Annotated in this window: 52 protein-coding genes and 1 pseudogene (2 of these 53 cut by a window edge); 19 read left to right on the top strand and 34 right to left on the bottom strand. The window is 47.6% G+C overall.

Translation table 11 applies throughout. The annotated features are described in order from the left end of the window. Positions 1-509 carry the 3' portion of a PadR family transcriptional regulator gene (locus ACKTRM_RS04270; protein ID WP_012117104.1) on the top strand. Its footprint begins 43 nt before the window's first position, so only the last 509 of its 552 coding nucleotides appear in the window; the start codon falls outside the window, past its left edge; it ends in the stop codon at positions 507-509. A gap of 37 nt (positions 510-546) precedes the next feature. Here the strand turns inward: ACKTRM_RS04270 and cyoE are convergent, their stop codons facing one another. The 21 genes and pseudogenes from cyoE to ACKTRM_RS04165 form a co-directional block, all read right to left on the bottom strand. Further along, complete coding sequence (cyoE, locus tag ACKTRM_RS04265; protein WP_012117103.1) at positions 547-1,494, bottom strand: heme o synthase; 948 nt, start codon at positions 1,492-1,494, stop codon at positions 547-549. Between the two features lie 219 nt (positions 1,495-1,713). After that, positions 1,714-1,782: pseudogene (locus ACKTRM_RS04260) on the bottom strand (hypothetical protein); the annotation flags it as partial. Positions 1,783-1,859: 77 nt separating this feature from the next. Further along, positions 1,860-2,717, bottom strand: coding sequence for a VOC family protein (locus ACKTRM_RS04255; RefSeq protein ID WP_012117102.1), 858 nt, complete (start codon positions 2,715-2,717; stop codon positions 1,860-1,862). Between the two features lie 16 nt (positions 2,718-2,733). Continuing rightward, a complete protein-coding gene (locus ACKTRM_RS04250; protein ID WP_012117101.1) occupies positions 2,734-3,138 on the bottom strand; it encodes a DoxX family protein in 405 nt (134 codons plus the stop codon). A 167-nt stretch (positions 3,139-3,305) separates the two neighbouring features. After that, the gene (locus tag ACKTRM_RS04245; RefSeq protein WP_012117100.1) at positions 3,306-5,123 is read right to left on the bottom strand and encodes an ABC transporter ATP-binding protein; all 1,818 of its coding nucleotides are present in this window, start codon (positions 5,121-5,123) and stop codon (positions 3,306-3,308) included. Then, entirely contained in the window at positions 5,104-6,837 is a 1,734-nt protein-coding gene (locus ACKTRM_RS04240; RefSeq protein ID WP_012117099.1) for an ABC transporter ATP-binding protein, read from the bottom strand. Before ACKTRM_RS04240 ends, ACKTRM_RS04245 begins: the two co-directional genes overlap by 20 nt. A 295-nt stretch (positions 6,838-7,132) precedes the next feature. Next, on the bottom strand, positions 7,133-9,460 hold the full coding sequence (locus ACKTRM_RS04235) for a peptidase G2 autoproteolytic cleavage domain-containing protein (protein WP_012117098.1): 2,328 nt from the start codon (positions 9,458-9,460) through the stop codon (positions 7,133-7,135). A 187-nt stretch (positions 9,461-9,647) separates the two neighbouring features. Further along, the gene (locus tag ACKTRM_RS04230) at positions 9,648-11,234 is read right to left on the bottom strand and encodes an alpha-glucoside-specific PTS transporter subunit IIBC (RefSeq protein WP_012117097.1); all 1,587 of its coding nucleotides are present in this window, start codon (positions 11,232-11,234) and stop codon (positions 9,648-9,650) included. 16 nt (positions 11,235-11,250) lie between these two features. Beyond that, complete coding sequence (locus tag ACKTRM_RS04225) at positions 11,251-12,012, bottom strand: MurR/RpiR family transcriptional regulator (protein ID WP_012117096.1); 762 nt, start codon at positions 12,010-12,012, stop codon at positions 11,251-11,253. Positions 12,013-12,080: 68 nt separating this feature from the next. Then, positions 12,081-13,430 carry a maltose-6'-phosphate glucosidase gene (gene glvA / locus ACKTRM_RS04220; RefSeq protein ID WP_012117095.1) on the bottom strand — a complete coding sequence of 450 codons (1,350 nt, stop codon included), beginning with the start codon at positions 13,428-13,430 and terminating at the stop codon, positions 12,081-12,083. A gap of 170 nt (positions 13,431-13,600) precedes the next feature. Then, the gene (locus ACKTRM_RS04215; RefSeq protein ID WP_003155535.1) at positions 13,601-13,783 is read right to left on the bottom strand and encodes an H-type small acid-soluble spore protein; all 183 of its coding nucleotides are present in this window, start codon (positions 13,781-13,783) and stop codon (positions 13,601-13,603) included. 65 nt (positions 13,784-13,848) lie between these two features. Then, positions 13,849-15,657: a sigma-54-dependent Fis family transcriptional regulator gene (locus tag ACKTRM_RS04210; RefSeq protein ID WP_012117094.1), complete on the bottom strand. Its 1,809-nt coding sequence runs from the start codon at positions 15,655-15,657 to the stop codon at positions 13,849-13,851. A gap of 106 nt (positions 15,658-15,763) precedes the next feature. Further along, on the bottom strand, positions 15,764-17,143 hold the full coding sequence (gene lpdA / locus ACKTRM_RS04205; protein WP_012117093.1) for a dihydrolipoyl dehydrogenase: 1,380 nt from the start codon (positions 17,141-17,143) through the stop codon (positions 15,764-15,766). 14 nt (positions 17,144-17,157) lie between these two features. Beyond that, a complete protein-coding gene (locus tag ACKTRM_RS04200) occupies positions 17,158-18,351 on the bottom strand; it encodes a dihydrolipoamide acetyltransferase family protein (protein WP_012117092.1) in 1,194 nt (397 codons plus the stop codon). 14 nt (positions 18,352-18,365) lie between these two features. Further along, positions 18,366-19,394: an acetoin:2,6-dichlorophenolindophenol oxidoreductase subunit beta gene (acoB, locus tag ACKTRM_RS04195; protein WP_012117091.1), complete on the bottom strand. Its 1,029-nt coding sequence runs from the start codon at positions 19,392-19,394 to the stop codon at positions 18,366-18,368. A 1-nt stretch (position 19,395) separates the two neighbouring features. After that, entirely contained in the window at positions 19,396-20,397 is a 1,002-nt protein-coding gene (gene acoA, locus ACKTRM_RS04190) for an acetoin:2,6-dichlorophenolindophenol oxidoreductase subunit alpha (RefSeq protein WP_003155540.1), read from the bottom strand. Between the two features lie 255 nt (positions 20,398-20,652). Then, positions 20,653-21,153, bottom strand: coding sequence for a DUF6884 domain-containing protein (locus ACKTRM_RS04185; RefSeq protein ID WP_012117090.1), 501 nt, complete (start codon positions 21,151-21,153; stop codon positions 20,653-20,655). A 157-nt stretch (positions 21,154-21,310) separates the two neighbouring features. Then, positions 21,311-22,294, bottom strand: coding sequence for a tRNA dihydrouridine synthase (locus ACKTRM_RS04180; protein ID WP_007408522.1), 984 nt, complete (start codon positions 22,292-22,294; stop codon positions 21,311-21,313). Between the two features lie 888 nt (positions 22,295-23,182). After that, positions 23,183-23,482 (bottom strand): YfzA family protein, encoded by a 300-nt coding sequence (locus ACKTRM_RS04175; RefSeq protein WP_012117089.1) that lies wholly within the window; start codon positions 23,480-23,482, stop codon positions 23,183-23,185. A gap of 779 nt (positions 23,483-24,261) precedes the next feature. Continuing rightward, on the bottom strand, positions 24,262-25,662 hold the full coding sequence (gene rlmD / locus ACKTRM_RS04170; RefSeq protein ID WP_007408520.1) for a 23S rRNA (uracil(1939)-C(5))-methyltransferase RlmD: 1,401 nt from the start codon (positions 25,660-25,662) through the stop codon (positions 24,262-24,264). Between the two features lie 133 nt (positions 25,663-25,795). Further along, on the bottom strand, positions 25,796-26,659 hold the full coding sequence (locus ACKTRM_RS04165) for a DNA-3-methyladenine glycosylase family protein (RefSeq protein WP_012117087.1): 864 nt from the start codon (positions 26,657-26,659) through the stop codon (positions 25,796-25,798). Between the two features lie 106 nt (positions 26,660-26,765). Between ACKTRM_RS04165 and corA the strand changes: the two genes are divergently transcribed. The 3 genes from corA (at position 26,766) to ACKTRM_RS04150 (ending at position 29,345) form a co-directional block, all read left to right on the top strand. Next, positions 26,766-27,725, top strand: a complete 960-nt coding sequence (corA, locus tag ACKTRM_RS04160; RefSeq protein ID WP_012117086.1) for a magnesium/cobalt transporter CorA — start codon at positions 26,766-26,768, stop codon at positions 27,723-27,725. A gap of 63 nt (positions 27,726-27,788) precedes the next feature. Further along, entirely contained in the window at positions 27,789-28,436 is a 648-nt protein-coding gene (locus ACKTRM_RS04155) for a hypothetical protein (protein WP_012117085.1), read from the top strand. Positions 28,437-28,484: 48 nt separating this feature from the next. Beyond that, a complete protein-coding gene (locus ACKTRM_RS04150; RefSeq protein ID WP_012117084.1) occupies positions 28,485-29,345 on the top strand; it encodes an NAD(P)-dependent oxidoreductase in 861 nt (286 codons plus the stop codon). A gap of 34 nt (positions 29,346-29,379) precedes the next feature. Here ACKTRM_RS04150 and pdaA read toward each other — a convergent pair whose 3' ends face one another. Together pdaA and ACKTRM_RS04140 are read right to left on the bottom strand one after the other, a co-directional pair. Continuing rightward, complete coding sequence (gene pdaA / locus ACKTRM_RS04145) at positions 29,380-30,171, bottom strand: delta-lactam-biosynthetic de-N-acetylase (RefSeq protein ID WP_012117083.1); 792 nt, start codon at positions 30,169-30,171, stop codon at positions 29,380-29,382. Between the two features lie 100 nt (positions 30,172-30,271). Further along, positions 30,272-30,457, bottom strand: a complete 186-nt coding sequence (locus ACKTRM_RS04140) for an SE1561 family protein (protein WP_003155558.1) — start codon at positions 30,455-30,457, stop codon at positions 30,272-30,274. A 146-nt stretch (positions 30,458-30,603) separates the two neighbouring features. On the opposite strand from ACKTRM_RS04140, the gene yfkAB reads away from it, so the two are divergent. Then, the gene (gene yfkAB / locus ACKTRM_RS04135; RefSeq protein ID WP_012117082.1) at positions 30,604-31,725 is read left to right on the top strand and encodes a radical SAM/CxCxxxxC motif protein YfkAB; all 1,122 of its coding nucleotides are present in this window, start codon (positions 30,604-30,606) and stop codon (positions 31,723-31,725) included. Positions 31,726-31,731: 6 nt separating this feature from the next. Next, a complete protein-coding gene (locus tag ACKTRM_RS04130) occupies positions 31,732-32,565 on the top strand; it encodes a mechanosensitive ion channel family protein (protein ID WP_007408513.1) in 834 nt (277 codons plus the stop codon). A 28-nt stretch (positions 32,566-32,593) separates the two neighbouring features. Here ACKTRM_RS04130 and ACKTRM_RS04125 read toward each other — a convergent pair whose 3' ends face one another. Continuing rightward, on the bottom strand, positions 32,594-33,388 hold the full coding sequence (locus ACKTRM_RS04125) for a YfkD famly protein (RefSeq protein ID WP_023356782.1): 795 nt from the start codon (positions 33,386-33,388) through the stop codon (positions 32,594-32,596). Between the two features lie 70 nt (positions 33,389-33,458). Then, the gene (gene cax / locus ACKTRM_RS04120; RefSeq protein ID WP_007408511.1) at positions 33,459-34,514 is read right to left on the bottom strand and encodes a calcium/proton exchanger; all 1,056 of its coding nucleotides are present in this window, start codon (positions 34,512-34,514) and stop codon (positions 33,459-33,461) included. Between the two features lie 158 nt (positions 34,515-34,672). Here cax and ACKTRM_RS04115 point away from each other — a divergent pair, with 158 nt between their 5' ends. Beyond that, on the top strand, positions 34,673-35,851 hold the full coding sequence (locus ACKTRM_RS04115; RefSeq protein WP_012117080.1) for an MFS transporter: 1,179 nt from the start codon (positions 34,673-34,675) through the stop codon (positions 35,849-35,851). Between the two features lie 185 nt (positions 35,852-36,036). Here the strand turns inward: ACKTRM_RS04115 and ACKTRM_RS04110 are convergent, their stop codons facing one another. From ACKTRM_RS04110 to ACKTRM_RS04100, 3 genes are read right to left on the bottom strand one after another with little or no spacing between them, the layout of a single operon-like run. Further along, the gene (locus ACKTRM_RS04110) at positions 36,037-36,876 is read right to left on the bottom strand and encodes a YihY family inner membrane protein (protein WP_007408509.1); all 840 of its coding nucleotides are present in this window, start codon (positions 36,874-36,876) and stop codon (positions 36,037-36,039) included. Between the two features lie 11 nt (positions 36,877-36,887). Beyond that, on the bottom strand, positions 36,888-37,214 hold the full coding sequence (locus ACKTRM_RS04105) for a hypothetical protein (protein ID WP_012117079.1): 327 nt from the start codon (positions 37,212-37,214) through the stop codon (positions 36,888-36,890). A gap of 13 nt (positions 37,215-37,227) precedes the next feature. Beyond that, positions 37,228-37,701, bottom strand: a complete 474-nt coding sequence (locus tag ACKTRM_RS04100; RefSeq protein WP_012117078.1) for a low molecular weight protein-tyrosine-phosphatase — start codon at positions 37,699-37,701, stop codon at positions 37,228-37,230. A 155-nt stretch (positions 37,702-37,856) separates the two neighbouring features. Between ACKTRM_RS04100 and ACKTRM_RS04095 the strand changes: the two genes are divergently transcribed. The 5 genes from ACKTRM_RS04095 (at position 37,857) to ACKTRM_RS04075 (ending at position 42,508) form a co-directional block, all read left to right on the top strand. Next, the gene (locus tag ACKTRM_RS04095; protein ID WP_012117077.1) at positions 37,857-38,072 is read left to right on the top strand and encodes a DUF1128 domain-containing protein; all 216 of its coding nucleotides are present in this window, start codon (positions 37,857-37,859) and stop codon (positions 38,070-38,072) included. A gap of 336 nt (positions 38,073-38,408) precedes the next feature. After that, positions 38,409-39,602 (top strand): MFS transporter, encoded by a 1,194-nt coding sequence (locus ACKTRM_RS04090; protein ID WP_012117076.1) that lies wholly within the window; start codon positions 38,409-38,411, stop codon positions 39,600-39,602. Positions 39,603-39,628: 26 nt separating this feature from the next. After that, positions 39,629-40,390: a type I 3-dehydroquinate dehydratase gene (aroD, locus tag ACKTRM_RS04085; protein WP_012117075.1), complete on the top strand. Its 762-nt coding sequence runs from the start codon at positions 39,629-39,631 to the stop codon at positions 40,388-40,390. A gap of 65 nt (positions 40,391-40,455) precedes the next feature. Next, the gene (locus ACKTRM_RS04080; RefSeq protein WP_007408504.1) at positions 40,456-41,340 is read left to right on the top strand and encodes a shikimate dehydrogenase; all 885 of its coding nucleotides are present in this window, start codon (positions 40,456-40,458) and stop codon (positions 41,338-41,340) included. Positions 41,341-41,476: 136 nt separating this feature from the next. Continuing rightward, positions 41,477-42,508 (top strand): LacI family DNA-binding transcriptional regulator, encoded by a 1,032-nt coding sequence (locus ACKTRM_RS04075; RefSeq protein ID WP_012117072.1) that lies wholly within the window; start codon positions 41,477-41,479, stop codon positions 42,506-42,508. Positions 42,509-42,528: 20 nt separating this feature from the next. Here ACKTRM_RS04075 and ACKTRM_RS04070 read toward each other — a convergent pair whose 3' ends face one another. Further along, on the bottom strand, positions 42,529-43,044 hold the full coding sequence (locus ACKTRM_RS04070; RefSeq protein ID WP_003155578.1) for a type 1 glutamine amidotransferase domain-containing protein: 516 nt from the start codon (positions 43,042-43,044) through the stop codon (positions 42,529-42,531). Between the two features lie 220 nt (positions 43,045-43,264). Here ACKTRM_RS04070 and ACKTRM_RS04065 point away from each other — a divergent pair, with 220 nt between their 5' ends. The 3 genes from ACKTRM_RS04065 (at position 43,265) to ACKTRM_RS04055 (ending at position 49,664) form a co-directional block, all read left to right on the top strand. Beyond that, complete coding sequence (locus ACKTRM_RS04065) at positions 43,265-47,557, top strand: multifunctional 2',3'-cyclic-nucleotide 2'-phosphodiesterase/3'-nucleotidase/5'-nucleotidase (protein ID WP_012117071.1); 4,293 nt, start codon at positions 43,265-43,267, stop codon at positions 47,555-47,557. Positions 47,558-47,766: 209 nt separating this feature from the next. Further along, positions 47,767-48,906 carry a YibE/F family protein gene (locus ACKTRM_RS04060; protein ID WP_012117070.1) on the top strand — a complete coding sequence of 380 codons (1,140 nt, stop codon included), beginning with the start codon at positions 47,767-47,769 and terminating at the stop codon, positions 48,904-48,906. Next, a complete protein-coding gene (locus tag ACKTRM_RS04055; RefSeq protein ID WP_007408500.1) occupies positions 48,903-49,664 on the top strand; it encodes a YibE/F family protein in 762 nt (253 codons plus the stop codon). Before ACKTRM_RS04060 ends, ACKTRM_RS04055 begins: the two co-directional genes overlap by 4 nt. Before the next feature lie 35 nt (positions 49,665-49,699). On the opposite strand, the gene ACKTRM_RS04050 is transcribed toward ACKTRM_RS04055, so the two are convergent. The 4 genes from ACKTRM_RS04050 to treP form a co-directional block, all read right to left on the bottom strand. After that, the gene (locus ACKTRM_RS04050) at positions 49,700-50,365 is read right to left on the bottom strand and encodes an NAD(P)H-dependent oxidoreductase (protein WP_003155588.1); all 666 of its coding nucleotides are present in this window, start codon (positions 50,363-50,365) and stop codon (positions 49,700-49,702) included. Positions 50,366-50,497: 132 nt separating this feature from the next. Further along, complete coding sequence (gene treR, locus ACKTRM_RS04045) at positions 50,498-51,214, bottom strand: trehalose operon repressor (RefSeq protein WP_012117069.1); 717 nt, start codon at positions 51,212-51,214, stop codon at positions 50,498-50,500. 21 nt (positions 51,215-51,235) lie between these two features. After that, positions 51,236-52,921 carry an alpha,alpha-phosphotrehalase gene (gene treC, locus ACKTRM_RS04040; RefSeq protein WP_012117068.1) on the bottom strand — a complete coding sequence of 562 codons (1,686 nt, stop codon included), beginning with the start codon at positions 52,919-52,921 and terminating at the stop codon, positions 51,236-51,238. A gap of 75 nt (positions 52,922-52,996) precedes the next feature. After that, positions 52,997-54,412 carry a PTS system trehalose-specific EIIBC component gene (treP, locus tag ACKTRM_RS04035; RefSeq protein ID WP_012117067.1) on the bottom strand — a complete coding sequence of 472 codons (1,416 nt, stop codon included), beginning with the start codon at positions 54,410-54,412 and terminating at the stop codon, positions 52,997-52,999. Positions 54,413-54,682: 270 nt separating this feature from the next. On the opposite strand from treP, the gene ACKTRM_RS04030 reads away from it, so the two are divergent. From ACKTRM_RS04030 to ACKTRM_RS04020, 3 genes are read left to right on the top strand one after another with little or no spacing between them, the layout of a single operon-like run. Further along, positions 54,683-54,943, top strand: coding sequence for a spore germination protein (locus ACKTRM_RS04030; RefSeq protein ID WP_007408496.1), 261 nt, complete (start codon positions 54,683-54,685; stop codon positions 54,941-54,943). 14 nt (positions 54,944-54,957) lie between these two features. Beyond that, positions 54,958-55,200: a spore germination protein gene (locus ACKTRM_RS04025; RefSeq protein WP_003155595.1), complete on the top strand. Its 243-nt coding sequence runs from the start codon at positions 54,958-54,960 to the stop codon at positions 55,198-55,200. A gap of 15 nt (positions 55,201-55,215) precedes the next feature. After that, positions 55,216-55,647, top strand: coding sequence for an Hsp20/alpha crystallin family protein (locus ACKTRM_RS04020; protein WP_003155596.1), 432 nt, complete (start codon positions 55,216-55,218; stop codon positions 55,645-55,647). A gap of 9 nt (positions 55,648-55,656) precedes the next feature. On the opposite strand, the gene ACKTRM_RS04015 is transcribed toward ACKTRM_RS04020, so the two are convergent. Further along, a complete protein-coding gene (locus tag ACKTRM_RS04015; RefSeq protein WP_007610033.1) occupies positions 55,657-56,034 on the bottom strand; it encodes a J-domain-containing protein in 378 nt (125 codons plus the stop codon). Positions 56,035-56,279: 245 nt separating this feature from the next. Here ACKTRM_RS04015 and ACKTRM_RS04010 point away from each other — a divergent pair, with 245 nt between their 5' ends. Then, positions 56,280-57,671, top strand: partial view of an LTA synthase family protein gene (locus ACKTRM_RS04010; RefSeq protein ID WP_007610031.1) — the 5' portion only. The gene runs 546 nt beyond the window's last position; only the first 1,392 of its 1,938 coding nucleotides appear in the window; it begins with the start codon at positions 56,280-56,282; the stop codon falls past the right edge of the window.

Raw genomic sequence — 57,671 nt, 5'->3', positions numbered from 1 at the left:
GCGAATTGAGCGGATATGATATATCGAGCTATTTTAAAGAAGAGCTCGGCCAGTTTTGGAGCGCAAAGCACAGCCAGATTTATCCGGAATTAAAAAAACTGACGGCTGAGGGATTTATTACGTTTCGCACTGCGATTCAAGGAACGAAGCTTGAGAAAAAAATGTACACGCTGACTGACAAGGGAGAGCTGGAGCTTGCTGCCTGGCTGACGAAAAAAGACCCGATTCCGGAAACGGTCAAGGATGAATTTATGCTGAAGGCTTATTTCATCTCAGCTTTGACGCAGGAAGAAGCGGATGAGCTATTCACCGATCAGCTCGTAAAGCGGAAGGAGAAATTGTCCGATCTGGAAAACAGTTATCAAGAACTGATGACATCGTCCGCGGAGGCGGATTCTTTTTCTTCTCCTGATTTCGGCCATTATCTCGTGCTGACAAAAGCGCTTGAGCGGGAACGGAATTATATTTCCTGGCTTGAAGATATTTTGGCTCTCATCAAAAAAGCATAAACAAAACGGGGCGGCTCTGTATCTGCAAGCCGCCTGTTTACGTTCTGAGAACCGCATTGATAAACGAATCAGCCATTAAAATAAGAAAAAGCAGACTGAAATACACAATCGAATAAAAAAACATCCCCTTCGACCATTGCGTGTCATCCGCCGCCTGAAAACCTTTGACGCTCCGGTACAGCCAGATGGCCCCGAGCAGGAGAGCGGACGCGGTATAAAACGGGCTGACGTCTATATAAAGAGGAACGAGCAGCGAAACCGCAGTCAGAACGGCAGTATAGCGCAGCATTTTTATTTTTGTGGCGCGGTTGCCTTTTATGATCGGCAAAAGCGGAATGCCGGCGGCACGATACTCTTCCTTTCGCCTGATTCCAATCGCCCAGAAATGCGGCGGCTGCCACAAAAACATAATCGCGTATAACAAAATCGCGGGCATATCAATGTACCCGGTGAGCGCGCAATAACCGATTAAAGGCGGAGCCGCCCCGGGAAAGCTGCCGACAAATGTGCTCAAGACGGAATGTCTTTTAAACCAAAGCGTATAAACGACAGCATACAGCAAAAATGCAAGTAGCCCAAGAACGGCGGTCAGTACATTAAGCGAAGCAAGCATGATGAATCCGCATGCGCCGAGGCATGTGCCGTACAGGATCATGACCGGCGGCGGTATTTTTCCCGTGACGCTGGCGCGGGTGCGGGTTCGCGCCATTTTTGCGTCCATGCCGCGGTCAAAAAAGTTATTAAAAACAGTGCTTGATGCCATGACCAACGCCGTTCCGATCATGGCAACCGCCATGGCGGCAAATATACCGGGCCCTCCGCCCGTCCTTTCTGACTGAATCCATGCGATCCAAAATCCGCCCAATGCCGCGAGTGAATTTGAGATGATAATCCCCGGTTTGGCAAGAATGATAAAGTCCTTGACCGTCATCCGGTTTCCGTTATGCTTCATCGGCTGTTCCGTCTGTGCTGCATTTGAGTTCATTTGTTCAGGTTCTCCTTTTTCGGCTTATCATATCAGGAAGAATCAGGAAGAACAATTTACTTTGGGCATTTTTCACGCAATTGTAAATTGTGTATAAAAAGCCGCATCTTGTGACCGGATGCGGCTTTTGCCTTTTTCTATTCAAAGTCTGCCCATACAGCTTTTTCAATCCGGCGGATGCTCTGAGCTTGGGCCGGCGATGACGGGCTCCACGCGTCATTTTTGCGCCTCACTGAGATGTTCGCTCTCTTCAGTCACACAAAAGCCGTGTGTATATTGCAAATCGACGTTCTTCTTTCCCGAACCTTCCCAAGAAAACTTCATAAAAATAAAAACCCTTGCCGGTTAGACGGCAAGGTTGTTTCTTACAGTGTAAATGCGATATCCGCCCCTGATACAGGGTCTTTGACGAATACGCCCTCTTCTTTTTCTTCGATCTCAAAGCCGGCATCGGTCAGCGCTTTTGTCACACGTGACAGCTCTTTTTGATGCGGCAGCGCGATGGTGTAATAATCCAGCCCGCTTGCATTTCCCGGTTTCGGCGGCGCATGTTTTCCGGCCCATATATTCAGACCGATGTGATGGTGATACCCTCCCGCTGAAACAAACAGAGCGGACATGCCCGCGTAATTGCCGACAATATCAAAACCGAGAATATCGGTGTAAAACGCTTTGGCTTCCTGTAAGTCCGTCACATGAAGATGGATGTGGCCGATAACAGTTCCTTCTGGGAGACGGCTTTTCCGTTCAGCTCCGGCTTCTTCCAAAAGCCCGTCCACATCGACGGGCGCCGTTTGCATGACATAATTGCCCTCTGCATCGCGGCGCCACGTGCTGCGGGGACGATCGGCGTATATTTCAATACCGTTGCCGTCCGGATCAGACAGGTAAAGAGCCTCACTGACCGCGTGATCCCCCTGACCGAGCGCGATGCCGTTTTCAATCAGCCTGGCCAATGCGATGCCGAGTTCTTTCCGGTCAGGCAGAAGTATCGCGAAATGGTAAAGGCCGGTGACAGACCGCTCCGGCAGAACGACGGCGCCTGGATTTTCTTCAAGCACCAGCAGGACGCGTTTTCCGTCTGCTGACAGTCTTGCTGAACGATCTGTCTGCGAGATGACTTGAAGGCCGATTACATTCCGGTAAAAGCCGAGCGAGCGTTCCATATTTTTAATGGTCAATTTGACATAACCGATTGCCGTATCTTGATGAATGCCGGTCATTTGAACGCCTTCTTTCTTATGCTGAAAAAGTTTCTCCCTTTTTTGATTTGAAAAGGAGCTGATCCAATGAAAGCAGACGGCTTCCTGAAAGCGCTAAGTGAATTGACGCAACCAGTAAGATGAAATCAAATTCCGATCCGCCCATAAATGGTGAGGAAAGCTTCGCCGTGAAGATGGCGCCGACTAATGTGACGGCAAACAGAACGCCGATAATGCGCGTTGCCAAACCGAAAAAGATCAGAACCCCGCCGACAAGCTCAATCGTCGCGATGACATAGACCATAAAGGCCGGAATCCCGATGCTCTGGAAAAATTGCGCAGTTCCTTCCAACCCTTGAAACTTGGATAAACCGTGAACAAAAAAGATAATACCTGTTACAACCCTTAAAAGCAGTGTTCCTGTTTCGAATGATTTATTCATAAAATCCTCCTTGAAAATTATTATCACTTACTTTATGTAAGCTAGTATATATACATAACTTATTTACGTCAAGTAATTTTGTTACATTTAACGAAAATAACTTAAAAGTACTATTTGCCTTCGCGAAAAAAAGACCTCCGCACTCTGTCGGAGGTCTTTTTCCCTATCTATGATTCCCGGAACTGGCTTTCATATAATTCCCGGTAAAACCCGTTCTGGCTGAGAAGTTCGGCATGGGTTCCTTTTTCAGCCATTTCGCCGTCTTTCAACACAAGAATCTGATCGGCTTTTTGAATTGTGTTCAGCCTGTGAGCGATGATGACGCTTGTTCTGCCCGCCATTAAACGGCCGAGCGCTTCTTGTATTTTCACTTCCGTCACCGTATCAATGTTGCTCGTCGCTTCATCCAAAATGAGCAGCACAGGGTCCGCCAGCACAGCTCTCGCGATGGAAATGAGCTGTTTTTGTCCTTGGCTGATGCCCGCGCCGTTTTGGGTAAGGACGGTATCGTAGCCTTTCGGGAGCCGTTCGATGAATCCGTGGGCATTGGCGGCTTTTGCGGCTGCCTCCACCTCTTTGTCAGAAGCATCCAGCCGGCCGTAACGAATATTTTCCCTGATGGTGCCCTGAAAGAGAAAGGAATCCTGCAGGACAAACCCCATGTTTTTTCTCAGACTGGATCTCGTCAGTTTTTTGATATCCGTTCCGTCAATGAGGATTTTTCCGTTATTCGGCTCGTAAAAACGGGCGATCAGGCTCGTAACGGTTGTTTTACCCGCTCCGGTCGGTCCGACGAAGGCGATTGACTGTCCTTTCGGAACGCTGAAGGACAGGTGTTTTAAGATCAGGCTGTCTTCCTGATAGCCGAAGGAGACATCTCGGAATTCAATCTCTCCCGTTTTGATCGGCTGGTACAGCGCATGCTCTTCATCTTCCCGCTCCTCTTTTTCATCCAGCACGTCAAACACCCGTTCAGCCCCGGCGATGGCCGATAACATCGTATTGAACTGATTGGCTAAATCATTTAAAGGGCGCGTGAACTGCCGCGAATATTCGGCGAATACGACGATGGAACCGATCGAGATCCACCCCTTCAGCGCAAACAGCCCGCCGACCGCCGCTATAATCGTAAAGCTTAAATTGTTTAAAGAGTTCATGACTTTCGGAATGAATCCCGAAATCGTCTGCGCCCAAAACCCCGATGATTGTAACGCCGCGTTTTTTTCTAAAAATTGTTCCATGACGCGGTCTTCCCTCGAATAGGCTTTAATGACCTTCGCCCCTGATATCGACTCTTCAATAAAACCGTTCAGCTCGCCGAGGTTTTTCTGCTGCTGCTTAAACAGCAATCCCGTCCGGTTGGTGATCCATTTAATGCTCAAAAGCATGATCGGAATAATCAAAAGCGTGATCAATGTTAAAAGCGGACTCATGTACAGCATGACGGAGATTGTGCCGACGAATGTAATGACGCTCGACAGCACTTGAATGACGGATGTATTTAAAGTGGAGCTGACATTTTCGATATCATTGGTGACCCGGCTCATTAAGTCCCCGAGCCGCTGTTTATCAAAAAACGGAATCGGCAGCTCATGCAGATGGGTAAACAGCTCGCTCCGCATTTTAAACACGGTGCTTTGCGAGATATTGATCATCCAATAGTTTTGAAACCATAAGGACAATGATTGCACGAGGTAAATCCCAAACAGGATGAACAGCACCCCCGCCAATCCGTCTGTCGTCTGTCCGACGATAAAATGATCAATCGCTTTCCCGATGACGAACGGTCCGAGCAGGCCGAATATGGCGCTTATGACTACCATGATGATCACAAGGGTTAAAAGCCCTTTTTTCTCGGCTACATAAGACCAGATTCTGCGCAGCGTGCCTTTTGTATCTTTTGCTTTCGCGCGTTTTCTGCCGCCTTCATTTGATTTGAGCGGTATTTTCGGATATCGGAAAGGTTTACGAATGTCTTTTTGCATTGTCAGCTCCCTCCTTTCCGAATTGTGATTCATAAATCTGTCGGTACAGATGAGATTGTGCCATCAGCTCTTTGTGCGTGCCTTTGGCCAGCAGTTCTCCGTCTTCAAGCAATAAGATGGTGTCAGCTTTCATCGCAGTCGTTATTTTTTGTGTAATAATCAGTGTCGTGCATTCATAGGATCTGATCGCTTGTAAAAGCTTCGCTTCCGTCTGAAGATCAAGCGCGCTCGTACTGTCATCTAACAGCAGGAGGGACGGCTTTCTGATAAAAGCGCGCGCGATGGAAATCCGCTGCTTCTGCCCGCCTGACAAATTGACGCCCCGCTGTCCCAGCACCGTGTCGTATCCGTTTGACAGCTTCATAATCGTGTCATGGATTTGCGCGTCTTTGGCCGCTTCCATTACTTCATCTAGTGAAGCATCCTCCCGCCCCCAGGCGATATTTTCACGGATGGTGCCTGAAAACAGAAGCACTTCCTGCGGAACATAGCCGATTTCCCTGCGCAGCCCGCAAGCGGAGAATTCACCGATCGGTTTGCCGTCTATGAAAATACTGCCCGAATCAGCCGTGTACAGGCGCGGAATCAGCTGAAAAAGCGTTGATTTTCCTGAACCTGTCGCGCCCATAATGGCAACCGTTTCTTTCGGGCTGGCTGAAAAGGACACGTGATGCAGCGCGTCTTTTTCCATGCCCGGATAGCGGAAGGACACTTCGCGAAACTCAATCCCGCCTGCAAGCGCCCGTGCCGGGTCCTGCCCCGTTCCCTCGCCGCCTTCTGTTTCCAGCACCTCGCCGATTCTTTCTCCGGAAGCCTTCGCCCGGGAAAATACCATGATGAGAAAAGGAAGGACGGACAGCGCGCCTGTAATCCGCGTCGCATAGTTAATGACGGAAACGACATCGCCGACCTGCGCTCCGCCCTGAGCAATGCTTTTGGCGCCGAACCATAAGATAAACAAAATACAAATGTTCATCAGCAGCATTAAAATCGGCATCGCCGCTTCCACGAGACGAAAAGCGGAGACCGTTTTTTCCATCAGCTTCGTATTCGATTTCAAAAAACGTTTCACTTCGTGGTTTGCACGGAGGAGCGCTTTAATCAGTTTGATCGCCGTCAGGTTTTCCTGCATGATCGTGTTGACCTGATCAAGCCGCTTTTGCACAGACCGAAACAGCGCGCCGCCTCTTTTCAGCACCCACAGCAAAAACAAAAGCAAAATCGGCACCGTGATCAGCAGAAAAAACCCGAGTTTCGCATTGACGGTCAGCGAGAGAATAATGCCCCCCGCAATCATTAACGGCGCCCGGAGCATAAACCGGAGACTCATGAAAAGCATATTCTGAACCTGTGTCACATCGTTTGTCAGCCGGGTGATAAACGATGTGGATGAGAATTGCGCAAACGTCGAATAGGAGAAGGATTGAATTTTTTGAAAAAGCCCTTTTCGCGTATCATACGCATAGCTCTGGCTGATGTGGGCGGAGTAGAATGAATTTAAAATGCCCGATGCGAATGAAACAGCGGTCAGTCCGATCATCACGCCGCCCCACAGCCAAACCGTTCCGAGATCCTGCTTTAAAATTCCTTCGTCAATGATTTTCCCGATCAGCAGGGGCTGTAGCAGCTCTACCGCAAGCTCGATGAGCATGAAAAACAGAGCGATTCCCGCCAAAAGAGAATACGGTTTTACATATGATAAAGCCTTTGACATGTGTAAGCCTCCAAATCCTTTGTTCAATATGTATGTATATTTATTTTATTTGTTTGTCTTAAATGAATAAAGGATTAACCCTTGAACCTGCACTTTTATTATGTACTTTGTGTAAAAAAAACGGAAATATCATTGAGGATAAAAATTGTGGGAATGAGGCGTGCAGATATATGGAGACTGTCTTATCTTTTCTTTTTACCAGCTCCTGAACCGGAGCCTTTTATTTTAAAATGACTAGCGGAGCCTTTAAAAGACGTCCGCTAGTCAGATGATCATTCATACCGTGTCATTTCATTTAACGAATAAAAACGAGAGCGACCCCGAATCCTTTATCAGCATCAAACTCATTGATCACTTTCATGACCTGCCAGCGCTGGTTTGGAGCATCAGATTTTGTTGCAATCCCATTATGAGCGTGAATAAAATCTCCCGCTTTCACAGTCTCATCGCATCTGACATATACCTGGCCGATGAGTCCGACAATGTTCCACTCGTCTCTCTCTTCTCTTGAAGCGTAGTCTTCTTCAGGCCGAAAGTCCGGATTTTCCTTTGGCGCCATGACCGTATGGCCATTCGCATCTTTCTGTTCTTCATAAACATAGCCGCCAAATTCATTCTTTACGTATCGTCCCGACCAGTGAAAACTCGACTCACCAAGAATCACTCCGGCGGTCTCGGAAATGACCCCAAGCATGAGGTCACCTTTTTCAGCCGGTCTGATCTTATCACCTTCAAGTGTGACAAGTGTTCCCGTCGGAATCTTTTCCCCTCTCAGGCTTTCAAAATACTCGGCGTAGTCAGAGAATGTCGAGGAACCTGTTACGCCTCCCGTAGCCTTAATTGTTCCTTCTTTTGCGTGAAGCTCAATCTTTCTGTTGGCTGATGACGGAGTGCTGCCGGCACCCCAGCCAAGTGCTACAGAATCTGAATTCGGATTAATTGTATTGTACGAAGAAAGCACTGAAGATTGAGCCGCTCCGGTTGCTCTTCCCCGAACAGAACCAGCCACAAAATTATTATTGCCTGTAGCGTGAGATTCACGGGAGCCAATGACCCCGCTTCCTTTATGTTTGAATAAGAAATAAGGAGTGACTGCTCCTCCAATGTTAAAGTCAGTTTCATAACCTGAAAAATCACAATTGGATACATTAAGATCTGGATCTGAGGAATAAATTCCAACTGTCCCGCTATTATTTTTTGGAGATCTCTGTCCCCAAACATTACTAACAACAGACTCGTACATTCCGCTGCCAAATGCAACTCCTTTTTTTCCGGAGTCAATCAAGGTGACACCATCCACCATTACTTTTCCTACTGAGTTATCCCCGCCGACAATATATAAATCATTGTCTGCAGTCTTAAATCCGCGAATGGTTATATTCTTTAAGCTAATTAAGCGTCCTTTATAAAATACGCTGACTACCGAATTACCCTTATAATCAATTGAACTATCATCACAAACAGCATGGAAATTCACAACACTCACACCATCATATCCGGAGATTTGCAACGCGTTTGGACCCGCCCCTTTGTAAAGATCATTCGGCTTAGGGTTATATGCGATACAATTCGCAAGCTGCACATCATGGGCTGTCGCTGACTGAGGATCGCTTGCTGTGTGGTGACCGATATGGCGAATGCTATATCCAATGGCATTTTCGTATGCGCGACAGTTAACAAGCTGTACTCTCTTCGCAGCCGGTGCATAACCGTGTGCCTTAATCTCAAAGCCTCGGACTCCTCCAATTGAGATACAACTATCAATCATTACGTCTTGAGAGCCGTCATCAATTTCAAAACAGTTCGTGTTAGAAGTTCCATCGTTTAGCCCCATTGGATGATAAGAGAGGCAATGACTGAAAGTCGTGTGTTTCCCAAAGTGACAAGTAAAGTTATCATCCCCGGACCCTGTTGCTTCACAATGTGAAAACGTTACAAAGTTACAGCCGTTGGGCTGATAATAAGTTGGATCATCTTTTTCTCCATGTCTGTTATAGTTCGGGCTTGTAGAATCAAAGCCGTGCAGGCCGGCGTTCTTCGCAAACACATGCTCGACAAAAGAATAGTCAACATTCGCAAAAAGCAAACAGCTTGAAGTGGGGCCTTTCGGAATCTTCCAGCCGGAAGGACGCGTATCCTTGTTCCAATCCAAAGTGAGATGGCCGACGTAAATATTTTCATTACCGTTCGTATAATCACTGTTGGTCAGAACAGAATGGCCGACCGGTGTTTCGTCTAATAATTTAATGACCGTTCTTTTCTTGCCTGCTCCGACAAGCATTGTATTTGACGGAACAAACAATCCCGATGTTCTGAATACACCCGCGGGAACTGTTACGACATAACCTCCGTCGGCCATGGCATCATGAAATGCCTGCGTATCATCCGTTACGCCGTCACCTTTAGCTCCAAAATCCATAACGTTCCGCTCTGTCACATGTTCAAATCTGTTTTCATACATGTTAAGTCTTTCGTTTAAATTTTCATAAGTTGACGTGCCATTGCTAAGCGCAGCACCGATTTTGCTGTCAATCGCTTCAAAGTTTTGAGCAATGCTTTCAACTTCAATCCCTTCGGCTTTATCGGGTTTGTAAAGTCCTAAGAAAGTCGTATAGTTTGTCATTGTCTTGCCTCCTATTTGTTAATTGCTATTTAAAATACCGCAGAAGTCATTTCGTTTTTTGCACCCTCTCATTTTCACTCCTGCATGTACAGGTGGCAAAGGTATGACAAATTCATACATTTCTTCAAAACATAAAAAGAGCGCCGGATTAACAAGCGCTCTGCACATAATCTGCTGCTGCAGTATTTTAACCATTCAATATTTTCTCGACACGCTCCCGCATTTGCGGAACGCCTAATCCGACAATGACCTGAAGCGCCCTGCCTTTTCTGACGACCCCGTGGGCTCCCAGCTCTCTGAAATCGGCGTCACTTTTGACCTTTGATTCATCAGCGACAGTGACGCGGAGACGGGTGGCGCAATTGGTGACCTCCGTAATATTGTCCTTTCCGCCCAGCGCTTCAATATACAAAGCGGCTGTATCCCGCTGTGTTTCGTCTGCCGCCGCTGTTTCTTTTGAAGCCTGCTTCCGTTCTCTGTACTCCTTTTTCGAATAGAGCTTTGTTTCCTGCCCTTCCTCTTTTTCTCTGCCCGGTGTGGCGATGTTGAATTTGAGAATGAGGAAACGGAAGACAAAAAAGTAAACAGCGGTAAAACACAATCCGATAATGATCTGGTATACATACGTCAAGCCGTGGCTTGACGCCAGCGGAATCCAGTTCAAGGTCGCAGCTTCGATCAAACCGCCTCCCATATTTCCGACGACGCCGGCCATATACATGACGGTTGCCATGGAAGCGGCAAGCAAAGCATGAACCGCAAATAAAAACGGCGAGATAAAAAGGAATGTAAATTCAATCGGCTCTGTAATTCCCGCGACAATGGACGTCAAGGTGACCGGGATCAATAGGCCGGCGACGATTTTTTTCTTTTCCTTTGAAGCCGTGGCGTAAAAAGCGAGCGCGATTCCCGGAATGCCGAAGATTTTCGAGTTGCCGTGAAGCGCGAAGCCCCCCTGCGGGAACAATTCTTTCAGCGGTTTGACGCTTTGAGAGTATTCCCCGAGATGCTGGGCCCAATAGGTGACGATACCGCCTTCAGCCACAGCCGGACCGTAAATAAACGGAGAGTAAATAAAATGATGCAGGCCGGTCGGAATTAAAATCCGCTCCAGGAACGTGTAAATCCACACGCCGATCGCCCCGGAAGAAACGAGAAAACTTTGCAGCGAGCCGATTCCGGACTGAACCATCGGCCACACGTATGCCACCGCAAGCGAAATCGGTATCATAATGAAGAAAGAAATGATAACGATGTAGGAAGATCCTTGAAAAATCCCCAGAAAATCCGGCAGTTTTTTATCAAAATAACGATTGTGCAAATACACGACAATAGATGAAATAAAGATGGCGCCGATAATATTCGTATCAAGCGTTTTGATGCCGGCGATCATCGTCAGCCCGCTCGTTCCGCCGGCTTCCTGAGTCATATCGACATGAAAAGCCCCGCCCCAAACCGTCAGAATCGCATTGATAAAGTAATTGAATGTCAGATAAACTGTAAGCGCTTCCAAACAGGCCCGCGCCTGCGCTTTTTTCGCTAAGGCGACAGGTATGCCGATCGCAAACAGGAGCGGCATTTGATTAAAGACGGTCCAGCCGCCCTGTTCAATGACGTACCAGCATTGATACCAAAGCCCGTCAGGATCAGCCAGCGGCCCCATCAGCGTTTTATTTTTAAACAACGTACTCAGACCGACAATAATACCGGAAAATGCAAATAATAAAACAGGCACAAACATCGCGCTGCCGAAGCGCTGGACTTTTTGCATCATTTCACGTGACCTCCCGCTATTTATCAAAATTTTCGAGCTCTTTATAATCAACATATGCACGGAATAACGCTTCGCCCACCAGAAAAAACGGGGCAAATGCGACGATTTCCGTTTTATCGCTTAACGTCACCGGCTTGCTGGTCGCATAAAGATTATACGGCGTCGTTTGCGCCAGTACGTTGTTTTTCAGATTGGTGATTGAAATAAACGGAACTCCCTTTGCGGACAGGGTCCTTACCTGCGGAATTAATTCGGGTGTTTCGCCTGATAAAGAAATAATGATGAATACGTCATCAACCTTAAAATCATCACACATGATATCAAACTCTGTGATGTCCTGAATTAAAATCAGATACTTCCGCCGGGATACAAACATCCGCTGCAGCTCACGGGCGCACACCCTCTGAGCCGTGCCCGATCCGTAAACGAAAATCCGTTTTGCTTCATCTATCAGCCGGCACATCTCCGTCATATCTTTTGACTTCACGTATTTTACATTGGCTTCAATATCATCCAGCAGCTTTTCAAATGTCATATTCTCGCCCTCTTCAGGCTGATCCTCCCATTTCAGAAAAACCCGGAATTCACTGTAGCCGCTGAAGCCCAGCTTTTGGGCGAGCCGCAGGATGGAAGACCGAGAGACATTGCAGGCTTTCGCCATCTCATTGATACCGAGATGGTAACACGTATGTTTATGATTCAATATATATTTTAAAATATAAAAATCGTTATCATTTAATTTCGCGTAATGCTGGTTAACCAGTTCTTCAAGACTCATCCCAAAAATCCCCCCGTTTTCTTTCTATTATATAGAATAACAGATAAAGAAAACGGGGAAGATTGTCATCAGGAAATAGGAGACGGACTTACATCAAGCTCAGGCCAGTAGTCCTTATTAGCCTCCATCAGATCTTCAAGAATCAGTCTTGCCACACGAGCGTTCGGCACTGTTTTTGACAGGATCAGCGCCTGCCACAGCTTTTGAAATGACCGCTCTTCCCACGCTTCAGCCGTCAGTTTTTCGACAGACACCTGCTGTTCCATCAGGCCTTTTTGAAATTGCGGTATGTTCCCGACTGAGAGCGGTTCCGGTCCGTTTGAACCTACGAGACAAGGAATCTCAACCATGGCTGACGGATCAAAGTTTGCGATCGCGCCGTTATTTTCAACGATTAACAGCATCCTCTCCCCTGTGTTGTAAGCGATGGCCCGGGCAAGGTCGACGATATAGGAAGCATGATCATCAATTTTAATTTCACTGTTCTCCGACGATTGTTCGCGCGTAATCATATCGCATTGGCTGAAAATGAAAGCTTCCCGCCCTTCCATGACTTCGTTGGCTCTCGTATGGTTCGGGTTTGATTTTTTCACCATATCATCCGGGAATAAGTAATATTGCAGATATGTGTTCGGAAGCGTATCCGGATCAGCCGCCTGTACGTCGCGCGCTTTTTTGAATGTGTCATTCCAGCTTGCTTCAGTCTGTTCGGCCTTCGTCTTCGGAACGTAGCCGTATTCACGGACATGCTCTTTCAGCTTCGGCATTAAATCATTGCCATGCCGGTCTGTGATGGACGTCCACCAGCCAAAGTGGTTCAAGCCGTAGTAACGGACGTTCATTTCTTTTCGTGAAGATAATCCGAGGATGTTCGCCATGCGATCCTCAATTCCGACCGGCATGTCGCAGATGTTCAATATTTTTGAATTCGGTCTGAGGCGCCGTGTAGCTTCGGCCACAATCGCCGCCGGATTGGAGTAATTCAACATCCATGCGTCGGGCGAGTACGTTTCCATATAATCAAGAATCTCCAGAACACCGCCGATAGAGCGCATGCCATATGCGATTCCGCCCGGCCCGCATGTTTCCTGGCCGACCACGCCGTACTTCAGCGGGATTTGTTCATCGAGCGCGCGCATCGCATATTTTCCGACGCGGATATGCGCCATGACGAAGTCAACATCCGTAAAAGCCGTCTCTGGGTCATCAGTCGCCAGAAATTCAATGTCCGGCGCTTTTTCTTTTATAAATACCTCACACGCACCCGCAATCCGCTCCTGCCTTTCTTTATCATTGTCATAAAGTTTCAGCTTTCTGATCGGAAACTCTTCCAGGTGATTCAAAAGCATTAATACAATTCCGGGGGTAAATGTGCTGCCGCCGCCTGCAATAACGATTGAGAATGATTTGTCTGTCATGTGAAGCCCTCCTCTGATAACGTTTACATTTTATTTATATCATGAGAAGGTCCGATCTGTACCGGGTTTGGAGGAGTTAGATCATTTAATCATTTTTAGTTATTTTTCTCAAAAAGCGGGAAAGTTCCCACAGGTACGAAAAAGGCCTGCTGTCATCAGCAGACCCATTCTCAAAAATGCTCTTGTAAATCAGAAAGCAGCACTTCCTGCTCAAATTGCGGATTTCCGATCGGAAAAATTCTGGCTGTTTCCTTGTCTTCGTTGACATGCTGAATATAAATCGGAACTCCTTCGTACGTCACATACGCCATGGCGGCGGATTCTGAAATGTCTTTCGCACGCTGTGTATTCACGTCTCAAACCTCCTTTAGGCCTCACACATAACGTGTCCGGCAGCCAAGAGAAGTATGCTTGTTTCTTACAATTGTCCGGCGGTGAGTTTGAATTTTTTGAGGCGTTTGTAAAACGTGCTCCGCGGGATTCCGGCCATTTTGGCGGCCAGCGTGACATTCCCCTTCGCTGATTCAAGCGCGTTTACGATGATGTTTTTCTGAATGTGCTCCCGGATGGAGACAGGGGACGCTTCTTCCTGTTCATAAGACTCGGCCGCCTCTTTAAGACCTGACGCTTCAAGCAGGGCTGCGATGGGGCGTTCTGACAGCCGTCCGTCCGGGAACATGACGGAAAGACGTTCAAATACATTAAACAATTCCCTGATATTCCCCGGCCATTTCCGGCTCTTTAATAGGTCTAAAAAATCATCAGGAAGCTCCCCCCGCCAGCCGCGATTTCGCTGAAATTCAAGGAAGAGGCCGGGAATGTCTTCGGTGCGTTCTCTTAATGGAGGGAGGTGGATCGGACAGACGTGAAGCCGGTAAAATAAATCTTCTCTCAGCTTTTTGCATTCGACAAGCTGTCTCAGATCAGTGTGGGTGGCAGTGATGATTCTGATGTCAACGGGAATCTCTTTTGTCCCGCCGACCGGGGTGACTTTCCGTTCCTGCAGCACCCGTAACAGAGCGACCTGCATGGAGTGTGATATTTCTCCGATTTCATCGAGGAAAAGCGTGCCTTTATCGGCTTTTTGCAAAGCGCCGTTATGTCCTTTCCGTTTGGCCCCGGTGAAGGCGCCTTCCGAGTAGCCGAACAGTTCGCTTTCAATCAGCTTTTCGGGGACCGCTCCGCAATTGACGGCGATAAACGGGCCGTTTTTCCTGGAGCTGTTGTTATGAATCGCCCGGGCGGCAACCTCCTTTCCCGTCCCGGTTTCTCCCGTAAGACAAACGGTTGCGTCCGTGCGGGCGACAAGCTCCAGCTGCTGAAGCATATGTCGGGATGACGGGCTTTTGCCTGCCGCACCATGGAATATAAAAGCCGGCTTTTCTTCTCGTTTGGATAAATAAACGCATGTGTAGCCGTTCTCCTCCCGCTTCGCCTGCTTGATGTGAAATCCCTGTTCCTCAAGCTCGCGCAGCGTATGTCCGGTAAAATGCTGAACGGGACGGCTTGCGGCGATAACCCGGCTCATTTCATTGCAAAGCACGATCGGATCGTGAGACCGGGTAAGCCCGGCGAACTTGCTGATCATGTCAAGTTCTGTCATTTTGATCTTTAGGGCAAGCTCCCGTTCCGCCGTATAAGCAATGGAGGAGGCAATTCCGAGCATAAACGGCTGAGCGCGGGCGGCGGGGCAGGAAATATCAATGACACCCGCCAGCCGCCCGTCTTCATAACGGATCGGCGCGGCGGAACAGCTCCATTGATGAGAAGCGAGCGAATAATGTTCAGAGCCGTGTATCATGACCGGCTCATTTGTATAAAGAGCCGTCCCGATCGCATTCGTGCCGACGGCCGTTTCCGTCCAGCGGGCGCCTTTTAAGAAATTGATGCGGTTCGCTTCATGAATGGTGCGCGGGTGGCCGTCAACTGAATGGACAACGCCGTCAGAATCAATCAGAAGAACCATCATTTCCATTTCCCGCATCGCCGTTTTCATTCTTTCTGCATGAGGCGTTGAGGCCGCTAAAAATAACGCATGCTTTTCGGCCTGCCTTTCTAAATGATCTGCCGGCATTACATTCGGCCCCTTTTCGAGATAAGGGTTAACGTCGGCTTTTTTGCAGCGGTGCCATGAGGCGGCCACCCGCTTCTGAATACGGGATTCATCAAGCACGCCTTCTTTCACAAAGCGCTTCCAGGTTTTAAAATCATTCCGAATGACATTCATTGTATTCGCTCCCCCCTGTTCAGACCATCTTTTCATATATTGTAGGGGAAAAATAAAGCGCTTTCAACGAAAAATACCCCTTCTCATCTGAGAAAGGGTATTCCGGTTATACGGAATGCACCGCAAGTCCGGTGACATTCAGCAGGGCTTCCTGAAGCGTTTCTGACAGAGTCGGATGCGCCGCGATAAAGTGCTCCGACATATCAGCCGTCATTTCACCGTTCATCATCATGACCGCCTGACCGATCAATTCCGTCACGTCCGGCCCGATCATTGACACGCCGACGATTTCTCCGAATTCCGGTTCGGCAATGATTTTCATTTTGCCGCCATGCTGATGTTTAATTAACGCTTTTCCGTTAGCAGAAAATGAGCATTCTCCGATTTTCACATCTCCGTATGTCTCTCTCGCCTGTGTTTCCGTCAGCCCGACAGCGGCCATTTCCGGCGATGTATAAATACAGCGGGGCACCGCATGCATATTGACTTTGCTATCCTTTCCCGAGGCATGCGCGGCGGCTGTGATTCCTTCATGAATGGCGGCATGCGCGAGCTGCATTCCTCCGGCCGCATCGCCGCATGCGTATATATGAGGCACATTGGTCTGCATATGGTCATTGACTTCAATGCCGCGCGGAGAATACCGGATGCCGGCCTGCTCCAGATTCAAGCCATGCAAACGCGGCTTTCTCCCGATTGCAACCAAAACGTGATCAGCCTGAGCCTCAATTTCTTTGCCGTCTTTTGTCCACACCGCGGTTTTCCTTTCTTTGTCAATCCGCTGAAGGGCGGCTTTCGTCTGAATATCAGCCCCGCTGTCTCTTAAAGAGTCTTCGAAAACGGCGGCGATTTCTCCGTCTTCTGCCGGGAGCAGCCGGTCAGCCGATTCAATCACCGTCACTTTCGTTTTAAACCGGCTGAATAAAGAGGCAAATTCACAGCCGATCACACCTCCCCCGACAATAAGCAGAGAAGAAGGGATTTTCTGTAAAGAAAGCGCGTCTTTGCTGTCGATCACCCAATCGCCGTCAAATGGGGCAAACGGCAGCTCCGCCGGTTCAGATCCGGATGCAATCAATATCCGATCCGCTTCCAGAATGTCTTTTGCGCCTCCTTCTCCTTCAACGAGCAATGTCTGCTCTGTGAGAAATGAAGCTGTCCCGCTGATGACTTTAATCTGATTTGCTTTCATTAAGTATTGAATTCCCTGCACGAGCTGGCTGACGATTTGCCGTTTGCGCCCCTGCATGCGGGCCCAATTGAGTGTAATGTTTTGCGGCAGTTCGATGCCGAATGTATCTGCGTGCCTGATTTTATCGAGCACATTCGCGCTTTCCAAAAGCGACTTTGTCGGGATGCACCCCTCATTGAGACAAGTGCCTCCGAGCGGCCCTTTGTCGATCAGAACGACTTCTTCTCCCCTCCGCGCGGCAGTCACGGCAGCTGCATATCCGGCAGGCCCGCCGCCGATAATGGCTAGTGTCAATCTCTTCACCCTCTCTATAAAATCAATCCGGCCGGCTCTTCAAGCAGCGCTTTGACCGTTTTCAGGAAGTCCGCAGCCGGTGAGCCGTCACATACTCTGTGATCAAAGGTAAGGCTCAGCGGCAGCATGGTGCTTTTGACAAGCTCATCTCCTTTAAACGCAGGCGTTTCATAGCTTGCGCCCACTCCGAGAATACCGGCTTCAGGCGGATTAAGAATCGGGGTGAAATGCTCAATTCCGTAACCCCCGAGATTTGTAATAGAAAATGTCGATCCGTGCAGATCATCTCCGGAAGCATTGCCTTCCCGCGCCCGGCGTGCCGATGTGCTGATGTGATCCGCAAGCTCAAGGAATGAAAGCTTTTCCGCATCCCGAATCACCGGCACGACGAGACCGTTTTCAAGAGAAACCGCCATCCCAAGGTGGACATATGGATAGGTGATGATCCGCTCCTCTTGATAAGAGCTGTTCAGCTCAGGATGCTGTTTCAGCGCAAGCACCGCGGCCCGGGATACGAAATGTGTGACCGTCAGTTTAACACCGCTCCGCTTTTTCGCGCTGTCGGCGAGCTGCTCCTGCCATTTTACAAGCTCCGTAATGTCCGCTTTCATAGTCAACGTCAGCTGGGCGCTGTTTTGCAGGCTTTTGTGCATTCGGTCTGCAATGACTTTTCTCATCGCTGAAGCCGGTTTTTCCTCCGGCTGTGCCGTCTGAACCGAAGACTGCGGTTCAGCTTCCGTCTTCATGGCCTTGATGACGTCAGCTTTTACGATTCTGCCTCCGGGCCCCGTCCCGTTCAGCGTTTCAACTTTCAACCCGGCTTTCTCCGCCATTTTTCGGGCAACGGGAGATATTTTCACGCGGTGTTTACGCTTTTGCACGGCTTTGGGAGCGGGAATATGTTCAGGTTCAGATTGCGGTTTCCCTGCATTTTCAGGAGCCGGCGCCTCCTTCTCCAGCACTTCTTCGCCGTTTTCCCCGATATAACAGATGGGCGTTCCCGGCGGGACTCCTTCTCCCTCTTTGACTTTAATATGGAGAAGCGTGCCGCTTTCAGGCGCTTCTATTTCCATTTCTATTTTTTCCGAGTTGATGCTGGCGATGCTTTCTCCCTTTTCAACCGGGTCGCCGACTTTTTTATTCCAGACGGATACTTCACCTTTCTTCATCGCCATTCCCAGCTTCGGCATTACTACTTTTACAGCCATTCTATATCCCTCCTTTAATTCATTGCCGGCTCGCCAAGCAATTCAAGCGTGACGCTGACAATTTGGTCTGATGTCGGCAAATATTGATCTTCAAGCACCGGCGAAAACGGCACTGGTGTATGCGGCGCTGTAATCCGTTTAATCGGCGCATCAAGCAAATCAAAGCCCTTATCGGCGACAATCGCAGCAATATCCGTGGCGATGCTGCAGCGCGGATTGGCTTCGTCAATGATGATCAGCCGGTTTGTTTTTTCTAACGATGTGAAAATCGCTTCCTCATCTAAAGGAGACAGACTCCGGGGATCAAGCACCTCGGCGTCGATGCCTTTCTCAGAAAGCTGCGCAGCCGCTTCAAGCGCAGTATTGACCTGCTTGCCGACCGCAAACAGTGTGATGTCGCTGCCTTCGCGTTTGATATCCGCTTTTCCGAGCGGAATTGTATAATAATCTTCCGGCACCTCGCCCTTCATGTTGTAGGACGTTTTATCTTCAAAAAAGAATACCGGATCATTGTCTTCTATTGCCGAAAGCAGCAAACCTTTGGCGTCATATGGATTGGACGGCACAACCGTCTTCAGACCCGGGATGCTGGTGAACAGGCCATACAGCGCCTGCGAATGCTGAGCGGCTGCCCGGAATCCGGCTCCGTATGTGGTGCGGACGGTGATCGGCACTTGCGCTTTACCGCCGAACATATAGCGGAATTTCGCCCCTTGGTTGATCACTTGGTCAAAGCACGTTCCGATAAAATCGTTAAACATCAGTTCCGCAATCGGTCTCAGCCCCGTGGATGCCGCAGCCATGGCCGCACCCATGTAGCCCGCCTCAGAAATTGGTGTGTCCAGCACCCTGCTTCTGCCGAATTCCTGTACGAGCCCCTTTGTGACCCCCAGTACACCGCCCCATGCTTCATCATCTTGCAAGTGATCGACCGCCGCTCCCCCGGCGACATCTTCACCGATTACAAGCACATTGTCGTCTTTTCTCATCGCAAGCTTCATTGCTTCATTGATCGCGTCCGACATGCTTATGACTCTCGCCATCTCACATTCCCCCTTTTTCATATGACACGTAGACGTCTGTCAACAGCTCAGACTCTTTCGGATATGGACTCTTTTCGCTGAACGAGACGGCTTTTTCAATCGATTCGCTGACACGCTGTTCGATGTCTGACAGTTTATTTGCATCTGTTTCTTTTAGAAGATAGTTTTTAAAGCCTTGGATGGCATCCTTTTCTTCAAGATGCTCAGTCTTTTCATCCTTTGTTTTATAAGTTTGGGCATCCCCTTCGAAATGTCCGTAGTTTCTGTAAGTCATACATTCAATCAAAGACGGGCCTCCGCCGTTTCTTGCTCTTTCTATCGCTTCCCCGGCTGCCTGATAAACTGCTAAAATATCTTTTCCGTCCACCGTGACCCCCGGCATATTGTAGGCAGCCGCCCGATCGGCGATTGAATCACAGGCTGACGCGTACTCAAATGTCGTGGCTTCGCCGTAGCCGTTGTTTTCGGCGATGAACACGACAGGAAGGTTCCATACTGCCGCTAAGTTCAGCCCTTCATGGAAGGTCCCTTGGTTATTGGCTCCGTCTCCAAAGAAGCAAACGCTTACATTTTTAGTTTGTTTATATTTAGCCGTGAGCGCTGATCCGCATGCGAGCGTAAAGCCGCCCCCGACGATTCCATTTGCGCCTAACATGCCTTTATCAAGATCCGCAATGTGCATAGAACCGCCTTTTCCTTTACACAGTCCGGTCGCTTTTCCGAATATTTCCGCCATCATGCCGTCCAGATCACAGCCTTTGGCGATACAATGGCCATGTCCCCTGTGCGTGCTTGTAATGCTGTCGCCATCATCTAAATGAGCGCACACCCCCGCAGCTACCGCTTCTTCACCGGCATACAAATGGACGAATCCGGGAAGCACTCCTTGCGCGAACAGTTCATGCACTTTGTCTTCAAAGCCCCTGATTTCCAGCATCTTTTGGTACATCCACAGCGCTTTTTCCTCAGTTAATGACAAGCCTTCTCGTTTTAACAATTCCATTTTGTGCGCCTCCTTCTATTTAGGGTTCACACTTATAAATGCAAGAAGCATGCCAGCCTTTGAAGCCCGTAAAATGAATGTTTTTATTTTTACAATGGAGACAGTTTGAGACAGGTGTCTCATTTTGTCTCGATCTGTTCCCTTTGTCTCGTTTTATGGCATACAAAAAAGACCGGGCATCACCCTGTCTTTGACAATGATCGACGTATTTATTTCCTCGGAAATCTTTTATTGCTTCATTCTTCTGCATACAGTCTATCGTGGCGATTGAGTGGTTACACTCTTTTTTTTCATATCCACGTGCTGCAGTTCATGCTTTTCTTCAACAGCCCGATTCAGCGCTTGAAGCATGTAGCCAATGCCTTTATACGATGACAAAGGCCAGGTGATATGCTGATGCTCTCCGATGACGGCGTTTAGGACGCTTCGGTATTTTTTCCCGCCAAGCATGACAAGCTCTTCGATGTCGGAAAAGCCTTTTTCATGAAATTGACGGCGCAGCTCGTCCGCTGCCATGATCTCCGGATGACCGGTTCCAAAAGTGACATCGTAATTTCCGGGAACCATATCGTCCGGACGAAGGAATCCGTGCTTCGCCGACAAAATCACCCACTCATCGAAAAATGCTTTCGCATATCGCTCGCACGCCTGATGAAACGGGCTGAGATAAGCGTCTTCCGCCCTTACCGGACCTGTATCTGAATGGACATCCCAAATTTTTTTCTTGCCGCAGGGGATGATGCACAGTCGTTTCATTTTTCTCTCCCCTTTATGATGTATGTCCTATCAATGTACCATGATTCGTTTATTTCTGCATGACGAAACTGGCCATGGATCTGTCTGGGTAAAAACTGCACACACAAAAAGACCCGGAATTCAAACCGAAATCCGGGCCGGATGAAGAGTGTTTAGGTCACTCTTGCTCCATCCCATCAAGATACTTTCTCTCAAAGTCATCGAGCAATGCACGCACTTCATCTGTTGACTTTGTATTCATGCATTGATTTCTTAATTCACTTGCTCCACGGAATCCGCGGAGATATATCTTGAAAAAGCGGGGTAGCGGTTTATATGCTCGAGCTTCTGCTTTTGAATATTCATCATGAAGATCCAGGTGCAATCTCAAAAGATCAAGCAATTCCTTACTGCTATGCTCTCTCGGCTCCTTTTCAAAGGCGAATGGATTAGTAAAAATGCCTCGTCCAATCATAATCCCGTCAACACCGTATTGTTCAGCGAGTTTCAAGCCGGTTTCACGGTCAGGAATATCCCCATTGATCGTCAATAGGGTATCCGGCGCTATCTCATCACGAAGTTTCTTGATTTCCGGGATGAGCTCCCAATGCGCATCTACTTTACTCATTTCCGCTCTTGTACGCAGATGAATGGAAAGATTCGCAATGTCTTGTTTCAGTATGTGTGTCAGCCAGCCGCGCCATTCGTCTATATCCGTGTAGCCAAGTCTGGTCTTCACACTTACCGGCAGACCTCCTGCTTTCGCCGCCTGTATTAATTCGGCTGCAACTTCAGGACGGCAAATCAGGCCGCTTCCCTTTCCATTCCCCGCCACATTAGGTACAGGACAGCCCATATTGATATCCAGGCCCTTAAACCCTAATTCCGCCATCCCAATACTCATTTGGCGAAAGTTTTCAGGCTTATCTCCCCATATGTGGGCAACCATCGGCTGTTCATCCTCCGTGAAAGTCAAACGGCCGCGCACACTATCCTTCCCATCCGGGTGACAATAGCTTTCTGAGTTTGTAAACTCTGTGAAAAACACATCAGGTCTGCCTGCTTCACTCACAACATGGCGAAAAACGACATCCGTCACATCTTCCATTGGTGCCAGTACAAAAAATGGCCGTGGTAATTCACGCCAGAAATTATCTGTCATAACAAATCCAAATCCTTTCATGATGGGATACAGCCAAACCTTTATCCCAAAATTAAAAACTGACCATGCTTCTTTTACACTTATAGCATGTGTCAGCACTTCTTATCAAACGATAGTAAATTTTGAACATTTCACTTTTTACACGTGAAAAAGTGAAAAAGCAAACTGAAGCAGAACACATCAATTGAGTTAACGTAATAGACTATCGCATAGTTAACCCCATATCGTTCATTTCTGATCAACTCAGTCAACTCCTTAACCTTTAAAAGGGTTTGAGAGAGAAAAAAGTGTGATGATTATCTACACCTATTTTTTATTTATATTGTGATTTATTAATAGTAGCGCTGACCTTCACCTTTCTTAGCGGCCTTACTTTTGCTCTTTTTGGATAAAAAGGATTCCAACCTAAATAGAATATCATATGAGTTCTCCCTATTACCAATGCAAAATAATTGGCCTGTTATCGAAGAGAAAATATTTAACGCTGCACCATATATAATTTGATTAAGCAAATGGGGTTGGGGCGGTATATCTGAGTACTCAAGAGAATGTAAAAAGAAAAAGCCTTAACTTGCTGCTTGTGGACCACATGAAGTAAAGAGGATGGGATGGGAAGAGAAAATAAACTCGAACTTAACAGAATTCAAAAACTTCAATCTGGATCTTTTGGGATTTGCTCATGGTTTAGAAATAACCAACGCAACAAGTGGCTTCTGTCTCTATACAGTATATATATCAAACCCCATATGTTAATATCTTTATACAATCACCTATATATGTACGATTCGGTATCCTGATCCAAAACCAATAAAATAGACTGCTGACTAAGTGCCGCAGTCTTCATTCATAAGATTAATAAGAAAGTTTCTTTCATCATTAAATAAGGCATCAGAAGTTATTGCTTTCATTTCGAATATCCTTTGTTATACCTGTGATGATTTGTATAACAGTGAAAACCCCCAAGAAAACAGTGACAATATTAAACCATGGATTATCATAGAATGAAAGATATGTTTGAAAGAAATCCAGTTCAGCTATGTTTGCTGGGAATCCATTCATTTCTCTATAATTAGGACCCCATCCCGTTAATTCTGCAAAATTAAAATAAAGCTGTGAAACTAAAAATGCCAAAACCGTGTGAAACCAACTTTTTTTATACAACGGCCGTTTTTTGTTTACTTTATCCATTTCCTTTTCTGCAATACTTTTTAGCCAAGTGACAATCTAACATCATTATAGTATGAAGCATGATTGTCGCGATAATTACTTATTAAGGATATAACCATCGCAGGTATTACTGTAATAGTTGTTATCACTTGCGTTTCCGTCTCGGGTTTAATCCTTTTTTGGAAATAAGGAAAATGATTGGGGTCCTTTTTTCCTGTTTAGGCTTTCATTTCATGTATAACAACCAAACATGCTTTTTTAGTGTGTTTGATCTTTTATCCACAGTTGTAGCTAATAGTAGATGTGCCAACTGCCGTTGTGATTAGTGTAAGTAAGCAACCTTGCCTTTTACAGCTTCTGCTTCAGAACCTTCGTTCAGTTGTTGAGGTTCCAATATCTCTCATTCGGTTTCACCTCCTTTTTATCATTTATTACAACTATCGCCAATAGTAGATGTGCCGATGAGTGTCGGGACTTTATTCTTTAAGAAAGAAGTTTACAAAATATTAACTAAAATTACAATTATTAACCGAACTTGAACGACTTGTTATTGCTTCTGGTTCACAACAAGATCTTCATATTTTGTCTGTAATGCCGGTTCCAAACGGAAAAAAGAAAGTGTTAATAGAAAGCAGCCTACTTGGCTGTTTTTCACTTGCTTTTTCCATACGTTTTTTCAACTCTTTTTATCAGTTAAATAAAGACAAAAGACAGATAGGACAAGGGCAAAACATGAAAAAACCCGGAAATCGGAATTGTTTAATTTACCGAAATCCAGGTCTGATTACGAATTGTTTATTTTAGTTAGACGATTTTAATACTAGCTTCGCCACAGCTTCCACATGAGCCGTTTGCGGAAACATATCAACAGGCTGAATATATTCGACGCGATAGTCCTTCGACAGCGTCTGCAAGTCTTTCGCCAGTGTGGAAGGATTGCAGGATACGTAGACGAAGCGTTTCGGTTTTACTTTTTTGATGGTATCTAAAAATGTTCTGTCACAGCCGGTTCTCGGCGGGTCGACGATGACCACGTCAGGGCGGAAGCCTTCTTTCGTCCATTTCGGGAGCCAGTGTTCGGCTGTTCCTGTGACATATGCCGCGTTTTTGATGCCGTGTTTTTTGGCGTTTTTCTTCGCATCGTCAATTGATTCTTTAATGACGTCCATGCCGCGGATCTCTTTTGCGCCGCTTGAGACCCACATGCCGATCGTACCGACGCCGCAATACGCGTCTACGACTTTTTCTTTTCCTGTCAGCTGAGCCGCTTGTTTCACTTCGTCATACAGCTTGACCGTCTGCTCAGGGTTGAGCTGGAAGAAGGCGCGGGCGCTCAGTTCAAATGACACGTCGCCGAGCACTTCTTGAATGGCATGGCTTCCGGCCAGCGCTTTTGTTTTGTCACCGAAAATGACGGATGTGCGCGCGCCGTTGACGTTTTGAATAATCGATTTCACTTCCGGCAAACGGTTTTGAATGGCTTTGACGATCTCGTCTTTATTCGGCAGTGTCTCTTTCGCGGTGACAAGCACGACCTGCACTTCGCCTGTTTCAAAACCGACTCTCGTCACGATGGTGCGGACATCGCCTTTTTTGGTCCGTTCGTTATAAACGGATACGTTGTGTTTTTCCAAAATACGGCGGACGATACCCGTTGTTTTGTTTGTCGCCGGATGCTGGACAATGCATTCCTTAATCGGAACGATTTTATGGGAATCAAGTCCGTATAAGCCGGCAATGATGCTGCCGCTTTGCGAGCGTCCGACTTGGAACTGGCTTTTGTTCCGGTAATTCCAAGGGTTGTCCATTCCGATCGTATCTTTAATGTTCATTTCTTCGACATTGAATCTCGTATGACGTTCCAGAGACTGAATGACGATGTCGCGTTTTTCGCGAAGCTGCTGGGTGTATGCCAGATGCTGAAGCTGACAGCCGCCGCACTGGTCATAGACCGGGCATGGCGGCGTGACGCGGTGTTCAGACGGCTTGCGGATTTTTTTGACGCGTGCTTCTGAAAATTTCGGCTGCACATTTGTCGCTTCGGCAACGACTTCTTCACCGGGCAGAGCGCCGGGAACGAAGACAACTTTTTTCTTAAAATAGCCGACGCCCTCTCCGTTAATGCCGAGACGTTTGATGGTCAGCGGAAATGTCTGTCCGATTTTCAATTCGGCAGGCGCCTTTTTTTGATGTTGATTCACGTTTTTTTCTCTCCGTTTCTATATAAAGCCTTCCTCCTGGGAAAACGGCTGATTTGAAATATCACATCTTTTCAGTATAACATGCAGCCGGCGGTTCCTTCATGTTTTTCACTGGAAGTTTCCAAAAATCTCATCATTCAATACTTCTCCACAAATATAAGGACGCATAGCTTAAATACGGCGCCCATTCGCTGCTTACCTGGAGCATCACGTCTTTTGACGGTTTATCCTCAAGGGCGAAGCGGCGTTTGACGGCATTTTGCAGGCCGATGTCCGCCAAAGGAAACAGATTCGGGCGGCCGAGGCCGAACATGAGGACGTTTTGGACGGTCCACGGGCCGATGCCTCTGATGGTGATCAGCTTTTTCATAATGTCTTCATCCGACAAATGGGTAAGTTCCGCCAGATTGAGCGCTCCTTCTGCAATCATCCGTGAAATGTCAATCGCATATTCCGCTTTTCTCATGCTGAACTGGAGCTCCCGCAAGTCCTGATACTCAAGCCCCGTGATCGTTTTCGGCTCGGGATAGCACCAGACGCCGTCTTTTTGTTCACCGAAGGCATGGACGAACCGTTCCGTTAAAGTAAAAGCGAAGGACAGGTTGAGCTGCTGGTGGATGATGCATTTCATGAGACAGTTGTAGACGTCATACTCCAAGACGAGCGGGGTTCCCGCATGCTCCTCAAAAAGACCCGACAGATTTGTTTTTGAGAAATGATCAAGCACAGGCTGAAGCGGCTGCTCCCACTGAAAAATGTGTTTGATCCGTTCAATCATCTCCTCGCGGTCCGTTTCTCCGCTGACGAGAAAGACCGGGTCTGCGGAGGTGCCTTCCGCTTGAACCGTGATGACGGACAGTTTGCCGTCCCGTGTTCTGAGCGGCACTTTGATTGATCTTGCATGAAGATCGACCGCATTCAGCGGATCGAGCGACAGCCTTTCAAGGACTTTATCAAAATGATACGGCGGTGTGACCGAAACCGTTTCCTTCCACATATGCTCCACCCCTTTTTGTCCAAGTATATCATGAAGCGGCCGGGCGGCAATTCGTATACTTTTCTTCATAACGCCGCATGATATAATGGCAGGCGGAGGGTTGTTTATGATACATATAACCGCAATCACAACACATAATGAGATATTAGATAATATCCCCCTATCACGTACAGAACAACCGGACATCGCATGGTACTGGATTGATTTTTTCGGCGCTGAGATGCATGAAACCGAGCTGCTGCGTGATTATTTTCACTTTCATCCGCTTGCGATCGAGGATTGCTTTCAGCATATGCAGCGGCCGAAAATCGACCATTATGACGGCTACCGTTTTTATGTGCTCCACGCTCTGAACCCGGACACACTGGAAATGGAAGAGGTGGACATTTTTCAGTCCGACCGTTTCATCGTCAGCTTCCATTTGCACGAATCGCCCGGCGTCTCAAAGGTGAGAGAACGGTTTTTCGCTTCTCCGGGATTAGCCAAAAAAGGGCCCGGGCACATCACTTATATGATGATGGATCAGCTTGTCGATGAATATTTCCCCGTGCTGTACAAAATTGAAGACCGGCTGAATGAAATTGAAGACAGCAGAACCCATAAATCTTACGGCACTTTAATGAATGAAGTGTTTGAATTGCGGACTGATCTTTTGAACCTGAGGCGGACGATCATTCCGATGCGCGATTTAATGTACCGGATTTTGAGCCTTGACCATGTAAAAGAAAGCCGTGAAACGAAAGCGTATTTCAGCGATATTTATGACCACCTGTTAAAACTGGCTGAGCTGATCGAGTCAAACCGTGATATGACGTCAGATTTGCGAGACAGCTATGTGACGCTGAATTCAAACCGGATGAACGCCATTATGATGACATTAACCATCGTCTCGACCATTTTTATCCCGCTGACGTTCATCGCGGGGGTTTACGGCATGAATTTCGATAACATGCCTGAGCTTCATTGGAAATACGGGTATTTTATCGTTTTGGGCGTAATGGCCGTTCTTGTGGCCGCCATGCTGTTTTGGTTCGCCCGCAAAGGCTGGTTTAATATTTTCAAGTAAGAACGGCTGCCGGCTGTTCTTTTTTTTGAGAAAACATGATAGTCTGGAAAAAAACGTAAAGAGGTGTGCGCCGTTACCATCCTTTCTCACAGAATCATTTCTTCTGTCCTCCTGGCTTTCAGTGTCATGTCCATTGCCCCGCTGTATAACGGCCGTACGGTGTCTGATTACATCTTTGAGTTACTCGGCTTTTCCTCTTGGCCTGAAGATGGAGCCCATATCTCCGTCATTCCCGGGGTCGTGCTTTACTTTGCGGCGTTAATCTGGTGTGCCGCCGCGTTCAGGCGGACGCTTCCCGCGGCGGGGCTGTTTCTGATCTTTCTCAGTATGGGGGCCGCTTCCGGTATCAGTCCTGCCACCGAATATGCCGCTTTTTCCTTAAAACAGTTCGCGCCCGAAAAAGAGGCTGTCGAATATTTGAAGCACCGCAGCGAATGCAGTCATCTGGTTGAGCGAAAAAGAGCGGGCATGAGCTGCACGCTTTATATCAATCATTACGGAAAAGGGGAACAAACCATTTCTGTCACCCCGGATTTATCAGAAAACATAAAGGACGTCACATTCAAATCAAAAACGTTCACTGTAAAACCCCGTTCAAAAACAATCATCAAAACCCGATTTACCGGATTTTATAAGGGGAAAGCCGCCTCAGACTCCGGATGGTCTTCAGAACCTGAACTGAAAGTGGCAATCCTGTACACAGCAGATTAACCATTTTGCATGTATAATGGTGGAAAACTTTATTGGAGGGACTGTCAAATGAAGATCGCCATCGTCGGACTCGGCAATATGGGCCGCCCCATCGCCGAAAATATCATGAAAGCCGGATACAGCCTGACTGTATATAACCGGACGAAAGAAAAAGCGGCTGACCTGCTGGATAAAGGGGCAGAATATGCCGAAACGCCCCGACAGGCAGCTGAACATGCGGACATCGTGCTGTCCATGCTGTCAGACGATGACGCCGTAACAGACGTGACTTTCGGAGCTTGCGGCATTATTGCCGGGTTATCTGAAAACGGCATTCATATTTCAATGAGCACGATCAGTACGGCGCTGTCTGAACAGCTTTCCGCCGCACATTCGGGCAGAGGGCAGTCCTTTATTGCCGCTCCCGTCCTCGGCCGCCCCGATGCCGCCGAGAAGGCCGAGCTTCGCATCATCACAGCCGGACCGGCAGAAGCGAAGAAAAAGGCCGAACCGCTGCTTAACATCCTGAGTCAGCAAGTATTTGACACTGGTGAAGAAACAAAAACGGCCAATGCCGCGAAAATCAGCGTCAATTTCTTGCTCGTTTCTATGCTGGAGGCGTTATCTGAATCATTCTTAATGATGGAGAAGTACGGGCTAGAGCAAAAACAATTTTTAGAAATCGCCGGCGCGCTCTTTGGCTCTCCCGTCTATCAAAATTACGGAACCATGATGGCTGAGCAGAAATTTGAGCCGGCCGGTTTCAAAATGTCTTTAGGGCTGAAGGATACCAATCTGGCGCTCGCCGCCGCAGAACAGGTTTCCGCAAAACTCCCTCTTGCCGAACTGGCCAAGAGCCATTTTGAAAGCGGGATCGCACAAGGCTTCGGGGATCTGGATTGGGCCGCTTTGATTAAATGCCTGAAATAACAAAACACCTCTCCATTACCAGGAGAGGTGTTTTCTACAGGCGCGGCAGCTTCATTTCTTTCTCAAACATCAGGTCATCAATGCTTTTAAACGTGTAGCCTTCTTTTTTCAAATCGGTAATGGCATCGTCCAGAGCTTCTGAATTGTCCTTTGAAACGGTGTGGAGAAGGTAGATCGCGCCGGGATGAGCCTGCTTTATCATGTGATCATAGGCGTATTGTTTCCCTTTTTGCTCGTTAACCTTCCAGTCGACAAATGCGACGGACCAGAAAACGGTTTGGTAGCCGAGGCGCTTCGTTTCTTTCAGGACATATTCGCTGAATACGCCGCGCGGCGGACGGAGATACAGGTTGTCCCGCTTTCCGGTAATGTTGTACACAGCTTCCGTGACGGAATCGAGTTCGTCTTGAATCTGATCGCCCGTTTTTGTCGTCAGATCAGGATGATGAAAAGAATGATTGCCGATGATATGGCCTTCCTTTGACATCCGTTTAATCAAATCAGGCTGCTCTTTCACAAAATGACCCGTGACAAAAAAAGTGCCCGTGACGTGATGTTTTTTTAACACATCAAGCACTTTCGGGGTGTACCCATTTTCATATCCGTTATCAAACGTTAAATAGATGGTCTTTTCTTTCGTATTGCCTAAATAAAAGGCATCATATTTTTTGACCAGATTGTCCAGCTGTCTGCCGGCATCCGGCGGCTGATGATTGACGCTGCGTTTAAATCCCCAGTTTATCCGTTCATTCGGCACGGCTTCTGCGCTGTTGATGCCTCCCGCAAGAAAAACGGCCATGCAGCAAATTGAACAAAACCATTTCATGACCAGCACTCCTTCTGCATTTTTCCTTATTTTGCAGTAGGCTCTGCTCTTTTATACAGCCGCATTATGGAAAAAGAAAAACCCCGGCATCCGCCGGGGTTTATTCCCAATCCTTTTTAAAGCGTTCGTATTTTGCTTCCAGATCATCAAGCATGCCGATGAGCCGGTCTATATCTTCAACGTCCGTTGATTCAGGGTCTAATGAATCAATGACATTCATAAACATATCGAGTCTGTTCTTCAGGTAATCGAGCTGCTGATCTTTGCTGTTTACTGCATTCCCCATACTTCCACTCCATTCATTTTTTATAATGGTAGCGTATTTTTTGCCGTTTTTCAATGGTTCCGCTACTTGCGATCTTGGCAGATCAGGTCTAAAATTAACAGTTGGCAGACGTTAGTATGCCCCATTTATAAAGGAGTTAGATAGTCATGACACAAAACACAACACTGCGTCCGATCACACCGGAGTACGATCCTTGGGAAGCGTACATGGATGTCGACCAGTATGGAGATATGAAACTGACGAACGTTGAATTCACAACGACGACTTTGTGCAATATGAGATGCGAGCACTGCGCCGTCGGGTACACGCTCCAGCCGAAAGACCCGAATGCGCTGCCGATCGACCTTTTATTAAAGCGGCTTGATGAAATTCCTCTGTTACGCTCTATCAGCATTACGGGCGGCGAACCGATGCTTTCGCTGAAATCGGTAAAGGAATACGTCGTCCCGCTTTTGAAATATGCCCATGAACGCGGCGTGCGCACACAGATCAATTCAAACCTGACGCTTGATATCGGGCGCTACGAACGGATTATTCCCTATCTGGACGTTCTTCACATTTCTCACAATTGGGGAACGGTCGAGGACTTTGCCGACATCGGATTTGCGATGATGGAGAAGAAACCGACATTTGAACAGCGGGCGCGCTATTTTGACAAAATGATTGAAAACAGCCGCACGCTGGTCGAAGCAGGCGTAATGGTTTCAGCGGAAACGATGCTGAACAAACGGACGCTGCCGCATATTGAACATATTCATCGGCAAATTACGGAAGAAATGAAATGCCAGCGGCACGAAGTCCATCCGATGTATCCGAGTGATTTCGCCAGCGCGCTTGAATCACTCAGCCTGACGGACATGAGACAGGCCATTCATCATCTGCTCGACATTCGCGATGAAGAGACATGGATGCTGTTCGGTACGCTCCCGTTTTACGCATGCAGCCCTGATGAAGAAGATCAGAAGCTCCTCCGCCGCCTGCGGGAAGCGAGAAACGTTACGGTGCGAAACGACCCTGACGGCCGCTCCCGCCTGAATGTCAACATTTTTGACGGAAATATCATTGTCACGGATTTCGGCGATACACCGCCGCTCGGCAATATTAAAACAGACAGCCTTCCTGAAGCATATGACAAGTGGAGACAGACGAAGCTGAGCAAAGAGCTGAACTGCCGCTGCACAAACGTCCGGTGCCTCGGCCCGAACGTCCTTGTCAAAAACAGTTATTATCAGGACACAGATTTTTCATTACGAAAAGCCAGAGGTTAACAAAAGATGGAAACGACAATTACGGACATTTTGAAAAGCAAAGTGGTTGAGATCATCATCGTCGCTCTCGTGCTTTACGCCGGTGTTTTTCTGATCAACCGCTTTGTCCAGGTGTTATTTAAACGCACGGATTTCTTGGAGGAACGGAAAGGGAAAACGATTGAAAGCCTCGTCCGATCCATCACCCAGTATACGGCGACGATCGGTTTTATCTTTTACGTCATTTCTTTATTCGTTCATGATTTCGGCCGAATTTTAGCCGGGGCGGGTGTTGCCGGTATCGTCATCGGTTTCGGCGCCCAGTCGTTAATCAAGGACATATTGGCCGGTGTCTTTTTAATATACGAACGCCAGCTTCATAAAGGTGATTATGTGACGATTAACAATCTGTTCAACGGCACAGTCGAAGAAATCGGACTCCGTTCCCTCCAGATCCGTGAGTGGACCGGCAAGCTGCTTACCATATCTAACGGTGAGGTCAGACAGCTTCAAAACTATAACATTGATTTTATGCGGATTACCGAGTCCGTCGTGATCAGTTACAAGGAAGATCCCGAGCGGGTATATGCCGTCTTAGAAAAAGCCTGCGATATGCTCAATGATGAGCTTCGCGATTCACTGAAGCGGGATGAATTTCTCAATGCGACGGAGCCGTTTCAAGTGCATGGAATTATGAGTCTGAACAAATTAACCAGAGGCATTGAATTTACAGTGAAAGGCATGGTTCAAGACACAGAATACTTCTCGGCGAGCCTTGCGGTGAGACGCGTTCTTGCCCGGGAGCTGTACAACAACAATGTGCAATTGCTCGAGGAAATGTATCACACACAAAAAAGCTGATTCCCGAACCGGAATCAGCTTTTTTTATTTATCTCGGCTGCGCTGTCATTTGAAAACCGAATGTGACGTGATCCTGCACCGGAATCCAAGCTCCGATTCCTTGCGAAGTCACATTTTTGACGACAAGTTTCCGCTTGCTGCCTTTCAGCACCAAATACACTTCACCGTATGTTACTTTTCCTTTTTCATTAACGGCCGGAGCGTAGGCATGGAGGTAGCCGAGCCGCTGCGGAGAAATTTTGTAGGTTTGATCGCGTTTTGTGCCTGCGCCGATAACCGTTTCAAACGCGAGCGGCAGTTTTGTTTTCTTCATCGCTTTTTGCATCATCATGCTTTTTACGTCTTCTGCGTTCGGCACCTTCGCTGTGAGCCCGCCTTTGATTTTGTATTGCTGTTCTTGGGCGTATGAGATAACCGCGGTTTGCTGTCCGCCCCGGTTATCCGCTCTGTTTGTGTTGATTTTTTTATATTCCCAGTTGGCGACCGTTTCGTTCGATTGATAGCCGAGCGCCCATTTCCCGAGAAATATTGTCGCCCGGTATCCGATGGCAAGCGGTGAACCGGAAACCGAGGATTCATTCAGCATCTTTATCAGATGCGGATTTTCGATGTTGATCTCGGATGTATCTAACAATTCCTTTGCCAGTTTGCTCGGCTGAAGCATCGGCTGGTCCTGTGAAGCATTCGGATACGTATTCTCCTTTGAAATGCTTACGACAGAGTTGGGAACTTTAAACGGTTTTTTTGCAGCGGCAGACGGCGTTGCGAAAAAACTAAAGGATAACAGCAGAATCAGTGTGGCATGAAACAGCTTTCTCATCATATCACTCTTTCTATAGCATTTTCCTTTAGTCTTTTCCTCCGCAAACGTTGTTATCCGCATTTTTTACAGGTTAAAGCAGGAAAAAACCGATCGCCATAATGACATAAGCGGCAAGGAGCGTAGCCCCTTCAAACCAGTTCGAATCACCGTCATTTGAAATCATTGTCATCAAAAGGACGGATGAGATCATCGCGACAAGCTCGGGCAATGTGAATACAAGCGGCATATTGACCGGAAAAAAGATGGAACAGATCACAAGAACCGGAGCCACAAACATGGCGATCTGCAAAGTCGAGCCTACCGCGATTTCAACGGCGACATCCATCTTGTCTTTGTACGCCATAATAATCGCCGACGCATGCTCTGCGGCATTTCCGACGATTGCGACGATAATCACTCCGATAAACAGCTCGCTCCAGCCGAACTGTTCAGCCACCGCATGAAACGTATGGACAAGGTTTTCAGATATGTAGGCGACGATAATGGTTGAAATAAATAAGACGGCTGTCGCTCTTTTCCCCGACCACTCAGGCTGCTCCTCTTCTTCCTTTGCCTCCGGCTGATTCGGCTGATAAACACCGCGGTGGGTGACGAGCTTGAAATAAAGAGCTGCCACGTACAAAAGGATCATGATGATGCTGATGCCGACACTCAAATCAAGCTTGTTTTTTTCCCCCATATCCATGGAAAACACTTCGGGAATGACAAAAGCAACGATAATGGCAAAAATCAGCAGGCCAGAATTATGCCGTGCATCATGAATATTGAATTCCTGCCGCTTGTATTTCAAACCGCCGATAAAAAACGACAGTCCCGCGACGAGCAGAAGATTGCCGAGCACCGAACCGGTCAGTGAAGCAAGCACGATGCCCGTCAGCCCTTCTTTTAAGGCGAAAAGCGATATAATCAGCTCTACCGCATTGCCGAACGTGGCATTCAGCAGACCGCCGATCCGCGGTCCCGCGATAATGGCAAGAGATTCAGTCGCTCTCCCCATATAACTTGCAAGCGCAATAATCGTCAAGCAATAAATAATAAACAAAACCGCTGACGGCCAGTGCATCAGGCCGCCGATGACTGAAAGCGGCACTCCCGCCGCAGCCGTAAAGAAAAAAATCCGATTCATATCTGCCTGGCTCCTTTTTTCGAATGAGTCTTCTTATATCCTTCTCAAAAACTCCCTCAATTACACTTCCGCGGCAGCCCGAATTGGCATTTTCAGGTTGCCGGACGCAGCAAATCCGTGTACGATCAAGAAAGATACTGAAGAAGGAGAAATACGCGATGTCACGACTGTACTTCTTTATTTTGGTTCTGCTTGTTTCCATCTCCGGATTTTCCCAAGGCATGCTTCTGCCGGTGATCTCCGTCATTTTTGAAACGAACGGGGAATCAGCCGCTATAAACGGACTTCACGCAACCGGCCTTTATATCGGCGTGCTTCTGGCGTCGCCGTTTATGGAGGCCCCGCTACGCAAGCTCGGATTCAAACCTCTGATGGTCATGGGCGGATTTCTTGTTATCATCAGCTTATTCAGTTTTATTTGGCTTCAATCCATATGGTTATGGTTTTTTCTTCGGCTGCTTATCGGAATCGGGGATCATATGCTGCATTTTTCAACCCAAACGTGGGTGACGTCAAAGTCAACGCCCCGAAACAGAGGAAGAAACATTTCGCTGTACGGACTGTCCTTCGGGCTCGGATTCGCTGTCGGCCCGTTCATGGTCCCTCTTGTGAAAACAAGTCCGTCCCTTCCGTTTATCGTATCCGGCTGTATCAGTCTTGCCGCCTGGCTGTTTGTATTTGTCTTACGTAACGAGTACCCGGCGCAAGGTCCGGATGAAACATCCGGGGACAACAGCGCAAAACGGTTTTACCGCGCCCTTCTTTTCGGCTGGGTCGCTTTTCTCCCGGCTTTCGGGTACGGTTTTTTAGAAACGGCGCTGAACGGAAGCTTTCCCGTGTACGCCCTGCGCTTAGGCATATCCGTCGATGCCGTCGCGCTGATATTGCCCGCTTTTGCCATCGGAAGTATTGTATTCCAGTTCCCTCTCGGTTTATTAAGCGATCGATTCGGGAGAAAACGTGTCCTGCTCGTCATCTTATTAACGGGTGCCCTTTGCTTTTTGACGGCCGGACTGTTTCCGTCGCCTTCTGTCATCGGCGGCTGCTTTTTCACGGCGGGAATGGCGGTCGGCAGTATGTTTTCCCTCGGCATCAGCTATATGAGCGACCTGCTGCCGTCCCATCTGCTGCCGGCGGGCAATCTGCTCTGCGGCATTTCCTTCAGCCTCGGCAGCATGATCGGCCCGGTGGCGGGCGGCTGGTATATGCAACGGTTTGAAAGCGCCAATTTGTTTTACTTTATTACGGTGATTCTGGTCTGTATTTGGCTTGCGCTCGTCTTCGGGAAAACAAAGCACAGTCCCGCATCCGAATCCCATTCTTTTCCGGCCTCATAAAAAAGCCGCCTGATCTAAGTCAGGCGGCTTCTTTCTAGTGGTATCCGTTCTGCCCGTTAGCGCTTCCGCTTGTTTTATTCTTCGGGCCGTTTTTGGAGTTTTGTTTATTATGGCTTCCGCCTTTTTTCGTATGCTTGGTCATAATCGATTCCCCTCCGTTTTTCAGCTTGAACGTCTCCGTTCCTCTATAGCTTGCTCCCGCGGTACGGATTTTCATCAGGAAGCTTTTTACGTTTATGTAAAAGCGCGTTGATTTCTCCTCCTAAAATCAGCAGTGTTCCCGTAAGGTAAAACCAGATCATAAGGACGATAATTCCCCCGATGCTCCCGTATGTGGCGCTGTAGTTGGCAAAGGTGCCGACGTAAAATGAGAACAGCATACTGACGATAATCCAGCCGGCTGCCGCAAATACGGCTCCCGGCAGCACAAAACGGAGGGAAAGCCTTTTATTCGGCGCGAAAATGTAAAGCGCGGTAAACACAATTAAAAGGATAAGCGGACTGATACCCCAGCGGACAACCGACCACACCTGCAAAAACAGGCCGGAGGCGCCGATGAAATCTGCGGCCAGCATTCCGATTTCTCTGCCGAACACCGGCAGAAGCAATGCGATTAAAATCGTAACCACCATCGCGATGGTTAAAAAAATTGAGGTCAGGCGAATGATGATAAATGAGCGGTTTTCCTCGACTTCGTAGGCATGGTTAAATGCTCTGACAATCGCGTTCATACCATTCGAAGCCGACCAGATGACGGCGATAATCCCGAATGACAAAAGTCCGCCGCTTCGCTTGTTCAGCGTTTGCTCCGTTATGGATTTCACCATGGACATGGCGCTGTCGGGCGCGTATTGATCGACCGCCCCGAGCACGTCTTCTGCCGATATGGGAAGATAGGCGGTGAGCGTCAGCATGAAAATCATCAACGGAAACAATGACAGCAGGAAAAAATACGCCAGCTCCGCCGATTTACTTTGTCCTTCATGGAGAGAAAACCTTGCAAACAGCTCCTTTATAAAACTCATGACATCCCACCTCAATGATCGTTTTTCGAAAAATGCTCCTTCGTTTCTTTTAACAGGTCAATGACCTGCGGCGTCGTCTGCTTCAGCTTGGTGATCTGCCCGTTTAAAAAACTCAGATCTTCCGATACGGTATTGGCGATGATTTTCACTTGATCCAGTTTTGCAGAAGCCTGCTGTTTCAGGGCTTCAGGATGTTTTCGGTAAAATGCCGCACGCCGCCTACACGCGTCCATGTTCCGGAAACATGCCTCTCTCGTCGGCTTATGTAATAAGGACAGTGCTCCGCCGGCGGCAGCGCCGATCAGAATCGCTTTTGCCATGATGCGTGTCTGCTTCATCGGTCAATCCCCCTTATAAATGATGATCTTTCTTTATTGTCTCCAGCAAATGACGGCACCCGGACTCGACCAAAGCGTACACCTCGCTGAAATTCCCGGTATAATACGGATCGGGCACGTCCGCAAGGTCCGACTCCGGTACATAATCAAGCAGCCTTGCAATACGCGGCGCCGCTTTTTTATAACCGGCCATGCTGCGCAGATGTCCGATATTTTCTGCATCCATCGCAATGACGTAATCAAAATCGGTCAGATCAGACTCACGCACCTGCCTCGCCGTGATGCCGCTTGCGCTGATCCCTTTCTTCTTTAGGATCTCCTTTGTCCCTTCATGCGGCGGATTTCCCGCATGCCAGGCGCCGATTCCCGCTGAATCAATGTTAATCTGCCCATTCAGCCCGTTTTTCTTCACCATATCAGAAAATACCGCCTCTGCCATAGGCGACCGGCAAATATTTCCCAGACAGACAAACAGCACATGTATCATATCGATAACCTCCCTATTCTTTCCCCGCATTTTGAGGATCAAAAACCTTATCATCATCTTAGCAACTTTTCTGCTGCTGTGGAAATAAGCTTTTATTCTAAATGAATTCTGTTAGAATAAAGGGTACGAAAACGGTCATGAAAGGATGCATGAATTTGCCGAGCCAACAAACAGAAACGTTAAACAAAATGATTGAAGATATTTCGCAAAAGCTCAACATGCTCAATGTCGGCGTCATAAGAGCGGAAGATTTCAGTGATGAAAAAATAGAAGATCTTACATACCTTCATCAAATGGTCATGAAAAAAACATCATTCAGCCCGAGTGAAATGCAGGCCATTGCCGAGGAGCTCGCCTCTCTCAGAAAATAAACCCGTGTCAGACCTGCCGAAAAACGGCGGGTCTTTTTTTGATTTAAAAAAGTAAAAAATAAAAGTTCATCGGTTTGACACATATAAAAAGAAGGAGTATAGTAACTGTGAACTTGGTAGAACGATATACTAAATGAGCGGGCCGCTTATCTTTTTTTATTTAGTAGAACGATATACTCGTTGTGATATCAGCGTTATTCAAGTTTGTCTCTGCAACCGTTTTATCAAACCAGTTTTCAAAGAAAGGCAGTGGTTCAATAAAGGGGAATGGTTCTGTGCTTTTGTTAATTTAAAAATTAATTTAATTCTTTATTAACCGCATTAGGGGATGTCATCATGAAAAACATATACACCAAAATGGCAGCGGGTCTTTATATTAATTATTTCCTGCTGGGCATGATCAATATTATTATCGCATCCAATATGGAGGCATTATCAAAACAGCTTCATACATCCGCAGCCGGGGTCAGCTATTTGGTCTCCGCCATCGGGATCGGGAAGCTGATTTCGCTTCTGTTTGCCGGGAAGCTTTCGGATACATTCGGGAGACGGCCGTTTATCGTGTCGGGCGCCTTTCTGTATCTGATTTTCCTAATCGGAATTCCGCTTTCGACAAACTATACGGCCGCGTTTATCTTCGCCATTTTCGCCGGGATCGCCAATTCCTTTTTGGATTCCGGGACATATCCGGCGCTTATTGAAGGATTTCCGAAAAACGCAAGCTCTGCAACCGTGTTAATCAAAGCGTTTGTATCCATCGGCGCGACGGTGCTTCCGTTTTTCATCGCGTTTATTGCGGACAGGCATTTGTTTTACGGCTGGACGTTTTTCGTACCGGGCATTATTTTCTTCCTGAACGGCTTTTTCCTGTTAAAAGTTCCGTTTCCGAATCATAAGCAAAAAGAAGACGGCGGCCGGACGGAAGCCTCTCCGTCTGATGACGCGTTCACATTACAGCCGTCGATATGGCGCGAAGGCCTTGCGATCATTCTGTTAGGCTTTTCATCTACGGCGCTGTTTATGCTCGTTCAAGTATGGCTTCCTAAGTTCGGGCAAACCGTTTTGGGCATGCCTGAGGTGCAGGCTGTCAAATTGTTGAGCTATTACAGCATCGGTGCGCTTGTGTCCGTATTATTGCTGGCCGTGCTGTTAAACAGAGTGATTCAGCCGATTACGGTAATGGTGCTGTACCCTGTGATCGCAGCAATCGCGCTGCTTGCTCTGATTTTCATTCATCAGCCGGCCGTATCAGTCATCAGCTCCTTTGTCATCGGACTTTCAACTGCGGGCATTCTGCAATTGGCGATGACGGTTATGGCTGTTTTATTCCCTAAAAATAAAGGTACGATCACATCTTTTGTTAATATAGCATCAAGCTTATCTTTTATTGTCATTCCGCTTGTAACGGGAGCGATATCCAAAGCGGCCGGCCTGACGCCTGTTTTTCTGCTTGATATCGGAATTGCGGCCGTCAGCGCCCTTCTCGCATTGTTTATCGGAATCCGCTTTAAGCAAGTGATGAAAGCCTGACTATTTTTTAAGGGAGAGGATTTATCATGCAATCTATCACGATCAGAAACACGGTCATCGGCGAAGGGCTTCCGAAGATCATTGTGCCGCTGATGGCGGCCGGAGAGAAAGAACTGCTCGAAGAAATTGAAGCCGTCAACAGGCTTCGCCCGGATATCATTGAGTGGCGGGCGGATGTGTACGAGCATGTTGACAGCCTGGACGCCGTAAAAGACATGCTTGAAATGCTGCGGAAAGCCGCAGGCGCAACACCGCTGCTTTTCACATTCAGAACTCATAAAGAAGGCGGAAATAAAGTTATTGATGACCGCTTTTACATTGAATTGCTTAAAACCGCCATCGAAACAAAACACATTGACCTTGCAGACGTTGAGTTGTTTACGGGAGAAGCGGAAGTCAAATTAATTGTGAAAACCGCTGAAGACAACGGCGTATATGTCGTCATGTCCAATCATGATTTTCATCAGACACCGAAAAAAGAAGAAATCATTTCCCGGCTGCGGAACATGCAGGCGTACGGCGCGCACATTCCGAAAATCGCGGTGATGCCGCAAAGCACTGAAGATGTTTTCGTCTTATTGGATGCCACTCACACGATGAAAACACAATACGCAGACCGGCCGATCATCACGATGTCAATGGCGGGAACAGGTCTGATCAGCCGCCTGGCCGGCGAAGTCTTCGGCTCAGCGTGCACGTTCGGAGCGGGCAAAGAAGCATCAGCGCCCGGACAAATTCCCGTTGAAGAATTGCGCAGCGTACTCAGCATTTTAAATAAACATATGTAATCAGCGTTTTTCTGCCCTTAAAGCGGGATGAAAAACAAATGAATGGACTAACGGAGGAATACATCATGAAGAAAGATTTAGGACGGATTAACGGAAAAACTCAGCTTATCGGATTATTCGCGACACCGATCGGACACTCTTTATCTCCGGCGATGCACAACCTGGCGTTTAAAAAATTAGGATTGAACTACGCGTACCTCGCGTTTGAAGTCGGCAATGAACAGCTGGAAGATGTGGTAACGGGAATGCGCGCCTTAAACGTCAGAGGCTTCAATGTCTCGATGCCGAACAAGATGAACATTCTCCCTTACCTCGATGAACTCGCGGATTCAGCGAAATTCACCGGCGCGGTGAATACAGTCGTTAATGAAAACGGCAGACTGATCGGACACTCCACTGACGGTATGGGATACGTCCGCAACTTAAAAGAACATGGCATCGATATCACAGGCAAAAAAATGACGCTGGTCGGTTCCGGCGGGGCCGCCACTCCGATAGCGATTCAATCCGCATTGGAAGGCCTCGGAGAAATCTCTATTTTCGCCCGCAATGACGCGTTTTTCGAAAAAGCGGAAGAAAACGTCCGCATCATCAATGAAGAAATGAAGGGATCTTCTTGCAAAGCGAAAGTCTTCCCGCTCGAAGATCAAGATGCGCTGCGTGCTGAAATCGCTTCAAGCGATATTTTCACAAACGGAACGGGTGTCGGCATGAAACCGCTTGAAGGCTTGAGCGTCATTGAAGATACATCCATGCTCCGTCCTGATTTGATTGTGACAGACGTCGTTTACAACCCCGTTACGTCGAAATTGCTTGAACAAGCTCAAGCGGCCGGCTGCAACACGATTAACGGCCTCGGCATGATGCTTTGGCAGGGCGCCATGGCGTTTGAATATTGGACAGGCCGTGAAATGCCGGTTCAGTATATTAAAGAGCAAATGTTTGAATAACCTATTGTGACAGAAGCGCCGAAGGACAATCCGTCTTCCGGCGCTTTATCATTTTCTCCCCCTCTCTCTTTCTTCTCATGCGCCAAAACGCTTATAATGGATGTAACGAATAAAAACCAAGTGAGGAATGCGACGTATGAAACAGCAAAAAAAACGCCGGGTGACATTGCAGCAGGTCGCTGAACATGCCGGCGTCTCAACATCCACCGCTTCATTAATCGTCCGCAATAATCCGCGAATTTCCGAAGCGACCCGTGAGAAAGTGCTGCAATCCATGCGGGAGCTGGGGTACGTATATGATCGGGTCGCCGCGAATTTACGATCACAGACGTCCACAACGGTAGGATTGATTATTACTGACATTTCCAATACGTTTTTCTCAGAGTTTCTGATCGGCGTTCAGAATACGCTTGAGGAAGTCGGATTAACGGTGCTGTTAGGCACGACATTTGATTCCGTCGCCAAGCAGGAGCAGCTGATCTCAACCATGCTGGAGCACAGGGTCGGCGGATTGATTTTGTGCCCGGTTTCAGGTACGGCTGAGGAAACCCTTTCCCGCCTTGAGCAGCTTGACATTCCGGTCGTGCTCGCCGTCAGGGAGATTGCCGATGCCGACTGTGATTTTGTCGGAGCCGATTATGAGGAAGGCACCTATAAGGCAGTGCGTCATTTCATTGAGAAAGGCCATCAGGAGATTGCGTTTCTGGGCGGCGTGAAGCACTCGTCAACATGGACGAAGCGCATGAAAGGGTTTAAAAAAGCGCTCCGTGAAGCGGATCTGGAAGTAAAAAATGACTATGTCATTGACAGCGCGCCGACCCGCGAAGCAGGCTGTGAAGCCGTGACGGAGCTCCTCCGCCGGTCTGAGCGCCCGACCGCGATTTTCTGCTTCAGTGATTTGGTCGCGTTCGGCGTCATGCAAGGGATCAGAAAAGCCGGGCTCATTCCGGGCGAAGATATTGACATTGTCGGCTTTGATAACGTGCCGGAAGCTGAAATTTCTTATCCCCCGCTTACAACCGTTTCTTCCTTTCCGCGGCAGTCGGGAAAAGAAGCGGCTCAATTGCTGCATCATAAAATCACCAATTCCCAGCACAAAAAACAACGCATTATTCTGGCGCCTGAGCTGGTTATCCGGGAATCTTCACAAAAAAAGCGGAACGCCTGATACGGCGCTCCGCTTTTATATTACGCAAGCAGTTTTAATGATTCGCGGTTGAATGCCGGTATGTCATCCGGTGTGCGGCTTGTGACCAGCTGGTTCTGGCAGACGACGACTTCTTCATCCACCACATTTGCGCCCGCGTTTTCCATGTCGATTCGGATTGATGTAAACCCTGTCGCTTTGCGCCCGTCCAATGCTTTCGCGTTGATGAGAAGCTGAGGTCCGTGACAGATGGCGAACACCGGTTTTTTATCATCCATAAACGCTTTGGCAAATTGGACGAAACGGTCATCCGCACGCAGCATGTCAGGAGAGAATCCGCCCGGGATCAGCAATGCGTCAAAGTCTTTCGGATTTACATCATCGATGGACGCATCCACTTTCACTTCCGCTTCCCCTTGTTTGCCTTTGACTGTTTTTCCTTTTTCCTGTTCAATTACGGTTAATTCATGACCCGCATCTTTAAAAGCTTTCGCAGGTTCAGTATACTCGACATCCTCAAAATAATCGGTTAATACAACTGCAATTTTTTTACCCATAGTTACTACCTCCTGCTTGATGAAGTCTACATAAATCCATGTACCCCAGCCACACTAACATCAAACATAGGTAACGCGTTTGCCGCTCACCCGTTTCACATAGGTCATTATCCTCATTTTTCATCTTTTTACAAGAATCATCATGAAATCTATATGAACTTTCACAAAATATTCTTACAATGGTACTGCATGACAAAATTTGTTGAAAGGTGGAGAACAGGTGAGAATACAGAAAAGACGATGCAGCGTCAATATGACACTCCGTATTCTGCTGCCACTAGTTATGATACTTAGTCTAATCCTCCCAACATCACCCATTAAAGCAGAAGAAAACAAATCCTCCAGTGTGAATCTCAGCATTTTAGCCACAACTGACGTTCACGCTAACATGATGGACTACGATTACTACAGCGACAAACCGACAACGGAATTCGGGCTGGCCCGAACGGCTCAGCTTATTGAGAAGCACAGGCGCGAAAACCCGAATACGCTGCTTGTCGATAACGGAGACCTGATTCAGGGGAATCCCCTCGGAGAATACGCCGTAAAATATGAGAAAAATGATATTATTTCAGGCGCAAAGACCCATCCGATCATTGAAGTGATGAACAGTCTGCATTATGACGCAGGAACACTCGGCAATCATGAATTTAATTACGGGCTTGAATTTCTGGACGGGACAATCAAAGGCGCTGATTATCCGATCGTTAACGCCAATGTGAAAACATTAAGCGGCGAAAACCGTTATACGCCTTATGTCATAAAAGACAAAACCGTCACGGATGAAAATGGCGGCAAGCATCAGATAAAAGTCGGCTACATCGGCTTTGTTCCTCCCCAAATCATGACGTGGGATAAGAAAAATCTCGAAGGCCGCGTTCAGGTCGAGGACATTGTGGAATCCGCAAAGAAAACCGTTCCGAAAATGAAAGCTGAAGGAGCCGATATCGTCATCGCCCTCGCCCACAGCGGCATCGAAAAAAAAGCGCAGTCTTCCGGAGCGGAAAACGCCGTTTTTGACCTGGCAACGAAAGTCAGCGGAATTGATGCGATCGTATCCGGCCATCAGCACGGGCTTTTCCCTGATGCCGAATACAAAGGCGCTGATCAATTTGACGTCGATAAAGGCACGATTAACGGCATCCCCGTTGTCATGTCAAGCAGCTGGGGCAAATATGCGGGCGTCATCGACCTCCGGCTTGAAAAGACAGACAGCGCGTGGCATGTGGAAGATGCAAAAGGCAGCATCGAGCCGATTGCCGGCAATGTGACGTCGGAAAACGAAACCGTCGTCAATACCGTCAAAAAAGCGCACGAAGGCACATTGAAATACATCAGAGAACCCGTCGGCCAGACAAAAGCCGATATCAACAGTTTCTTCGCCCAAGTCAAAGATGATCCGTCCATTCAAATCGTAACGGATGCGCAAAAATGGTACGCCGAAAATAAGATGAAGGATACGGAATACAAAGATCTGCCTATCCTCTCGGCGGGCGCCCCGTTTAAAGCCGGCGGGCGGAACGGCTCAAACTACTATACAAACATTTCCGCTGGCGACCTCGCCATCAAAAATATCGGCGATTTGTACCTGTATGACAACACGGTTCAGATCGTCAAGCTGAACGGAAGCGAAGTGAAGGACTGGCTCGAAATGTCCGCAGGGCAATTTAATCAGATCGATCAGGCAAAAGGCGGCAGCCAAGCGCTTTTAAATGACGCCTACCGCTCATACAATTTTGATGTCATTGATGGTGTCACCTATCAGGTCGATGTCACAAAACCTGCGAAATACAACGAAAACGGAACAGTCATTCATCCCGATGCAAGCCGGATCGTCAACCTTTCTTATCAAGGAAAGCCCGTCAGCGCCAAGCAGGAATTTCTGATCGTCACAAATAATTACCGCGCTTCAGGCGGCGGAGGATTCCCTCACTTAAGCAATGATAAAATCGTATACTCTTCTGCCGATGAGAACAGGCAGGTCTTAATGGATTACATCATCCAGCAGAAAACGATTAATCCGCAGGCTGATCATAACTGGTCCATCCTTCCGGTCAAAGGGACAAACCTGACATTTGAATCTTCCTTGGCCGCAAAGCCGTTTGCCGACCGCGCAGATGACGTCGCCTATATCGGTGAATCACAAAACGCGGGCTACGGACAGTACAAGCTCCAATTCAAAGATGATGAACCGGGCACAGATCCGCCGAAAGATGACGCATGGAAACTCACCGTTATGCATACAAACGACACGCACGCCCACCTTGATAACGCGGCGAGGCGGATGACGAAAATCAAAGAAATCAGAAGCGAAACCGACCGCAGCATTTTGCTGGATGCGGGAGACGTTTTCTCAGGCGATCTCTATTTCACAAAGTGGCAGGGGCTGGCTGATTTAAAATTGATGAACAGCATGGGCTACGACGCAATGACCTTCGGAAACCATGAGTTTGATAAAGGACCGGGTGCTCTCGCCAGCTTCCTGAGCGGGAACGGTAGCGCGGCTGACCCGTCCGGAAAATACAATTTTCAAGCGCCTGACTTTCCGCTCGTCAGCTCAAATGTCGATGTGTCCAAAGAGTCAAAACTCAGACCATTCATGAAAAAAGCAGACACATTTACGGCAGGGAAAAAGAAAAAAGCAGGCATCTATCCATACATTCTGCTTGATGTAAACGGAGAAAAAGTCGCCGTATTCGGCTTAACGACAGAAGATACGTCCGTCACATCAAGCCCGGGAAAAAGCATTGTCTTTCATGATGCCTTCCAATCCGCACAAGATACGGTAAAAGAAATACAGAACAAGGAACATGTCAATAAAATTATCGCCCTGACCCATATCGGGCATCAGCGTGATCTCGATCTTGCCAAAAAGGTAAAAGGCATCGACTTGATCGTCGGCGGACATACGCATACGCTTGTAGATAAAATGGAAGTTGTCAAAAACGAAGAGCCGACCATCGTCGCCCAGGCAAAAGAATACGGCGAATATTTAGGCCGGGCAGATGTCGCCTTTGACAAAAACGGCGTCGTCCTGCCGGAACAATCCTCTCTTCAGGCGATTCCGGTGAACGAGCAGACGAAAGAAGACCCGGATCTGAAAAAAGAGCTTGATCCGTTTAAAAAAGAGCTCGTCTCAGTCAAAAATGAAAAAGTCGGCTCAACGAAGGTCGCACTTGACGGCCAGCGCGAGCATGTCCGCTCCAAAGAAACCAATCTCGGAAACTTCATCGCGGACGGCATGCTGCAAAAAGCGAAGGAAGCGGCCGGCGCCCAAATCGCGATCACAAACGGGGGCGGCATCCGCGCGGGCATTGATAAAGGAGAAATCACACTCGGCGATGTGCTGAATGTGATGCCGTTCGGCAACACGCTTTACGTCGCGGATTTAACCGGAAAACAGATCAAACAAGCCCTGGAACAAGGGTTAAGCGGAATTGAGGCTCAAGGCGGCGCCTTCCCTCAAGTTGCCGGTTTAACATACACGTTTACACTGAATAAAAAGCCGGGACACCGCGTTCTTCAAGCTGCGGCCGTACAGGATGACGGCAGCGTAAAGCCGATTTCTGATAAGAAGACATACAGAGTCGCCACCAGTAACTTTGTCGGTGAAGGCGGAGACGGATATTCCGTCTTTAACGAAGCGTCCCATAAAGAAGACCTTGGCTTTGTCGACTATGAGGTCTTCACCGAGCAGCTTGAAAAAGCGGGAAAAGCGGTGGAACCGAAAGTTGACGGCCGCGCGCAGGAAGTGTACCTGCCGACGAAACAAAAAAACGGTTCGTGGACGCTTGAAGATGACAGCGCATTTGCCGCCTATGCCAAAAACGCCAACACGCCGATCGTGTATTACGATAAGAATGACGGCACCAAAAAGCCGATTGATCTCAGCGTGACCAAAAAACAAATCGGCCTGTTAAAGGACAGAACATCGGATTCTTCCCTTACGATCCTGCATGACAAGTTCAGCATGAAAATGCCGATGGCAAACGCTGCTTCAGCTGATACACGATTCGGCGTGACGCCGAAAGGAAAAGTAAGCGGGGCGCTTTCAAATGTATACGACTTTACAATGAAGCAGAAAAACAAAGACATCAAAACATTCAAAGCGCCGGTAAAGCTCACCCTGCGCATTGAGAATACGAAAAAGGCGAAACAGCCGGGCATTTACCATGTAGACCGGAAAAAGAACGTCTATACAAAAACAGACAACGGTTCGGTTTCACACGATCTCGTCACGGGCTATACAAATCATTTCAGTGAATACACCATATTAAACGCAAACACGAAGAGCGCGCCGCAACCAAGCGGAGACCAAGGCTCCGGAAAGCAGCCAAGCGGACAAAAACCGTCATCCGGCCCTGCACAGGACGGGGTATCGCCGGGCGGCCTGCTTCCTGATACGGCCACAACGATGTATTCCATCCTTCTTGCCGGGTTACTCATCAGCGCGCTCGGAACGGCACTGTATCTGCATCAAAGAAGAAAAGCAAAAAAAGTGAACGAAGCATAAAAAGACCGCTTTTATCGGGCGGTTCATCCAAAAGCTCTCCTGATCTGATTTCAGGGGAGCTTTTTCTCTCGGTCCCCCTCTGAGTCGACAGCCGTACGGCCGAGTGATAAAATATGAACGTTATTCGCGAGAGACATACATCCGCATCGTTTAACACTTCACGGCAGGGCCTCTCTTTCATACGGCGCCGCCTGTTTGGAGGACTTTTTTTGAAGATAACAGGACACAAACGAAACCGCATGTCTTACAAGAAAAAGCTGTTTTACGTGATAACAGCGCTCTGTTTTATCAGCTCGTTCATTTTCGTCACTCACAATGCTTCTTTTTATGAGCGGCCGATTGCCAAAGTGACGAAAACAACATTGGAACATCAGTCTGACGTACAGGACATGCATAAAAACAAAGATAAGATTTTCAATCAGACGATCACTGCCAGACTTGAAAACGGCAGTCAGAAAGGACAGCTCATTCATTTGCCCAATCAGTATTCATCATCCGGAGCGAACGATCAAAAATATTCGATTGGCGATGAAGTATTCGTTTCTATTGATAAAGGGAAACCATCAAACAAGGATATATCGGGAAGCATTATAGATAAAAAACGGGATAAACAGCTTTTGCTGATCGCTTGGGTTTTCATCTTCACCTTGCTTATCGTCGGAAAAAAACAAGGCTTCTTTTCGATCGTCAGCCTGATGTTTAACGCCGTTTTACTGTCGTTTGCATTAGATTTGTACAGGAAGCATCCTAATACAGGGTTAATTTTCATCTGCGGTATCTGTATTCTCATCTTTACTGTCATCTCATTGCTGCTTGTCAGCGGTTTTCACGCGAAAACATACGCTGCCATTGCCGCGACGCTCGCAGGCACTTTCGTTTCCCTGCTGATTACGTATCTGGTGATGCTGGCAACCGGAGAGAAAGGTCTCAGATATGAGGAAATGCAGTATTTAACCCGCCCTTATCACACGGTGTTCATGGCCGGGGTATTTATCGGATCACTGGGAGCGGTCATGGATGTGGCCATTACCATGACGTCATCTGTCTTCGGATTATATGAAGAAAACAAGGGTATCTCATTACAAGCTCTCAGACGTTCCGGGATGGAGATCGGAAAAGACATCATGGGGGCGATGACCAATATTCTGTTTTTTGCTTATATAAGCGGCTCTATTCCGATGATGCTTTTGTATTTGAAAAATGATTCCCCGATAGGATTCACTCTTTCTATGAACATTTCCTTGGAAATAGCCAGAGCATTGGCCGGAGGGATCGGAATTGTATTAGCCATACCCGCCAGTCTGTATGCTTCTATCTTTTTTATTAAACGAAAGAAGGCAAGCTCATGAATGTCATCGTAATTCTCGCGGCGATTTTATTTCTATTGATGGTCATCATCGGCGGAAAAAAAGGAGCGAGGTCTTTTATTGCGTTATTCTTAAATTTCGGTGTTCTCTTTCTCACCATCATTTTCATGACAGACCCGCATATCAATCCGATTGTTTTAACATTGCTCTCTTCCGCCGTGATTTGCAGCATTACTCTTTTTTATATTAATGGAGGAAACGTCAAAACCGTAACCGCCTTTATTTCTGCAATGCTGACGATTGTACTGCTGCTGTTTTTTATTATGTCTGTAACAAAACATACTTCAATTCAGGGATTCGGTGAAGAAGAATTGGGTGATATCGGCATATTCACACTGTTTGTCGGGGTGGATTTTGTGAAGGTTACCGCAGCCATGATCATCATGGGCACGATAGGGGCGATTACCGATGTCGCGATTTCCATTACTTCACCCATGCGGGAAATTTACAGTCATAATCCGTCCATGAGCAGAAAAGATCTGTACACATTCGGATTAAGCATCGGGAGAGATATTTTAGGAACGAATACGAATACGTTATTCTTTGCTTTTTTCGGCAGCTATTTGGCTTTAATTATCTGGTTTAAAGACTTATCATACTCAGCTGAAAAAATAGTGAACTCAAAAGTATTCAGTGCGGAAGCCGTTACCATTCTTTGTGCCGGAATCGGGATCGGCATCATCATTCCCGTTACGTCCTGGATCACCGCCTGTTTTTTAGCAAAACCAAATAAACGTTAAAAGCTGCCGGGACACGCCCGGCAGCCTTTTTTATCTTATACCCACTTTACAACGTCTTTTGAGGCAGATCTTGTTTTCGGGCGCGGTTCTCTGACACGGTAGCCGAATGCGGCCATAACAGAGATGTCGAAACTTCCGTTTTCCAGAAGCCCTTCTTCTTCAAGAATCCGGTGAATTTCTTTGTAGTTGAAGCCTTCTACAGGGCAGGAGTCGATTCCGATCTGCGCAGCGGCTGTCATCATATTGCCGAGGGCGATGTAAGTCTGTTTGGATGCCCAGTCAAACAGCGCGCGATCTGATTCTAGCAAATTGAAATCATTTTTCTGGAAGTCTTCCGTTTTGCTGATATAGCCTTCATACATATCTTCCGGCATTTTTTTGACTTCCCGCAAGTGATTTTTGACATAGTCGGCGTCAAAACGGATATCCTTTGCCGTCCGGGCAAGCAGAAGTACGAAATGGCTTGCGGTCGGCAGCTGCTTTTGCGCGCCCCATGTGAACTCGCGGAGTTTTTCACGAAGCTCCGGATTTTGAACGACGACAAATTTCCAAGGCTCCAAACCGAGTGAGCTTGGGGATAATCTTCCCGTTTCTAAAATGAATTCAAAATCGCTTTCTGAAATTTTTTTCTCAGGATCAAATTCCTTTGTGGCGTGTCTGAATTGATACGCTTCGATGATCTGCTGTTTTTTATCTGACATTCATGATCTCTCCTTTTCAATCGTTATGTACTATTGTAGCCATTATTTTTGAAAGTACCAGTACGCACATTTTTGTTGGATAGTATTCATTTTGATACTGACAAAAAAACGGGCTGCCGCGGCAGTCCGTTTTTATTTTTCTCTTCTCGCAAAGTCGACGAAACGGAATTTATCGAGCCTGTGCCGGCTTTCCGTGTACTGAAAGAGGCTGGTATCCTCCAAAAAGACGCGGTTTTTCACGACCGCCATATGGCTGAATCCGCCGAGATCCAAATACTTCCGGTCCTCTTCCCCCGCCGGCTCCACGACAATTTCCTTTTGCGCGTAGCTGATGGACAGGCCGAGCTCTCCTTCAAGATACTCATAGATCGAATCTTCGCAAATCGCCTTCGTCAATAGAGGCACATGTTTTTTCACAAAGTAATCCTTGTCCAAAATAATATGTTCTCCGTCAATCCGTCTTGATCTGACGACTTCCCACACCTTTTCATCCGCTTCTGTACCAAGCTCTTTTGCGGCTTCTGAGGGAGGCAGGATCAGCCCGAGACGGTGAACCGTCGTTCTCGTCTCTTTTCCGAGCGTTTCCGAAAGCTCTTTGAAGCTGATCAGGCCTGAGACGGGAAAACGCATTTTTTCTCTGTCTAATATGACGGAGCCTTTGCCTTTGATTTTCTGGATGTAGCCGTTTTGCGCCAGCATATTGAGCGCTTTGCGGACGGTTTCTCGTGATGTGCCGTATTGATCGCACAAATCATTTTCAGACGGAAGAACGTCTTCAGCCTTCCGCTGGCCGCTTTCGATCTGCCGCACCATATCTTTATAGATTGTGATGTATTTATTCACTTTCATTTGACCACCCAGATTAGTGTATCACGCTTTTGTCAGATGATAAACGATCGATTCATACGGACGGAGCGTCAATCGTTCCGGCCGCCCTTCCCTCGGTTCATCATTCGTCAGCAGCACCGTAAACCGCCAGCCGTCCGTGTCTTTAAGCGGAACCGTAAAGTCCGCTTCTTTCCCGTAGAAGTTGTTGATGCACAGCAGTTTTTCATCCTTGCCGTGTCTGACGTACGCCAGAACCGCCGGATCGTCTTCAGCAAGCAGCTCAAACGTTCCTTCAGTCACGATGTTATATTCCTTTCTGAGCTTGATGAGCTTCTGATAATGATAGAAAATTGAATCCGGGTCCCGCAAAGCCGCTTCCGCGTTAACGTCCCGATAATCATCTGCCGCCGGAATCCAAGGCGTGCCCGTCGTGAAACCGCCGTGCGGCCCGCTGTTCCACTGAATGGGGGTTCTTGCATTGTCTCTTGATTTCTCTTTTAAAATGGCGATAATGTCTTTTTCGGGCACGCCTTCTTCCTTCATCTTTTTGTAAATGTTCAATGATTCGACATCGCGGTATGAGCCGATGTCATCGAATTTCGGATTGCCCATGCCGATCTCTTCACCTTGATAAATGTAAGGCGTGCCCTGCATCATATGAATGGCCGCCGCCAGCATTTTGGCTGATTTCGTCCGGTATACGCCGTCGTCTCCGTATCTGGATACGGCCCGCGGCTGGTCATGGTTGCACCAGAATAATGCGTTCCAGCCTCCGCCTTTTTGCATCTCCGTCTGCCAAAACGCTAAAATCCGTTTCAGCTTCAGAAAATCAAACGGAGCGAGCGCCCATTTTTCACCATTCGGATAATCCACTTTTAAATGGTGAAAGTTAAAAGTCATATCGAGTTCTTTATTCTCAGGGTTTGTGTACCGGATGCAGTGGTCAGCCGTTGTCGAGGACATTTCACCGACCGTCATGCTGTCATATTTCGAAAACACTTCCCGGTTCATCTCATGGAGAAATTCGTGCACGCGCGGCCCGTCCGTATAATAAGGGCGCCCGTCACGCCCATCCTCGGCATCAGGAAACGATTGGTCTTTAGAAATGAGGTTGATCACATCCAGCCGGAAGCCGTCGATCCCTTTCCGGAACCAAAAATGCATCATGTCGTAAACCTGTTTTCTCATCTCTTCATTTTCCCAGTTCAAATCGGCCTGCGACACATCAAATAAATGCAGATAGTGCTGGCCTGACGCCGGGTCGAGCTCCCAAGCGGAACCGCCGAATTTTGATTCCCAGTTGTTCGGCGCCCGGCCGTCTTCCTTTCCGTCTTTCCAAATGTAAAAATCCCGATACGGACTGTCGGGTGACGAGACCGCTTCTTTGAACCATTGATGCTCGACTGATGTATGGTTGACGACAAGATCCATGACGACCTTGATTCCTCTTTTGTGCGCTTCATCGATAAGGCGTTCAAAATCCTCCATCGTTCCGTATTCTTCATAAATAGTGCAATAATCGCGAATGTCATAACCGTTGTCATTCTGCGGCGAATCGTAAATCGGCGTAAGCCAAATGACATCAATTAAAAGCTTCTGCAAATAATCAAGCTTCTCGATAATACCGTTCAGATCACCGATCCCGTTTCCCGTCGTATCATTAAAGCTCTTCGGATAAATTTGATATACCGCTGCCTTTTTCCACCATGGTGTGCTGTCTGTTTTCATTTTTCTTCACCGCCTGTAATGTTTTGAATTGAAAGGGAAAAGGGACAGCCTGATAGAAGGCGCCCCGCAGGTTTTCTATTTTTGCCGTTTCAGCCTCGCATACCCGTATGTTCCCGCAAACGGGAGAATCAGTACGATCAGCATTCCGATCGCAAACGGACCCCAGTACTGACTCATAATGGAGAAGATCCCCGGCACGCCGCCGACTCCGACCGAGCTTGCGAGAACGCCTTTGACGGAGATGAACATCCCCGCGATTCCCGAGCTGATCATGGCGATCACAAACGGAAATTTGTAACGCAGATTCACGCCGAAAATCGCCGGCTCGGTAATGCCCAAATATGCGGAAATGCCGGCCGTCAGTGAAAGCCCCCGCTGTTTTTTATCTTTTGTAATCAGCATCATGGCCAAAGCCGCCGATCCTTGAGCGATATTTGACAATGCGAGCATCGGCCATAAAAATGTGCCGCCGAGCTTTGATCCGATTAATTGAAGATCGACCGCGAGAAACGTATGATGCATCCCCGTGATTACAAGCGCCGAATACAGCCCTCCGTACAGCAGACCTCCGATGGCGGAGAATTGGCCGAAAACGGCAATCAATCCCGCCGTCAGCGCGTTACCGATCGCAAAGGTGATCGGACCGATGATGACAAAGGATAGAAAACCGATGACCAAAAGCGTCACCGGCGCGACGACCAACAGCTGAATGCCCTCCGGCGTCCGTTTCGTCAAAAAGAGCTCAAGCCTGGCAAGTAAATAAGACGCCAGCAAAATCGGGAGCACCTGACCTTGATACCCGACTTTCTGCACCTCAAGGCCGAACAGGTTCCACACCGGAATATCGCCGCTCTGCTCGGCGGCCCCGTAGCCCCATGCGTTTAACAGATCAGGATGCACCAGCATCAGCCCGAGCACGATACCCAAGAGCGGGCTTCCTCCGAACCGCTTCACTGCTGACCAGCCGATTAAAGCCGGCAGAAAAGCGAAAGCCGTCCCCGCGATCAGATTAATCATATTGGCGAGATCCGCCCATTGCGGATACACTTGGACAATCGATTTGGCGCTGTAGAAAATGCCTTCCGCCGTTAAGATGTTGTTCAGACCCATTAAAAGCCCGGCCGTGACGATCGCCGGCAAGATCGGAATAAAGATGTCCGCAAGCGTTTTCACAGCACGCTGTAAAGGATTCATTTTTTGCGCCGCAGCCTTCTTCACGTCATCCTTGGACGCTTCGCCAATCCCCGTTTCCTTCACTAATTCCGCATATACTTTGTTGACCGTCCCCTGCCCGATCACGACTTGAAACTGCCCGTTTACCGCAAAAGATCCTTTGACAATGTCTATTGCATCAAGCATTTTTTGGTTTACTTTGGTTTCATCTATTAATGCAAACCGCAAACGCGTCACACAATGAGTCGCCGCCTCAATATTTTCGATTCCGCCGACAGCTTCAGCGATCTGCCGCGCAGCCCGGTTAAACTCACCCATGCCAACCCCTCCGTAACCGTTTTCATTTTGTCTTACAAACTTGTATATACATGTTTATGACTCTATTGTAATGATGTATATACATGTCGTCAATCTATTTTTATAGCGCTTTCATCACATATATACTGCGAAAGACCCTGAAACAAAAAAAGCCCCGCCGGAACCGGGCCTTGACTTCTTGTTTTATCGGGAACATGTCCAGGCGGAATTCACAACAGGAGCACAAAAAGCATACAGTACTGTACAACTAAGTTAAAGAGGTGTGAAGAGATGCCATCCACTGTTATCAACCTGTACTATTTGAAGATTAACAGTATTTCTGGCAACGGATCTATTACGATTGGGGAAGCGGCATACAACAGTCCCACCACAAATAACAAATCACAAGGACTGAACTCTTCATTCGGCGATACGTCACCTATAGAATCGATGATGGAGAACTTGTTAAATGATCCTGATGTCAACGACCAGACAGCCATCGGAACCGCAGATACCGCAAATATTACGCCGGTGCCGCCCATTATAGATTAAAGGGGTTTTTATGAATGCCTTACCAAATTAACGTCGTCAATATAAAAGTAAACGGAGCAACGCAAAACGGAAACGTCGATATCGGTCAGACCGTACAAAACAGCCACACCGCCAACAGCAAATTTGTCGGCGCGAACTTTTCTTTAGGGGATTTTTCGCCGGCCGCCGGATGTTTGAATTCGGGCCATCTTGACCCTGACGTGAGCGATCAGGATCAGATCGCCAACCCGTCAATGCCGATCGCAAATCAAATATAGGGAGGTTCTGCCGAAGTGGATATCGAAAAAATGAGAAAGTGGCTTGAGATTACGAACGAGCACAAGCCCAGCGACTTTTGGACCAATGTCCTGAAACGGAAATCTCCCGAAGATTTTTTCTCCTTACAAAAAAACACCCTGACTTATGATATTTATCAGGATGAACAGCACACATTCGTCATTGTGGAAATGCCCGGCGTTTACGAAGAAGAATTGACATTGAGGCTGCTGTCAAGAACACGGCTGCATATCAGAGGAAACATCACACCCCTTTTTCCAAAGAACATGGGCGTCTGCCAAAACCGGTATTACGGGGAAATCGATGAGACGATTGAGCTTCCTGAACCGGCTGAGCCCCACCTGTTACAGGCGCAGTGCGTAAACGGCCTGCTCCACATTTCCTACCCGCGCCTTATGGAGCACATTCCTTTTCAGAAAAAAATCTAAAGAGCCGGCTTACGGGCGGCCCAGCCGTCTGTACACTTTCTCCTTATAATGAGAAGATGCGGGTTTTGAGAACATGGCTTTCTCCTCCGTCAGTTTGTCGAGTCTGACTTGTTTTTCCGTCCGTTTGTTCCGCAAGTGATCCCGCTCCTGTTCATTGCGGCACTTGGCGATCAAATAATCGAGCGTCATCAGCTCTTTCTTCAGCGCGCCCTCATCCTCGGCGATCCCGGCGTTTTTTAATATGCGGTAGCCCATTCTGAGCGACTCCGGAAGATGTGCGGCATCGTCTTTCGGCAGGGGCTTTCCCATTCCTTTGATGCCGGCGAACTCTCCATCCTTAATGGCGCGCTTGATTTTATCTTCAGCCACGATATGGGCAATATCCATCACTGTTCACCTCTTTTTTCAATAGAACCGGGTATGATCATACGGAAACACAAATCCCAGTTTGTGCCATTTATATGTTTTAAAGCTGTCATTCAACAGATCAACCCCCGTTGCGACAGCGTTTTTCGCCCTTTTTCCGATGAGCCTTTTCCACCTTTTCTATTTGCTGGTTTCATGGTATATTGATTACGTTCGTTTTTTCTATCGTTCCGTGTAAACCGTGATCGGAAAAAAGGAGTGTAACAATGAAAACATTTATAAAAGAAAGAGGACTTGCCTTCTTCTTGATAGCGGTCGTGTTATTGTGGGTGAAAACATATGTCGCTTATATTTTAAACTTTAACCTCGGCATAGACAACACGATCCAGAAAATATTGCTTTTTGTGAATCCGCTGAGCTCCAGCTTGTTCTTTCTTGGATTTGGGCTTCTTTTCAAGAAAAAATTACAGCAGACAGCCATTATTGTGATTCATTTTTTATTGTCTTTTTTGCTTTTTGCAAACATCGTCTATTATAGATTCTTTAATGATTTCATTACCATCCCGGTCATGATGCAGGCAAAGACAAATGGCGGCCAGCTCGGAGACAGCGCGTTCTCGTTAATGAGATGGACAGACGCCTTCTACTTCCTGGATACCGTCATTTTGATTATTTTGGCCCTTAAGATGAGAAAACCGGCTGAAAAACCGGCGAAGAAATCATTCAGAATCGTTTTGGCTTCCGCCGTGCTTATGTTCCTGATCAACCTCGCCGTCGCGGAATCCGACCGTCCTGAGCTTTTGACACGCTCATTTGACCGAAACTATCTGGTGAAATACTTGGGCACGTACAACTTTACGATTTACGATGCCGTGCAGAATGTGAAATCAAACAGCCAGCGCGCGCTTGCCGATTCAAGCGATGTAACGGATGTGGAAAACTATATGAAGGCCAACTATGACGTGCCGAATAACGTCTACTTCGGAAAAGCCGAAGGAAAAAACGTCATCTACGTCTCATTAGAGTCTCTGCAATCCTTTATCATTGACTATAAAATTAACGGCAAGGAAGTGACGCCGTTTTTAAACAAACTGGCGCACGATAATCAAACATTCTACTTTGATAACTTTTTCCACCAAACGGGACAAGGTAAAACATCTGATGCGGAATTTATGATGGAGAACTCTCTGTACCCGCTTTCGCAAGGTTCGGTTTTCGTCAATAAAGCGCAAAACACGCTGCAGTCCGTTCCTGCCATCTTAAAAGGCAAAAAGTACACGTCTGCCGCTTTCCACGGAAATACGCAGACTTTCTGGAACCGTAACGAAATGTACAAAGCGGAAGGCATCGATAAGTTTTTCGATTCCGCTTATTATGACATGAGCGAAGAAAACACGAAAAACTACGGCATGAAAGATAAACCGTATTTCAAAGAATCCATGCCGCTCTTAAAGAGCCTGCCGCAGCCGTTCTATACGAAGTTCATTACGCTGTCCAACCACTTCCCGTTCGGAATGGATAAAGAAGACACGGACTTCCCGGCGGGAGACTTTGGCGATTCAGTCGTTAATAATTACTTCCAGTCCGCGAACTATCTGGATGAATCAATTGAACAGTTCTTTCATGACCTGAAAAAAGACGGCCTGTACGATAAGTCG

Origin of the sequence: Bacillus sp. D7-8, from assembly GCF_052055895.1 — a bacterium.
Lineage (GTDB): Bacteria > Bacillota > Bacilli > Bacillales > Bacillaceae > Bacillus > Bacillus velezensis.
The sequence above is the reverse complement of the archived record's forward strand: the minus strand, read 5'-3'. Positions and strand labels throughout refer to the sequence as shown.

Excerpts from the sequence above, each read along its gene's own strand:
- ACKTRM_RS04025 (WP_003155595.1), top strand. The coding sequence starts at position 54,958 with ATGCCTTACCAAATTAACGTCGTCAATATAAAAGTAAACGGAGCAACG.
- acoB (WP_012117091.1), bottom strand. The coding sequence starts at position 19,394 with ATGGCGAGAGTCATAAGCATGTCGGACGCGATCAATGAAGCAATGAAG.
- ACKTRM_RS04240 (WP_012117099.1), bottom strand. The coding sequence starts at position 6,837 with ATGTCAAAGGCTTTATCATATGTAAAACCGTATTCTCTTTTGGCGGGA.
- ACKTRM_RS04050 (WP_003155588.1), bottom strand. The coding sequence starts at position 50,365 with ATGTCAGATAAAAAACAGCAGATCATCGAAGCGTATCAATTCAGACAC.
- ACKTRM_RS04165 (WP_012117087.1), bottom strand. The coding sequence starts at position 26,659 with ATGTGGAAGGAAACGGTTTCGGTCACACCGCCGTATCATTTTGATAAA.
- pdaA (WP_012117083.1), bottom strand. The coding sequence starts at position 30,171 with ATGAAATGGTTTTGTTCAATTTGCTGCATGGCCGTTTTTCTTGCGGGA.
- glvA (WP_012117095.1), bottom strand. The coding sequence starts at position 13,430 with ATGACAGACAAATCATTCTCAATCGTTATTGCAGGCGGCGGCAGCACA.
- ACKTRM_RS04185 (WP_012117090.1), bottom strand. The coding sequence starts at position 21,153 with ATGAAACGACTGTGCATCATCCCCTGCGGCAAGAAAAAAATTTGGGAT.
- ACKTRM_RS04245 (WP_012117100.1), bottom strand. The coding sequence starts at position 5,123 with ATGCAAAAAGACATTCGTAAACCTTTCCGATATCCGAAAATACCGCTC.
- ACKTRM_RS04105 (WP_012117079.1), bottom strand. The coding sequence starts at position 37,214 with ATGAAGCAGACACGCATCATGGCAAAAGCGATTCTGATCGGCGCTGCC.
- ACKTRM_RS04175 (WP_012117089.1), bottom strand. The coding sequence starts at position 23,482 with ATGGATAAAGTAAACAAAAAACGGCCGTTGTATAAAAAAAGTTGGTTT.
- acoA (WP_003155540.1), bottom strand. The coding sequence starts at position 20,397 with ATGGAATTGTTAAAACGAGAAGGCTTGTCATTAACTGAGGAAAAAGCG.
- yfkAB (WP_012117082.1), top strand. The coding sequence starts at position 30,604 with ATGACACAAAACACAACACTGCGTCCGATCACACCGGAGTACGATCCT.
- ACKTRM_RS04125 (WP_023356782.1), bottom strand. The coding sequence starts at position 33,388 with ATGATGAGAAAGCTGTTTCATGCCACACTGATTCTGCTGTTATCCTTT.
- ACKTRM_RS04200 (WP_012117092.1), bottom strand. The coding sequence starts at position 18,351 with ATGGCTGTAAAAGTAGTAATGCCGAAGCTGGGAATGGCGATGAAGAAA.
- treP (WP_012117067.1), bottom strand. The coding sequence starts at position 54,412 with ATGGGTGAGTTTAACCGGGCTGCGCGGCAGATCGCTGAAGCTGTCGGC.
- cyoE (WP_012117103.1), bottom strand. The coding sequence starts at position 1,494 with ATGAACTCAAATGCAGCACAGACGGAACAGCCGATGAAGCATAACGGA.
- ACKTRM_RS04210 (WP_012117094.1), bottom strand. The coding sequence starts at position 15,657 with ATGAATGTCATTCGGAATGATTTTAAAACCTGGAAGCGCTTTGTGAAA.
- ACKTRM_RS04180 (WP_007408522.1), bottom strand. The coding sequence starts at position 22,294 with ATGACAGATAATTTCTGGCGTGAATTACCACGGCCATTTTTTGTACTG.
- ACKTRM_RS04015 (WP_007610033.1), bottom strand. The coding sequence starts at position 56,034 with ATGGATATTGCCCATATCGTGGCTGAAGATAAAATCAAGCGCGCCATT.
- ACKTRM_RS04130 (WP_007408513.1), top strand. The coding sequence starts at position 31,732 with ATGGAAACGACAATTACGGACATTTTGAAAAGCAAAGTGGTTGAGATC.
- ACKTRM_RS04075 (WP_012117072.1), top strand. The coding sequence starts at position 41,477 with ATGAAACAGCAAAAAAAACGCCGGGTGACATTGCAGCAGGTCGCTGAA.
- ACKTRM_RS04150 (WP_012117084.1), top strand. The coding sequence starts at position 28,485 with ATGAAGATCGCCATCGTCGGACTCGGCAATATGGGCCGCCCCATCGCC.
- ACKTRM_RS04255 (WP_012117102.1), bottom strand. The coding sequence starts at position 2,717 with ATGACCGGCATTCATCAAGATACGGCAATCGGTTATGTCAAATTGACC.
- ACKTRM_RS04235 (WP_012117098.1), bottom strand. The coding sequence starts at position 9,460 with ATGACAAACTATACGACTTTCTTAGGACTTTACAAACCCGATAAAGCC.
- corA (WP_012117086.1), top strand. The coding sequence starts at position 26,766 with ATGATACATATAACCGCAATCACAACACATAATGAGATATTAGATAAT.
- cax (WP_007408511.1), bottom strand. The coding sequence starts at position 34,514 with ATGAATCGGATTTTTTTCTTTACGGCTGCGGCGGGAGTGCCGCTTTCA.
- ACKTRM_RS04250 (WP_012117101.1), bottom strand. The coding sequence starts at position 3,138 with ATGAATAAATCATTCGAAACAGGAACACTGCTTTTAAGGGTTGTAACA.
- ACKTRM_RS04090 (WP_012117076.1), top strand. The coding sequence starts at position 38,409 with ATGAAAAACATATACACCAAAATGGCAGCGGGTCTTTATATTAATTAT.
- ACKTRM_RS04030 (WP_007408496.1), top strand. The coding sequence starts at position 54,683 with ATGCCATCCACTGTTATCAACCTGTACTATTTGAAGATTAACAGTATT.
- ACKTRM_RS04070 (WP_003155578.1), bottom strand. The coding sequence starts at position 43,044 with ATGGGTAAAAAAATTGCAGTTGTATTAACCGATTATTTTGAGGATGTC.
- aroD (WP_012117075.1), top strand. The coding sequence starts at position 39,629 with ATGCAATCTATCACGATCAGAAACACGGTCATCGGCGAAGGGCTTCCG.
- ACKTRM_RS04080 (WP_007408504.1), top strand. The coding sequence starts at position 40,456 with ATGAAGAAAGATTTAGGACGGATTAACGGAAAAACTCAGCTTATCGGA.
- ACKTRM_RS04230 (WP_012117097.1), bottom strand. The coding sequence starts at position 11,234 with ATGATGCAAAAAGTCCAGCGCTTCGGCAGCGCGATGTTTGTGCCTGTT.
- ACKTRM_RS04140 (WP_003155558.1), bottom strand. The coding sequence starts at position 30,457 with ATGGGGAATGCAGTAAACAGCAAAGATCAGCAGCTCGATTACCTGAAG.
- ACKTRM_RS04055 (WP_007408500.1), top strand. The coding sequence starts at position 48,903 with ATGAATGTCATCGTAATTCTCGCGGCGATTTTATTTCTATTGATGGTC.
- treR (WP_012117069.1), bottom strand. The coding sequence starts at position 51,214 with ATGAAAGTGAATAAATACATCACAATCTATAAAGATATGGTGCGGCAG.
- ACKTRM_RS04115 (WP_012117080.1), top strand. The coding sequence starts at position 34,673 with ATGTCACGACTGTACTTCTTTATTTTGGTTCTGCTTGTTTCCATCTCC.
- ACKTRM_RS04225 (WP_012117096.1), bottom strand. The coding sequence starts at position 12,012 with ATGAGTCTTGAAGAACTGGTTAACCAGCATTACGCGAAATTAAATGAT.
- ACKTRM_RS04100 (WP_012117078.1), bottom strand. The coding sequence starts at position 37,701 with ATGATACATGTGCTGTTTGTCTGTCTGGGAAATATTTGCCGGTCGCCT.
- ACKTRM_RS04110 (WP_007408509.1), bottom strand. The coding sequence starts at position 36,876 with ATGAGTTTTATAAAGGAGCTGTTTGCAAGGTTTTCTCTCCATGAAGGA.
- treC (WP_012117068.1), bottom strand. The coding sequence starts at position 52,921 with ATGAAAACAGACAGCACACCATGGTGGAAAAAGGCAGCGGTATATCAA.